Origin of the sequence: Halioxenophilus sp. WMMB6 (genome assembly GCF_033283405.1) — a bacterium.
In the GTDB taxonomy this organism is placed as follows: Bacteria; Pseudomonadota; Gammaproteobacteria; order Pseudomonadales; family Cellvibrionaceae; genus Halioxenophilus.
The window spans coordinates 173,015-230,685 of sequence record NZ_JAWMQR010000009.1; the positions used below are offsets into that span (position 1 = coordinate 173,015).

The 57,671-nt window shown below is 55.8% G+C and carries 53 protein-coding genes (2 of these 53 running past the window's edge); 44 read left to right on the plus strand and 9 right to left on the minus strand.

The window, feature by feature from the left end:
• The 5 genes from SBL51_RS19045 to SBL51_RS19065 form a co-directional block, all read left to right on the plus strand.
• On the plus strand, window positions 1-1,483 hold the 3' portion of the coding sequence (locus SBL51_RS19045; protein WP_317932712.1) for a M4 family metallopeptidase. The gene continues 821 nt to the left of window position 1, outside the view; only the last 1,483 of its 2,304 coding nucleotides appear in the window; its start codon lies beyond the left edge, outside the window; it ends in the stop codon at window positions 1,481-1,483.
• 63 nt (window positions 1,484-1,546) lie between these two features.
• Window positions 1,547-1,993: an RDD family protein gene (locus SBL51_RS19050; protein ID WP_317932713.1), complete on the plus strand. Its 447-nt coding sequence runs from the start codon at window positions 1,547-1,549 to the stop codon at window positions 1,991-1,993.
• Window positions 1,994-2,172: 179 nt separating this feature from the next.
• Window positions 2,173-4,221: a serine/threonine-protein kinase gene (locus tag SBL51_RS19055; RefSeq protein WP_317932715.1), complete on the plus strand. Its 2,049-nt coding sequence runs from the start codon at window positions 2,173-2,175 to the stop codon at window positions 4,219-4,221.
• Between the two features lie 197 nt (window positions 4,222-4,418).
• On the plus strand, window positions 4,419-6,719 hold the full coding sequence (locus tag SBL51_RS19060; RefSeq protein ID WP_317932717.1) for a protein kinase domain-containing protein: 2,301 nt from the start codon (window positions 4,419-4,421) through the stop codon (window positions 6,717-6,719).
• A gap of 290 nt (window positions 6,720-7,009) precedes the next feature.
• A complete protein-coding gene (locus SBL51_RS19065; protein ID WP_317932718.1) occupies window positions 7,010-8,989 on the plus strand; it encodes a bifunctional serine/threonine-protein kinase/formylglycine-generating enzyme family protein in 1,980 nt (659 codons plus the stop codon).
• Between the two features lie 224 nt (window positions 8,990-9,213).
• Here the strand turns inward: SBL51_RS19065 and SBL51_RS19070 are convergent, their stop codons facing one another.
• Window positions 9,214-9,942, minus strand: a complete 729-nt coding sequence (locus SBL51_RS19070; protein ID WP_317932719.1) for a hypothetical protein — start codon at window positions 9,940-9,942, stop codon at window positions 9,214-9,216.
• 276 nt (window positions 9,943-10,218) lie between these two features.
• Between SBL51_RS19070 and SBL51_RS19075 the strand changes: the two genes are divergently transcribed.
• From SBL51_RS19075 to SBL51_RS19125, 11 genes are all read left to right on the plus strand, one after another.
• Window positions 10,219-11,103 carry a vWA domain-containing protein gene (locus SBL51_RS19075; RefSeq protein WP_317932720.1) on the plus strand — a complete coding sequence of 295 codons (885 nt, stop codon included), beginning with the start codon at window positions 10,219-10,221 and terminating at the stop codon, window positions 11,101-11,103.
• Between the two features lie 475 nt (window positions 11,104-11,578).
• Window positions 11,579-13,786: an acyl-CoA dehydrogenase gene (locus SBL51_RS19080; RefSeq protein ID WP_317932721.1), complete on the plus strand. Its 2,208-nt coding sequence runs from the start codon at window positions 11,579-11,581 to the stop codon at window positions 13,784-13,786.
• 13 nt (window positions 13,787-13,799) lie between these two features.
• On the plus strand, window positions 13,800-14,618 hold the full coding sequence (locus tag SBL51_RS19085) for an enoyl-CoA hydratase/isomerase family protein (protein ID WP_317932722.1): 819 nt from the start codon (window positions 13,800-13,802) through the stop codon (window positions 14,616-14,618).
• Window positions 14,619-14,711: 93 nt separating this feature from the next.
• On the plus strand, window positions 14,712-15,848 hold the full coding sequence (locus SBL51_RS19090; protein WP_317932723.1) for an acyl-CoA dehydrogenase family protein: 1,137 nt from the start codon (window positions 14,712-14,714) through the stop codon (window positions 15,846-15,848).
• Entirely contained in the window at window positions 15,848-16,753 is a 906-nt protein-coding gene (locus tag SBL51_RS19095; RefSeq protein WP_317932724.1) for an acyl-CoA dehydrogenase family protein, read from the plus strand. Before SBL51_RS19090 ends, SBL51_RS19095 begins: the two co-directional genes overlap by 1 nt.
• Before the next feature lie 86 nt (window positions 16,754-16,839).
• Window positions 16,840-17,328: a PaaI family thioesterase gene (locus SBL51_RS19100; RefSeq protein ID WP_317932725.1), complete on the plus strand. Its 489-nt coding sequence runs from the start codon at window positions 16,840-16,842 to the stop codon at window positions 17,326-17,328.
• Between the two features lie 398 nt (window positions 17,329-17,726).
• Window positions 17,727-18,143: a hypothetical protein gene (locus SBL51_RS19105; protein WP_317932726.1), complete on the plus strand. Its 417-nt coding sequence runs from the start codon at window positions 17,727-17,729 to the stop codon at window positions 18,141-18,143.
• 166 nt (window positions 18,144-18,309) lie between these two features.
• Complete coding sequence (locus SBL51_RS19110) at window positions 18,310-19,614, plus strand: diguanylate cyclase (protein ID WP_317932727.1); 1,305 nt, start codon at window positions 18,310-18,312, stop codon at window positions 19,612-19,614.
• Between the two features lie 234 nt (window positions 19,615-19,848).
• Window positions 19,849-21,033 carry a hypothetical protein gene (locus SBL51_RS19115; RefSeq protein ID WP_317932728.1) on the plus strand — a complete coding sequence of 395 codons (1,185 nt, stop codon included), beginning with the start codon at window positions 19,849-19,851 and terminating at the stop codon, window positions 21,031-21,033.
• Window positions 21,034-21,038: 5 nt separating this feature from the next.
• Window positions 21,039-21,317, plus strand: coding sequence for a MoaD/ThiS family protein (locus tag SBL51_RS19120; protein WP_317932729.1), 279 nt, complete (start codon window positions 21,039-21,041; stop codon window positions 21,315-21,317).
• Window positions 21,318-21,698: a YkvA family protein gene (locus tag SBL51_RS19125; RefSeq protein ID WP_317932730.1), complete on the plus strand. Its 381-nt coding sequence runs from the start codon at window positions 21,318-21,320 to the stop codon at window positions 21,696-21,698.
• Between the two features lie 71 nt (window positions 21,699-21,769).
• Here SBL51_RS19125 and SBL51_RS19130 read toward each other — a convergent pair whose 3' ends face one another.
• The gene (locus SBL51_RS19130; protein WP_317932731.1) at window positions 21,770-23,806 is read right to left on the minus strand and encodes a 4Fe-4S binding protein; all 2,037 of its coding nucleotides are present in this window, start codon (window positions 23,804-23,806) and stop codon (window positions 21,770-21,772) included.
• Between the two features lie 502 nt (window positions 23,807-24,308).
• On the opposite strand from SBL51_RS19130, the gene SBL51_RS19135 reads away from it, so the two are divergent.
• From SBL51_RS19135 to SBL51_RS19180, 10 genes are all read left to right on the plus strand, one after another.
• Window positions 24,309-26,612: a TonB-dependent receptor gene (locus SBL51_RS19135; RefSeq protein WP_317932732.1), complete on the plus strand. Its 2,304-nt coding sequence runs from the start codon at window positions 24,309-24,311 to the stop codon at window positions 26,610-26,612.
• A 305-nt stretch (window positions 26,613-26,917) separates the two neighbouring features.
• Window positions 26,918-28,096, plus strand: coding sequence for a porin (locus tag SBL51_RS19140; protein ID WP_317932733.1), 1,179 nt, complete (start codon window positions 26,918-26,920; stop codon window positions 28,094-28,096).
• 294 nt (window positions 28,097-28,390) lie between these two features.
• Window positions 28,391-29,911, plus strand: coding sequence for an aldehyde dehydrogenase family protein (locus SBL51_RS19145; protein WP_317932734.1), 1,521 nt, complete (start codon window positions 28,391-28,393; stop codon window positions 29,909-29,911).
• 360 nt (window positions 29,912-30,271) lie between these two features.
• Window positions 30,272-30,343, plus strand: coding sequence for a pyrroloquinoline quinone precursor peptide PqqA (gene pqqA, locus SBL51_RS19150; RefSeq protein WP_317932778.1), 72 nt, complete (start codon window positions 30,272-30,274; stop codon window positions 30,341-30,343).
• A gap of 61 nt (window positions 30,344-30,404) precedes the next feature.
• Window positions 30,405-31,367: a pyrroloquinoline quinone biosynthesis protein PqqB gene (gene pqqB / locus SBL51_RS19155; RefSeq protein ID WP_317932737.1), complete on the plus strand. Its 963-nt coding sequence runs from the start codon at window positions 30,405-30,407 to the stop codon at window positions 31,365-31,367.
• Window positions 31,364-32,107 (plus strand): pyrroloquinoline-quinone synthase PqqC, encoded by a 744-nt coding sequence (gene pqqC / locus SBL51_RS19160; protein ID WP_317932738.1) that lies wholly within the window; start codon window positions 31,364-31,366, stop codon window positions 32,105-32,107. Before pqqB ends, pqqC begins: the two co-directional genes overlap by 4 nt.
• Window positions 32,104-32,490: a pyrroloquinoline quinone biosynthesis peptide chaperone PqqD gene (gene pqqD / locus SBL51_RS19165; RefSeq protein WP_411860502.1), complete on the plus strand. Its 387-nt coding sequence runs from the start codon at window positions 32,104-32,106 to the stop codon at window positions 32,488-32,490. Before pqqC ends, pqqD begins: the two co-directional genes overlap by 4 nt.
• Window positions 32,474-33,619 carry a pyrroloquinoline quinone biosynthesis protein PqqE gene (gene pqqE / locus SBL51_RS19170; protein WP_317932739.1) on the plus strand — a complete coding sequence of 382 codons (1,146 nt, stop codon included), beginning with the start codon at window positions 32,474-32,476 and terminating at the stop codon, window positions 33,617-33,619. Before pqqD ends, pqqE begins: the two co-directional genes overlap by 17 nt.
• 230 nt (window positions 33,620-33,849) lie before the next feature.
• On the plus strand, window positions 33,850-35,022 hold the full coding sequence (gene nosP, locus SBL51_RS19175) for a nitric oxide-sensing protein NosP (protein ID WP_317932740.1): 1,173 nt from the start codon (window positions 33,850-33,852) through the stop codon (window positions 35,020-35,022).
• Window positions 35,023-35,047: 25 nt separating this feature from the next.
• Window positions 35,048-37,312, plus strand: coding sequence for a NahK/ErcS family hybrid sensor histidine kinase/response regulator (locus SBL51_RS19180; protein WP_317932741.1), 2,265 nt, complete (start codon window positions 35,048-35,050; stop codon window positions 37,310-37,312).
• A 60-nt stretch (window positions 37,313-37,372) separates the two neighbouring features.
• Here SBL51_RS19180 and SBL51_RS19185 read toward each other — a convergent pair whose 3' ends face one another.
• From SBL51_RS19185 to SBL51_RS19205, 5 genes are all read right to left on the minus strand, one after another.
• On the minus strand, window positions 37,373-38,041 hold the full coding sequence (locus SBL51_RS19185; RefSeq protein WP_317932742.1) for a response regulator transcription factor: 669 nt from the start codon (window positions 38,039-38,041) through the stop codon (window positions 37,373-37,375).
• Between the two features lie 73 nt (window positions 38,042-38,114).
• Window positions 38,115-38,924, minus strand: a complete 810-nt coding sequence (locus SBL51_RS19190; RefSeq protein WP_411860503.1) for an ABC transporter permease — start codon at window positions 38,922-38,924, stop codon at window positions 38,115-38,117.
• On the minus strand, window positions 38,924-39,685 hold the full coding sequence (locus tag SBL51_RS19195; RefSeq protein WP_317932743.1) for an ATP-binding cassette domain-containing protein: 762 nt from the start codon (window positions 39,683-39,685) through the stop codon (window positions 38,924-38,926). Before SBL51_RS19195 ends, SBL51_RS19190 begins: the two co-directional genes overlap by 1 nt.
• A 38-nt stretch (window positions 39,686-39,723) precedes the next feature.
• Complete coding sequence (locus tag SBL51_RS19200) at window positions 39,724-40,719, minus strand: YVTN family beta-propeller repeat protein (RefSeq protein ID WP_317932744.1); 996 nt, start codon at window positions 40,717-40,719, stop codon at window positions 39,724-39,726.
• Window positions 40,720-40,721: 2 nt separating this feature from the next.
• The gene (locus SBL51_RS19205) at window positions 40,722-41,921 is read right to left on the minus strand and encodes an ABC transporter substrate-binding protein (RefSeq protein WP_317932745.1); all 1,200 of its coding nucleotides are present in this window, start codon (window positions 41,919-41,921) and stop codon (window positions 40,722-40,724) included.
• A 391-nt stretch (window positions 41,922-42,312) separates the two neighbouring features.
• On the opposite strand from SBL51_RS19205, the gene pedF reads away from it, so the two are divergent.
• From pedF to SBL51_RS19245, 8 genes are all read left to right on the plus strand, one after another.
• Window positions 42,313-42,768 carry a cytochrome c-550 PedF gene (pedF, locus tag SBL51_RS19210; RefSeq protein WP_317932746.1) on the plus strand — a complete coding sequence of 152 codons (456 nt, stop codon included), beginning with the start codon at window positions 42,313-42,315 and terminating at the stop codon, window positions 42,766-42,768.
• An 18-nt stretch (window positions 42,769-42,786) separates the two neighbouring features.
• On the plus strand, window positions 42,787-43,707 hold the full coding sequence (locus SBL51_RS19215; protein WP_317932747.1) for a substrate-binding periplasmic protein: 921 nt from the start codon (window positions 42,787-42,789) through the stop codon (window positions 43,705-43,707).
• 540 nt (window positions 43,708-44,247) lie between these two features.
• Entirely contained in the window at window positions 44,248-45,963 is a 1,716-nt protein-coding gene (locus SBL51_RS19220; RefSeq protein ID WP_317932781.1) for a PQQ-dependent methanol/ethanol family dehydrogenase, read from the plus strand.
• A gap of 295 nt (window positions 45,964-46,258) precedes the next feature.
• On the plus strand, window positions 46,259-47,011 hold the full coding sequence (locus SBL51_RS19225; RefSeq protein WP_317932748.1) for a transporter substrate-binding domain-containing protein: 753 nt from the start codon (window positions 46,259-46,261) through the stop codon (window positions 47,009-47,011).
• Window positions 47,012-47,273: 262 nt separating this feature from the next.
• Window positions 47,274-47,972, plus strand: a complete 699-nt coding sequence (locus SBL51_RS19230; protein ID WP_317932749.1) for an aspartate/glutamate racemase family protein — start codon at window positions 47,274-47,276, stop codon at window positions 47,970-47,972.
• Between the two features lie 33 nt (window positions 47,973-48,005).
• The gene (locus SBL51_RS19235; RefSeq protein ID WP_317932750.1) at window positions 48,006-48,431 is read left to right on the plus strand and encodes a DUF4260 domain-containing protein; all 426 of its coding nucleotides are present in this window, start codon (window positions 48,006-48,008) and stop codon (window positions 48,429-48,431) included.
• Window positions 48,432-48,516: 85 nt separating this feature from the next.
• Complete coding sequence (locus tag SBL51_RS19240) at window positions 48,517-49,011, plus strand: GNAT family N-acetyltransferase (protein WP_317932782.1); 495 nt, start codon at window positions 48,517-48,519, stop codon at window positions 49,009-49,011.
• 219 nt (window positions 49,012-49,230) lie between these two features.
• Window positions 49,231-49,935, plus strand: coding sequence for a hypothetical protein (locus SBL51_RS19245; protein WP_317932751.1), 705 nt, complete (start codon window positions 49,231-49,233; stop codon window positions 49,933-49,935).
• A 171-nt stretch (window positions 49,936-50,106) separates the two neighbouring features.
• On the opposite strand, the gene SBL51_RS19250 is transcribed toward SBL51_RS19245, so the two are convergent.
• Complete coding sequence (locus tag SBL51_RS19250; RefSeq protein WP_317932752.1) at window positions 50,107-50,460, minus strand: HopJ type III effector protein; 354 nt, start codon at window positions 50,458-50,460, stop codon at window positions 50,107-50,109.
• Between the two features lie 171 nt (window positions 50,461-50,631).
• Between SBL51_RS19250 and SBL51_RS19255 the strand changes: the two genes are divergently transcribed.
• The 9 genes from SBL51_RS19255 to SBL51_RS19295 all read left to right on the plus strand — a co-directional run bounded on the left by SBL51_RS19255 (window position 50,632) and on the right by SBL51_RS19295 (window position 56,337).
• Window positions 50,632-50,925 (plus strand): hypothetical protein, encoded by a 294-nt coding sequence (locus tag SBL51_RS19255; protein WP_317932753.1) that lies wholly within the window; start codon window positions 50,632-50,634, stop codon window positions 50,923-50,925.
• A gap of 77 nt (window positions 50,926-51,002) precedes the next feature.
• Window positions 51,003-51,467: a DUF4259 domain-containing protein gene (locus SBL51_RS19260; protein WP_317932754.1), complete on the plus strand. Its 465-nt coding sequence runs from the start codon at window positions 51,003-51,005 to the stop codon at window positions 51,465-51,467.
• 65 nt (window positions 51,468-51,532) lie between these two features.
• A complete protein-coding gene (locus tag SBL51_RS19265; protein WP_317932755.1) occupies window positions 51,533-52,006 on the plus strand; it encodes an ankyrin repeat domain-containing protein in 474 nt (157 codons plus the stop codon).
• 10 nt (window positions 52,007-52,016) lie between these two features.
• Window positions 52,017-52,286, plus strand: a complete 270-nt coding sequence (locus tag SBL51_RS19270) for a hypothetical protein (protein ID WP_317932756.1) — start codon at window positions 52,017-52,019, stop codon at window positions 52,284-52,286.
• A gap of 41 nt (window positions 52,287-52,327) precedes the next feature.
• Window positions 52,328-52,540 (plus strand): GDCCVxC domain-containing (seleno)protein, encoded by a 213-nt coding sequence (locus SBL51_RS19275; RefSeq protein WP_317932757.1) that lies wholly within the window; start codon window positions 52,328-52,330, stop codon window positions 52,538-52,540.
• 126 nt (window positions 52,541-52,666) lie between these two features.
• Window positions 52,667-53,578 carry an alpha/beta hydrolase gene (locus SBL51_RS19280; protein ID WP_317932758.1) on the plus strand — a complete coding sequence of 304 codons (912 nt, stop codon included), beginning with the start codon at window positions 52,667-52,669 and terminating at the stop codon, window positions 53,576-53,578.
• A 297-nt stretch (window positions 53,579-53,875) separates the two neighbouring features.
• Entirely contained in the window at window positions 53,876-54,358 is a 483-nt protein-coding gene (locus SBL51_RS19285; RefSeq protein WP_317932759.1) for an NYN domain-containing protein, read from the plus strand.
• 121 nt (window positions 54,359-54,479) lie between these two features.
• Entirely contained in the window at window positions 54,480-55,682 is a 1,203-nt protein-coding gene (locus tag SBL51_RS19290) for a hypothetical protein (RefSeq protein WP_317932761.1), read from the plus strand.
• 184 nt (window positions 55,683-55,866) lie between these two features.
• Window positions 55,867-56,337, plus strand: coding sequence for a tetratricopeptide repeat protein (locus SBL51_RS19295; RefSeq protein WP_317932762.1), 471 nt, complete (start codon window positions 55,867-55,869; stop codon window positions 56,335-56,337).
• Between the two features lie 154 nt (window positions 56,338-56,491).
• Here the strand turns inward: SBL51_RS19295 and SBL51_RS19300 are convergent, their stop codons facing one another.
• Complete coding sequence (locus SBL51_RS19300; RefSeq protein ID WP_317932763.1) at window positions 56,492-56,905, minus strand: cysteine rich repeat-containing protein; 414 nt, start codon at window positions 56,903-56,905, stop codon at window positions 56,492-56,494.
• A gap of 407 nt (window positions 56,906-57,312) precedes the next feature.
• Between SBL51_RS19300 and SBL51_RS19305 the strand changes: the two genes are divergently transcribed.
• Window positions 57,313-57,671 carry the 5' end (the start) of a transporter substrate-binding domain-containing protein gene (locus SBL51_RS19305; protein WP_317932764.1) on the plus strand. It continues 457 nt past the right edge of the window, so only the first 359 of its 816 coding nucleotides appear in the window; the start codon lies at window positions 57,313-57,315; its stop codon lies beyond the right edge, outside the window.

Below are 57,671 nucleotides of genomic sequence, written 5' to 3' on the forward strand. Positions count from 1 at the left end.
TATCGCCTCGGTCTACGACATGGACAGCGTCAATAACCGCGGTGCGGAGTTAACCGCCTTCACCAACGTTCGCTTTCACCAGGCCTCGCCAGATCCGCAGTGTATCGGCGGTGAGTTCAACGCCTTCTGGCGGCAGGATGTGGAATCCCTCTATCTAACCGCCGACGGCCACCGCTTTGTTGAGGTAATGGCCCACGAATTGGGCCACGGTATTATCGGCTTTGGCAGCGGCCTGGTTTACCAGCGGGAGTCCGGTGCGCTGAATGAGTCCATCGCCGATGCCATCGGCGTTGGTTTTCGCGGATGGTATGAGTTGGGCCACGCCAGCAGCAATCTGCCGGCCCATCTGCCCGATGATATCTGGCGCCTGCGTGGCCCCGACGGTGACCTGCGCAATGTTAAGGAGCCCAAGCGCACCGGCAACTACCCTGATCACTATCGCGATTTTGTCTACATGCAGGCCGACAACGGCGGCGTGCATATCAACTCCTCTATTACCAACGTCGGTTTCTACCTGCTGGCAGCGGGGGGCACGCACCCGCGCCTTGGCACTGGTCCCAGTGTCGAGGGGATAGGTCTGATCAAGGCGACCCAGATCTACGCTCTGGCCGGTGCCGCCACGCTCTTCTCCCAGGCCGATTTCAGCGATGCCCGCTGCGCCTTTGCCGAGGTGGCGGAGATGATCTACGGCGCCAACTCCAAAGAGCACCGCGCCGTGCATCAGGCCATGGATGCCATCGGTATTGCCAATGTCTGCCCGCTGGCGGCCACACCGGAGCCGCCCGCACCAACGACTACCGATACGCAAAAGCCCACCGAACCCGAACCCCAGCCGGAGCCAGAGGCAGAGCCACCCGCTGACCCCGGCCAAACACCTCCGCCGCGCACTAATCCCGGACCCAGCGGCAGTGGTGGGCTGCAACTGGATGGCCGCACCCTGGTGTTGCTGATCCTGGGCCTGGCCGGCCTGGTGGTGATCATTGTCGCTTTGGTGAAACTGCTTGGCGGCTCGAAAGAGGGACAGGATCCCTCTTACGGTGCCAACCAGCACTACCGCAATAAGCCCGCGCCTGCGCCGACTCCAGCCCCGACGCCGGAGCCCGACTATCGCGCCTCGGGCGGCAGTTATGGTCAGGTCGAGGCCACGATACCGGTACCGAACAAGGCGGGCTCGCGATTCGGCCGGCTTGAGGCGCTCGATGGCAGCGAATCAATACCGCTCTTCACCGAGCTGTTGCAAGGCCCCGAAGGGCAGGTGCTGGGCCGGGCGGCGGAGCTGGTGCATGTGGAGATGGCCAGTGACATGGTCTCCCGTCGTCACTGTCGTTTACGACTGCGCCAGGGTGTGGTGACGATTGAAGATCTCAACAGCAGCCACGGCACCATGGTCGATGGCGTTGACCTGAAACCGTTCCAGCCACAATTGGTTAGGAGTGGCCAGCTGATCCGAATCGCCGGCTACTCTTATGTATTGCACTATTAACTCGGTAAACACTTACCGCTTAATACTTATTTAACGCACAGCAGAAAATAGAAAGGAACAGCTATGGCCAGCGACGCGAACAGCAACTTCGCATACAAGTACACCGGTTTTTGGGCCAGGTTCGGGGCTTTTATTATCGACTACGTCATCCTGGCGGTGGTAACCAACGGTTTGGTGTTGGCTATATACGGGCTCGACTACTACAGTGCTGGAGAGATACGCGCCGGCGCTCTGATTGTCTCCTATTTTTTTCAGCCGTTTATTATTTTGGGATTTTGGCTCTACCGCCAAGCGACTCCGGGCAAGATGGCAGTGACTGCGAAAATCGTCGATGCCCGCACCGGCGAAGAGCCCTCCTTCGCACAATATTTTGGCCGCTTTTTGGGTTACATCGTCTCCTCGGTGCCCTGTGGTTTAGGCTTTTTATGGGTGGCTTGGGATGACCGCAAGCAGTCCTGGCACGACAAGATGGCCGGCACTGTGGTGGTGACAAAAGTGTCGAGAGTGTAAACAGAGTCTGTTTTTCGCCACTGGCAAAAAATTGGTTATTCGGTAAACGGTGTGGCTGTTGTGTTTGCGTATTTGGCCATCCAATGGCTGCACTAGCGCCCAACGGGAAACAGACAGGACAGTCGCAGGCTGGTAATTTTTTCAACTGTATTGATCAGGAAGAGAGTAGGGGATAGCAAGTGGATGACTCGGGATTAAAAAATGCATTGCCTATCGGCACGATGTTGCAATCCTATCGGATTGAAGCCGTGCTCGGTTACGGAGGCTTTGGCATCGTCTATAAGGCCGTGCATCAGCATCTCGATTCACACGTGGCCATCAAAGAGTTTTTACCTCCTGAAATTGCCGTACGCGAGGCTACCTCTGTCCACCCGATGAGTACCTCCGCCGCGGTCGATTTTGAGGCGGGGTTAAAACGCTTTCTCGATGAAGCCAAACAGCTGGTGCGCTTTAAAGCCCACAAAAATATTGTCAGCTGTCGCGATTTTTTTGAGGCCAATGGCACCGCCTACCTGGTGATGGAGTTTGAAGATGGCATGCCGCTGTCGGATCTGCTCGCCGCCCGCAAACGCAGTAACGCCCCGTTAAACGAAGAACAAATTTACTCCATTATTCTGCCCTTGCTGGATGGCTTGAAAACCATTCACGCCCAGGGGGTTCTGCACCGCGATATTAAACCGGCCAATATTTTTATTCGCCGGGAGTCCGAAGAGCCGGTGTTAATTGATTTTGGCGCTGCCAAACAGAACTTCTCCAAACACAGTAAATCCCGCGCACCCTACAGCCCCGGCTATGCCGCTATTGAGCAGATTGAGGAGGAGGGCAACCTCGGTCCCTGGACCGATCTCTACGCCATTGGCGGTGTGTTGTGGCGCATGGTCTCCAGTGAAAACCCACCACCGGTGGAGAGCCGTACCAACGCCATGATTCGCGGCAAGCCAGACCCAATGACTCCGGCTACCGAACTGGGCCGGGGGCGCTACTCGGAAACACTGCTGTCGGCCATCGACCACTGCCTGAAATTAAACGAAACCGACCGCTTTCAATCGGTGGATGAACTGCTGGCCGCGCTCTCCCGTGAGGCGGGCGCGCGGTCCACCGCACAATCGGCGCCAGAACCGGAGGCGATTCCCGCTTACTTTGTGCCGGTGGCGGAGTTTGCCCGTCAAACCCGGCAGTCCACAGACTCGGTTATCGCCTCCATTCGGGCCGGGCGGCTGGAAGCGCTTCATCAAGGTAGCGAGGTTTATGTCAAGTCCCACCACGCCAGTACTGGTGCGCAGGCTGCCTACGCGCCGCCGGAAGCCAAATTGACTGATGGCGAAGATTTTCTGGAGAGCCTGGTCGTCAAAGATCGATCCGACCAGTTGGCCACCCGCCCGGGTAATCAAAAGGCGGGCCTGGTGCTGTTTATTCTGGCTGGCGTGACGGTATTAGTTACGCTTTTGGTCGGCTTTAAGGAGACTGGCGGCTTTGCCGTCGCTGAAGCCGATGAGCTTTATGTCTATGCCAATGTTAGCGATGCCCGGGTGTGGATTGATGGTGTCGAAATGGGAGACGCCGGGCGCAGTTACTATCTGGATTCAGGTACACACGACGTGACAGTCAGCCGCGATGGTTACCAGGACTACGACGAAACCGTCTGGGTCGATGGCTATACCTACCTCGATGCCAACCTGGCGTCGGTCGCCACCGGTGCACTGGTTGTGCGTTCCAATGTCTCTGGCGATGCGGTCTATATCGATGGCGATTACATGGGCGCCACGGGGCCCAAGGCCTACTCCCTTGATCAGGGTTACCACCAGGTGAGGGTGAGCAAGACCGATTACAACGATTGGGAAAAAGAGGTGTGGGTGGGCGATTCTACGGTTACTGAAACCGCAGAGCTGACCCACCAGGGGCGGGTCTACTTTGTCAATGAGTGTACCGAGAATGTCGAAGTGGCTTTCCACTTTCAAGATGCCATCAACGGCCAGTGGTACGACGTTGGTTGGTGGAATTTTGAGCCCGACGAAGAGAATTATATGCGTGTGACGGATCTGGACCGGGTGATTACCGTGGGTGATGGCACGCTCTATTTCTACGGCCGTATCCCGGATCACGACTACTCATGGACGGGCGATTATGAGTACACCGTGGCCGGTGAAACCTTGTCGATGCGCTATCTGACGCTGACCGACATGGGCAGCTACAAAAAGCTGCGGATTACCTGCGATAACCTGGAGTAACAATTTTGGCCGCTTATGACTGAAAACATCCAGTCGGGTGGCCAATTGTTTCTGCCTCTACTATTTATTTAATTCAAGCAAAAAATTTCGGGTATCAACCTGCCCTTAGGCGGCTTATTGCCCGTTTGTTGAAACCCTGGGTGTGTTAGCACAGTGACACCCCAAAAAGCCACACAGTTACAGCAGGAGAGAGACGCTTGTCGGGTCAATCTGAACTGAAAAATGCCTTACCGATAGGCACCATGTTGCAGTCCTACCGCATCGACTCGGTATTGGGTCATGGCGGTTTTGGTATTGTCTACAAGGCCGAGCACCACCTTTTGGGGCAGCTGGTCGCCATTAAAGAGTTTCTACCGCCCGATATTGCCGTGCGCGAAGGGACCCAGATTCACCCGTTGAGCCAGGCTTCGCGCAGCGACTTCCAGGATGGCCTGGGGCGCTTTTTGGCGGAAGCCAAACAGTTGGTGCAGTTTAAAGATCAGCCCAATATTGTTAGCTGCTACGACTTTTTCGAGGCTAATGGTACGGCTTATCTGGTGATGCAGTTTGAAGATGGTATGCCGCTGTCGGATCTGCTCAACCAGCGCAAGCGCGCCAACAAGCCGCTTAGCGAAGCGCAGATTCTCAATATTATTTTGCCGCTGCTGCAGGGTTTAAAAACCATTCACGCAGCTGGGGTGCTGCACCGGGACATCAAGCCCGCCAATATTTTTATTCGTCGGGATAGCGAAGAGCCGGTGCTGATCGACTTTGGTGCCGCCAAGCAGAACTACAGTAAACACAGTAAATCGATGGCGCCCTACAGCCCCGGCTATGCCGCCATCGAACAGATTGAAGAGGCGGGTAACCTCGGCCCGTGGACCGATCTCTACGCCATTGGTGCGGTGTTGTGGCGCATGATCTCCGGGGAGAACCCACCGCCGGTGGAGAAGCGCACCAACGCCCTGGTGCGTGGTAATCCCGACCCGTTAACGCCAGCGGCGGAGCTCGGCCGAGGCCGTTACAGTGAGCCCTTCCTGCAGGCGATTGATCGCTGCCTGCAATTGACCGAAGAGAACCGTTTTCAGTCGGCGGCCGATCTGATCAACCAACTGGCCGGTGGCGCTGAACCCGTGGCGGCCGCTACCCGGCCAGCAGCTCCAGCGCCCAGCCCCAGACCGGCTGCCAGGCCTGCGCCCAGACCAGCGCCCAGACCAGCGCCGACGGCGGCCAACCCCGGCGGCAGCGGCGGCGGCAATAAAGCGGTGATCTGGGTGCCCATTTTGGTGGTGGCCCTAGCCGTAGTCGCCGCAGTGGTGTTTGCGGTGCTGAAGGGAATCGGCGGTGGCGTACAGCATCAACTGTGGGTGGAGGCTCAACCCGCCAATGCCAAGGTGGAGATTTTAAGTACCAGCGCCAGTTACCGGCCCGGTATGCTGCTTAATGCAGGCCGACACCAGGTGCGGGTCAGTGCCGATGGCTACAGCACGGCCACCGAGTGGGTCGATTTAAGTGGCGGTAACCAAACACTGCAAATAGAGTTGGCTGTGCTCGACAGTGTTGGCAGCCATCGCTTGTGGGTGGAGGCGTCACCCGCTGGCGCCCAGGTGGCGATCATCACCAGCTCAAAAAGTTACGCCGACGGCGTTGCTCTGGAGGCCAAGCGCCACCAGATTCGCGTCAGTGCCAGTGGCTATCAAACCTTTGATGAGTGGGTTGACCTTACCGACCGCGATCGCACCATCAACGTTACTCTGCAGCCGGCGGTGGCCAGCTATCGCTTGTGGGTGGAGACCACGCCTAGCAATGCCCGCATTGTGTTGCCGGATATTAAGCCCAGTTACAGTGCCGGTATGAGCCTGGAGGCGGGCCAGTACCGGGTAACGGTTAAAGCCGATGGCTACCAATCGAAAACCGTCACCGCTGACCTCAGCAGTAGCGATCAGCGTCTGCAGGTGAGTCTGCAGCAGGCGGTGCAATACAGTGAGCTGGTGGTGACCGCAGACGTTAGCGGTGCCAGCCTTTACATCGATGGCGACTACGTGGGTTATACCGGTTCCAGCCCCTATCGGGTCGGCCAGGGCAACCATGATATCCGGGTGAGCAAATCTGGCTACAACGACTGGACCAACTCCGTCTATGTGGGCAGCTCGCGGGTAAACCAGGAGGCGGAGCTTACCTTAACCGGCCGGCTCTACTTTATTAACCACTGCCGTAAAAATGTTGAGGTCGCGTTCCGCTACCGGGATGCCACCGATGGTAATTGGTATAACGTTGGCTGGTGGAATTTTGATCCGGATGAAGAAAACTATATGCGCGTTAGTGATCTCGACCGGGTGATTGCCACCAACGAAGAGTACGTCTATTTCTTTGCTCGTATTCCCGGCAACGACTACTCCTGGCGCGGTGACTACACCTACACCGTCGAGGGCGAGGAGGTGGAGATGCGGCAATTCTACCCGGATGACGAAGGGACTTATCAAAGTCTGACGGTCACCTGCGACAACCTGGACGATTAATCTCTCCCTGACCAAGGTGGTTGGATTGAAACCAATCGCCTTGGTCTGCCATCCCCTTACTGCTGGTGGCTGTTGCATCGCTAAAAGCGCTCTGCCGGTGATGACAGCTAATTGGCCAACCATGCAGCGTTGGCAACAAAAGATAATTTTGCGTGCGTTCTTTTTCTGTAGATGTCCTTCCAAACTCTGCTGTGAATAGCGCTCCAAGCCGGGCTGATAAAGCGCGGCTTATGGCGTGAGGATGGAGCATTGCCGTTTATAACGGCGCGCACACAATTAAGGAGATAAGCTTGGTTAACGAACAACATCGCCTGGCACTGAATTTTGGCAGCCTGGTGAAACAGTATCGTATTGATGAAATTCTTGGCAGCGGTGGTTACGGCATCGTCTATAAAGCGACCGATACCAACACCGGCCGGGTGGTTGCCCTTAAAGAGTATCTGCCTACGGATATCTCGGTGCGTGAACAGGCAACGGTAACGCCCCTCAGTCGCAGTGACCAGGAACTCTACGCCGATGGTTTGCAACGCTTTCTGGCGGAAGCGCGCCAGATAAAACAGTTTGGCTCGCACCCAAACATTGTTGAGTGCCTCGATTTTTTTGAAGCCAACGGCACCGCCTACCTGGTGATGAAGTATGAGCACGGCATCACCCTGGCGGAGCTGCTCAGCCGACGCGAGGAGAAGCGCGCACCGCTCTCTGAACTGCAAATTCTGGATGTGATGTTGCCGCTGCTGGATGGCATCCGCGCGGTGCACGCCGCCGGTGTTCTGCATCGCGATATCAAGCCCGGCAATATTTTAATTCGCAGGGACACCGAAGAGCCGGTGCTGATCGACTTTGGCGCGGCCAAACAGAACTACAGTCAGCACAGCAAATCGATGGCGCCCTACAGCGTTGGTTATGCGGCTATCGAGCAGGTGGAAGAGGAGGGCCGTTTGGGCCCCTGGACTGATATCTACGCGCTCGGTGGTGTCATGTGGCGTATGATCAGCGGCCGCAACCCACAGGCGGTGGAGGCGCGCTTGTCGGCCAAGATCCGCAATGCCCCAGACCCGCTGGGCAATCCCGCCACCGCGGCGCTGACGAGCTACTCCGCAGGCCTGCTGGCCATTATTGAGCGCTGTCTGGCGTTGACCGAAGAGCAGCGCTATCAATCTGCGGATGAGTTGGTAGCCGCCCTGAGCGCGCTCTCATCGGCCAGTGCCAGCCACTGGCAGCCGGCGGCGGGTTCAGCAACGGCGGCGATTGCTACTGCCGCAGCCAATTCCGTTTCAGCCAACGCTTCTTCACCCAGGCCCGCCTCAACTAACTCAGTTTCACCAACCCTGCCCGCAGCAACAGACAAGCCCTGCGCCAAGTGGCCGTTGGCGGTTGTCGCCGGGGTGGGGGTGATCACGACCATCGCCGCATTTTTTATCGGGGCGGGGTTTTGCAATTACCAGTGTGATGACCCGATCAGCAGTGGCCCGCTACTGCCGCCTATTCGCCCGGATGGCGACTACAAAATTGGCGAGGTACTGCAGGCGCGTTTAAAAGATGGCGGTGCCGGCCCACGCTTTGTGGTGTTGCCGAGCAGTGAATTTGAGATGGGCTCGAGCAACGGCGACCAGGACGAACAACCAGTGCACAGCGTAACTATCGCTAAAACCATTGCTATGATGGAGACCGAAGTGACCTTTGCCGATTACGACCGATTTGCCCAGGCAACCGGGCGGGAACAACCTTACGACGAAGAGTGGGGCCGGCAAACGCGGCCGGTTATCCATGTCAGCTGGTACGATGCCAGCGCCTATGCGGTGTGGTTGAGTGAGCAGACCGGCAATCACTACCGCCTGCCCACTGAAGCCGAATGGGAGTACGCCGCCCGTGTCGGTACCAGCAGCAACTTCTCCTTCGGTGACTGTATTACCACCAACCTGGCCAACTACGATGGCAACTACACGCTCGATGGCTGCAGTGCCGATACCGGTAACTATCGCGAGCAGACGCTCAGTGTGAAAAGTTTCGCCGCCAACGACTTTGGTCTGTACGACATGCACGGCAATGTCTGGGAGTGGGTGGCCGATTGTCTGACCAGCAATTATGACAATGCCTCAGCCGAGGGTGCAGCCGCCAGTGAGACGGATTGTGAAAACAGCGAAGTAAAGGTGATTCGCGGCGGCTCCTGGTATTTTGAACCTGGTTTTTTGCGCTCCTCTTTCCGCAATGGCTTTGAGATGGCCAACGATGACGACGATGTCGGTTTTCGTCTGGTGCAGGAGCTCTAGCTGCGCCAGGCGTAGCTAGAGCTAAAGCGTGGCAAGGAATGAAAGGAGAGAGAAAATAAGGCCCATAAAAAAACCGGTGTGGCGATAGATTGTTGGGAACATCTACGGCCCACCGGTTAACGGGGATAAATAAAAACAACGAAACTAAATAACTAACTTGATAAAACAGGTTTGGGAAAACTGGCTTGCTGCGATTGCCCTTAAAGCCCTCGCTGAGTAGGCCACTAACTGGCAACACTCAGCCAACTGCTTACATAGACGATGTTGCCAATGGTAAGTTCCGGAAATTCACGAAAATCCATCACACATTGAAAAATAGTTTCGCCGCACTCGACGCTGGCCAGGCGAAACCGGTGGCCCGTGACGGGGTTGGCCTCCAGTTCCGTCGCTACCACCACGCCACAGAATGTGGCTAGCGGAGCAAAGGCCTGACGGGCTTCGAGCACGGCATAAGGGCCTTCGGGGAAAAACGAACCTGGGCCAATGGTCGGCCCTTGATCCTCTGCGCTCATCGCCTTTTGGAAGGCAGCCAGGTCGGGCCAAACTTCACCGCCTTCCACAAACGCGGTGATTGGCAGTGCAACGGTTTTACCCAGAGTGATCTCCTGTTGCGCTTTTTCGCAATTGCCCACGGCCAGCAGCTGTGGATAGAGCAGGTGGCCATCGGGGCTCAACACATCCACCGCCAGCAGGCTACAGAACGGGCAGTGGTTGTCGTCATCGGGCAGCCACGCCTCTGGCCGAACGTTAACCGTGTGGCCGGTGCTGAGCGTGGGGATAAAGCAGCTGGCGGCCGGGTGCAGCCAGAGCTCGGCGCGGGCGGCGGGCAGACAAAACGAGGTGGGCTCGTTGGCCGGATAGGGGCGGCAGCTGTCGCCGGCCCAGACCGTCTCCATAAAGGTGATCAACTCCTCCTCGGAGTAGATGCCGATGGCAGTTAGATGGCTGGCCATGGGGTTCTCCTTACCTGATGTTCGCCGATTAATTGATGCTCTGCGTTGGATGGCCGAAACGTGAAATGCAACGCAATTTTTTTACTTAGAAAGTAACGTAACTTTTTTACTAAGCTTGAAAGGCTGCTGTGCCGATTATTTTTTTGGGGCCTGTGCCTCTGTAGAGCAGAGGGTGGCAATCGAAAGCTGCAGGTTGCAACCTACAGTCACCGCTGTTTTGTCGGTTACACTAAGCCGTTGTTAACGGATCAATGTCGTGGAATTAAGGCGTACTAGATGAAAATCAGAAGCAGGGAGATAAACGTATTCAGCATGTCGGCACTCGACCTGTTTGCCTCGGCACTGGGTGCGTTTATGTTGCTGGCCATTATGGCCTTGCCCTTTTTTCCCAATACCGGCGACTCCCCGGAACTGGTGGCCGAGGTGCGTGATGAGCTGGAACAGGCGCAAAAAGATCTGGAGGAGCAGAAACAGGTCAACACTGATCTCGAGCAACAGAACAGCGATCTGCAGCAGCAGAAAAAGGAGTTGGAGGATGAGCTCGAAGAGCAGAAGCGCAGCACTTCCAAAGTCTCCTTCCCCACCATCGATATTGTTATCGCGCTGGATACCACGGCCAGTATGGATGAGCAGGTGGCCGGTATTCGAACAGAAATTGTGCAGCTGGCCGATCTGATTATGAACCTCTCGCCGGATGCCGCCATGGGCATTATCGATTTTAAAGATCGCTGCGAGCCCCAGGGGGCCATCCGCAGCCTGGAGATTACCCCGCTCACCGACACCACACTCTCCAGCCTGCAGAATTTCGCCAACACCATGAAGCCCGGCTCATCCAACTGCAATCAGGATGTGGAAGAGGCGGTGGACCTGGCCTTGAACAAAGCGCTGGCCATGCGCTGGCGGCCGGTTACCCAGGCCAAAACCATTATTATCATCACCGACAACCCCACCTACGCCGACAAAGTGAGCGCCACCTTTGCCAGTGCCAGCCGCTTTCACGCCCAGGGCGAGCAGAATCAGGTCTCCACCGTGTTCGTCAACACCGGCTCCAACGCCAATGGCAAAACCTATCTGGAGCGGCTGGCGCGGGAGGGCGGTGGCAAGTTTGTTACCGGTGGTGGCAGTTTTACGGCCACCATCCTGCTGGCTCTGGCCGAGTAACGGTTTTCCCCCATCTTCCTGGTGGCTCGTTGCCAGTAGTCGTTTGAGTTGCCGTTTCAAAACCCAGGCAGCTGCTCGCCTGGGGTCTCTACGGGTCTGATTTTGGGCCGCTTTCAGTCGGATAACCAACACCCCAAGCACACCATTTTCACCCCTGCTGGCGGCTATTCAGCGCCCGTTGAACAGCCCTTTTCCAGCCCCTGGACAGGGGCTGGAAACTAGACACTACTGAACACCATTGTTGACTAAAAACGGCTCGCCGTTGTACCCTTAAACCCTTTCAGTGCCTAGAAAATGCGGCTACAACAGGGGTTTAAGGACAAGCTCTCCGGGCTGCACAAACCGACAAAAACAATAGCTGGTGGGCGGCTCAAAGGGTGCCAATGCAGTGCCCGAGCGCGGCGCAACCAGTAGCAATCTTTCGGCAAAGTCGTTCACAGCGGACGACCCTTTACTTACCGGAGTGTAATCGAAGATGAATTTTGAGCTTTCCGACGATCAGCGAATGATGCGTGACTCATTCGCAGGCTTCCTGGATGAGATGAGCAGCATGGAGCGCGTGCGCGCCGCTGCCGAAAAAAATGGTTTTGATGCCGAAATGTGGGCCGGCCTGGCCGAGCTGGGGGCCTTCTGTCTGCGGGTTCCGGAAGAGTTGGGTGGCTTGGGCCTGGGCGTGATGGACGCTGCGGTGCTGATGGAAGAGGTGGGTCGTACCCTGGCCTCCGGCCCGGTAGCGGAAACCCTGGTCTCTGCCCGCGTACTGATGACCCTGGCCTCCGACAGCCAGGCCGAACTCTACGAAGCGCTGATGGCCGGCTCCAAAATTGTCACTATTGCCTACCACGACGTAGCCAGTCAGCCGAAACAGTGGCTGGCCGGCGGCGCCGTCGCCAACGCTGTGATCGCCAAGAACGGCAACTCCGTTCTGCTCTACACCCTGCCCGAGACCGAGCGGTTTGAAGAGAACCTGGCCGCCACCTGTATTGCCGAAATCGATTTCGCCAGTGCCGAAGCCACTGTGCTTGGCGAGGGCCCAGAGGCTGTTGCCGTATTTGAGCAGGGCGTGGAAGAGTGGAAACTGCTGATGGCCGTGGCCCTCTCTGGCCTGGCCCGCACCGCCGTGGAGATGGCCGCCGAGTACGCCTGTGAGCGTATCGCCTTCGACAAGCCCATCGGTGCCTACCAGGCGATCTCTCACCCATTGGCCGATCTGATTACCGAGATTGATGGCGGCAAGTATGTCACCTGGAAAGCGATTCACGATATCGCCAAAGGTGTGGCCGATGCCGGTGCACAGATCTCCATGAGCCTCTACTGGAATGCCGACACCGCCGCCCGTGCGGTCACCCAATCGCTGCACACCTTTGGCGGTTATGGTCTGGCCACCGAATACGATATTCACCTCTACAACCTGCGCGCCAAAGCCTGGCCGCTGGTATTCGGCGATATCAACCGCCTGATGGAAGAGGCCGGTCGCCGCCTGTTTGCCGGTGAAGTGGCCGCTCTGCCCGATGTGGGCGAAGTGGGTATCGACTTCGACCTGGGCGAAGAGGCTGATGCCATGGCCAAAGAGCTGGACGATCTGTTCAACGAAATTTTGACCCCAGAGCTGCGTGCCAAGGCACACTACTCTTTCGATGGTTTTGACCGCGGGGTGCATAAAAAGCTGGCTGAGAACCGCTTCCTCTTTCCAGACTGGCCCAAAGAGTTGGGCGGTCGGGAAGTAGAACCCTATGTTAAATCGGCATTGATGGGCGTTTGGGAAAAACACGGTTGGACCAGCCACCCGGTGGGAACCTCAATGCTGGTCGGTACCATGATCGACAAGTGTGGTAATGACGAGTTAAAGCAAGAGGTGCTTACCAAAATCGTCAGTGGTGACGCCATCTGTAGTTTGGGCTACTCCGAACCCGGTTGTGGTTCCGACGTATTTGCAGCTAAAACCAAGGCTACGCAATTGGAAGATGGCTCCTGGCAAATCGATGGTGCCAAGATGTGGACCAGTGGTGCCAACATTGCCCAGTATGTATTGATGCTGACCCGCACCAACCCCGACGTGCCCAAGCACAAGGGTTTGACCATGTTTGTGGTACCGCTGGACTCCCCAGGTATTGAGGTGCAACCGGTGTTCACTTTCCAGGACGAGCGCACTAACGCCACCTTCTACGATGCTGTACGGGTCTCTGACAAGTACCGTCTGGGTGAGGTGAATGGCGGCGTGAAAGTGATGGCCGCAGCGTTGGCACTGGAGCACGGCGGCGGCTTTATGAAAGCCCAGCGTGCAATGTTTGAGGATGCCGAAGAGCTGTGTGCCGAAATTACCTACAACGGCAAACCGCTAATTGAAGACGTTGATGCGCAAAAACGTTTGGCCCGAGCCCGTTTGCACACCTACATAGGTGAAGTGCTGGGTAACCGTGCGCTGTGGGTGGGTGTTACCGGCCGGGAGAATAAAGCCTATGGCCCCATGACCAAGATGTTCTCCTCCGAGAAGTTCCAGTCCGACTCCCGCGACTTGCTTGATTTGACTGCTCCCTATTCACTTTCCAAACGCGAAGGCGCCGCCGGTGAAGTTAACCTGGCTTATCGTCACGCCCACGGTACCACTATCTACGGTGGTACCAGTGAAGTTCACCGCAGCATGATTGCCGAGCGTGCGCTTGGCCTGCCGCGTACACGCTAAGGGGATATCGAGCATGAGTGAAGCACCGCATTTGTTGATTGAAGCACAGGGCGCGACCCTGGTCTGTACCCTTAACCGTCCGGATAAACTCAACGCTCTGACCGGCCAAACGATGGCTCTGTTAGAAGATGCACTACACAAATTTCGTGATACCGAAGCGCTTAAGGTGATGCTGATCCGCGCCACCGGCCGCTACTTCTGTTCTGGCGCCGACCTGCGCGATAACAGTGATGGCGCGCCACAAATTGACCGCACCGGCGTTGCAATTCGTGAAAAGCATCGCCTGAAGTTGCATGGCATGCACCGCATTTACGACGAGATGGAGCACATAGAGAAGCCCATCGTGGTCGCCCACCAAGGCACCTGCGTTGGTGGTGGTCTGGAACTCTCCCTCTCTTGTGATTTCCGCCTGGCCGCCAAGAGCGCCAGCTACTCCTTCCCGGAAGGCAAGTTTGGTGTGCTACCCGCCAGTAACGGCGTTAGTCGCTTAACCCGTTACGTTGGCCCGCACTGGGCTCGCTACCTGATTATGGCCAATAAGCCGGCCGACGCTGAGCGTGCTTTGCTGATGGGCTTGGTGCACGAAGTTTACTCAGATGAGACCTTCGACGCGGATGTGATGGCCTTTTGTGAACATCTCGCCGGTAACAACGGTGAACAGATGGGTATGGCTAAGCTGGCGATTGAACTTTGCCACGAATTGGGCCGCGATCAGGCTCGTCATATTGAACGTTTGGGCAACAGCACCTTGATGCTCAACCCGGACTACCTTGCCGGTATTGAGAAATACATCTCGATGATTGGCAGTAAAGGGAAGAGCAAAGGCGAGTAAGCCGCACGCTCACATCCTCCTAATAGCAGCGCCAAACTCCGGTATCGCCGGAGTTTGGTCGCTTTAAAAACCGCTAATTCGGATTGACATCGGATGGACTTTAACTGGACTGAAGAACAGGCGGCGTTTCGTGCCACGATTCGCGAAGTTCTGGCAAACACTCTGCCGGAAAACTGGGAGCACATAGCGCACGGCCCCGCCTCAAAAGAGCAAACCATTTTTGCCAAGAAAATCTGTGCCGACCTGGCCGCTGCTGGGTTACTCGTACCTCATTGGCCCAGTGAATGGGGCGGCCGCGATGCCGATCCATGGGAAGCGTTTATCCTCGCTGAAGAGATGTGGATGGCGGGTGAACCCCGTGGTGGCCAGTACATGAACGTCAACTGGATTGGCCCAATCCTGATGAAGTTCGGTACCGAAGAGCAAAAGCAGACTCACATCCTACCCATGGCCCGTGGTGAAACCTTATGGTGCCAGGGCTTCTCCGAACCGGAGTCCGGTTCCGACCTGGCCAGCCTGCGCACCCGCGCGGTGAAAGAGGGCGACACCTACAAAATCAACGGCCAGAAGATCTGGACCTCCTACGCCGGCGATGCCGACACCTGCTTCCTGCTGGCGCGCACCTCCGACGGCAAAAACGGTATCTCCATCTTCCTGGTGCCTATGAACACCCCGGGCATCACCGTGCGCGATATTCCCTCCATTATTGGTGAGGGTGATATCCACGAGGTCTTCTTTGACGACGTGGAAGTGCACGAGAAATGGCGTTTGGGCGCCGAAGGCCAGGCCTGGGAGATTATCGGCCAGGTGCTGTCGCTGGAGCGCGTGGGCATTCCGCGTTTCTCACTGGCCTCAAAAACCCTGCGCGATGCCGTCACTCTGCTTAAGCAAGAGGGCCGCTTTGTTGGTGGCGCTATTGAGCAAGCCGCCAAGGCCCACGCAGCCTGTGAAGCCGCTCGTTGGTTCAGCTACTTTATTATCGACAAGCGCGCCAAAGGGATTCAGGCCGGGCCGGAGGCCAGCGTTGGCCGCTTCTCCACCGTTATCTGTGAGCGATTGGTCAGCGAATTTGTGGTTGAGCACATACCGGAAGCGATCAGTGGCGTGCACCCCATGCTGCTTGCCCACCACCAGCGCGGCATTGTTGCCGGTATCGCCTCTGGCGCCGCTGAGATTCAGCTCAACATTATCGCCACCCAATTCCTGGAACTGCCGAGGGAGCCACGCTGATGGATTTAACACTCAACGAAGACCAGCTCGCGGTTGAAGGCGCCATCGATAAGCTGGCCGAAGATTTCTCCTCGTCACCGGTCGACTTCCACGGCTTTGCCCTGGTTAGCGATGATCTCGATCGTGAATTAGAAGAGGGCGGTTACTTTGAAATTGCCGCAGTACCGGAGATGGGGCCACTGTCAGCGGCGGTCTCTGTCGCCCGTTTAGCCCAGTTGCCCTACACCGCCGAGGTGGCGCTCTCCATGCTGGTGCGTCCGCACCTCGACATCGAACTGCCGCGCCCCTTTGGTGTGATTGAGCATGGTCGTCCCGGCCGCTTTGTCGCCATGGCTAAAACTCTGATTATTATCGATGGTGACTCGGTCGGTATCGCCCACCCGCAAGCGGGTGATGTCGAAGCGCTGCCGGACTCCCTGTTTGCCTACCCCATGGGTAAATTGGTGGGCTCACCCGAGGTAAAAACCCTGGATGCCGAAACCGCCGCCACCGTGAAAACTTGGCTGCGCGTCTCTAGCGCCGCTGAAATTGCTGGGCTGATGCAGGCCGCCCTCGACTGCATTGTTGAGCACGTGAGTGTGCGCAAGCAGTTTGGCCGTCCGCTGGGTACTTTCCAGGCGCTGCGTCATCGCCTCTCTGAGTGCGCCGTATTAACCGGCGGTGTGCGCTGGTTGGCTTTAAAGGCTGCTTGGTCTGGTGATGCCGGTGATGCCGCCTTGGCTTGTCTGCACGCCCAGGACAGCGCCACTCGCATCATCTACGACGTGCACCAGATGAGCGGTGCCATGGGTATGACCCTGGAGATGGATCTACACCTCTGGACCTACCGCATGAAGGCCCTTATTTCTGACCTGGGTGGCCGCGGTGGCCAGGCGCAGGTGGTGGCCGAACACTGTTTCGCCTAAACCGGCAGCTTTGGCTTTCGGTTATCGGACCCGGCTGAACATCGAAAATTAGAGAGCGGACTGTGTTGCCATGGTCCGCTTTTTTTATGCACAAAAATAAAGGCAGTGATGGCATGGCTATGGTAAGTGAGCAGGAACAGTTTACCGCGCTGGAACAGGCGGGCTGGGTAAAGATGGATATTCAACAGGGGTTCACCGGTTACATAGGCCCCTATTGGCGTAAACAGGAGGAGCAGGGCACAACCATTGGCTTGTTGGTTGCCGAGCGTCATGCCAACACCCATATCGGCAGCCTGCACGGCGGCGCGTTGATGAGTTTTGCCGATATTGGCTTGGGCATGGGTGTTGTCTTCGCCATGGGTGAAAAGGCGCAACAGTGCGTTACCACAAGCCTCAATACCCAATTTGTCGGCATCGCTAAGATGGGTGATTTTGTCACCTTGCAGCCGGAGGTGGTGCGCCAAACCCGGCAACTGGTGTTTGTGCGTGGCCTGGTAAAAAGTGGTGATAAAGTGATTGCCAATGTCGATGGCATCTGGAAATTACTGGAAGGTGAATTAAAGCGGCCGGATTGATAGCCGTGGGCTGTTCAAATGGGGGGACGCGCGAAAAATAAAATGCGAACACTATTGCAGCTTAGAAAGAAGCACAATGAGCTGGCATAGGGAGATATGCGCAACCCTCTTCTACGCCTTAGGCGTCATGGCGTTGGTGGCTCTTAGCAAAGGTAGCTCCTATGGCTCTGTACCGCTATTGGGCTCCTAGGTTTTCTGCTCAGCTATCTGTTTTGGCCCAGCAGATGCCACGGTCAAGGAGACGTTGACCGTTGGGTATTTGAAGTGGTGTTTGAATGTGTAATCGAATTTCCGGTAGCGACATTTAAGTTTTTGTTGCGCGTGTTGGGCCAAGTGTTTAGCACACGGGTATCGACCTGGATATTTAACTCAGGCCCAGGTGCAAACTTGTGTAACTTTTGATTGGCAAAAAACTGATGAGCCCAAATAGCGATCCGTCTAAATTTAAATACCACAAATATTGCGTGACCGAGGTAAGCGGATTATTGGTTGCACAATCTTTGCCCCAGGGTGACATAAAACTATTTCTGTTCGACAGCAGTGCTGCCACAGCGGCTCAACTGCTGACTGAGATCATCAGCAGCCCAGCGCTGTTGCAAAATAGCAGCGAAAAAATAGAGATCAAAGACGGCGCTCTACTTGAATTCCTATTACCCCATCTACCTGCAAGCCAAGCGATAGCCGAGCCTTGTTGTTATGAAGCCCGTTTAACGGGCACCATCAATTTTGACTCCCAGCCGATTCAATTGCTGGAGATCTCCTACGCGCAGCTCATGCGCAACACTCAGGTTTTGCGATACAGTCCTGCGCAATAGCCTGCTTTTTTAATTTTAATAGCCCGTTTTTTAAACAGCAGCCTCAGCCGGTCTGCGTGGCTGCCAATAAAAACTGGTTACTTTAGAAAACTCTACTATGCTATAGCTCGCGTGCGCATAAACTCTCTGGTTTGGCGCTTCTGTCTGTTTGCTAGGAAGGCTGCTTGTGTTCAACTCCCTAAAATCACGCTTGATATTGGCGATGTTGGCCAGTTCTCTGTTGGCGTTGACTGCGGTCGCATTGGTGACTCCGAAGCTGATTGAACAGCGCTTCATCTCTGCCGCCAAAGCGCAGCACTATAAAATTTTTCAGCAGAGCATTGCCGGCTTTTTACAACAGAATCCTCTGCCACAGGATCAAGCGTGGGGCACAGAGGCTCAGGCTTATCAGTTCGCGCGTTACCTGCGTGAATACAGGCATAGCCAACCGGGGCAGAGGTCCGATTCCGAACCCGGGCTGCCACGGCCACCGGCACCCCGCTCGGCACCCTTTGAATTTATCGTGGTGGATTACCAAGGTCATGTGCTGGTGCCTAGTAAGCATTTTGATGTGGGCGAACGGCTTCATCTGGCTGATTACCCGGTAAAAGATCCGATCAAGGTTGATGGTAAAACCCTTGCCTATGCCATCACCCAGGATGCTCCCGCACTAACCGCCATCGATAAAACCTATCTGGACGTTCTGCGCACCTCGCTCTATACCGGCCTGTTGTTTGCGCTGGTGGTGATTTTGATTGTGGGTTATTTCTGGGGGAACCGGCTCTCCTGGCGTCTGCAGCAGTTAATCAGAGCGGTGGAGGGGATGGGCAATGGTCAGTTACACCAGCGGGTGGAGTCCAACTCCACCGACGAAGTGGGCGCCCTGGCAAGGGCTTTTAATCGGATGAATGAGGAGCTGGTGAATACCTACCAGCAGTTGCAGGTTTCCCACCAAACCATTGCTCAACAGGCGCGGGAGCTGAAAGAGTTGAGTATCCGCGATGAGTTGACCGGACTCCATAATCGCCGTTTTTTCAATGAACAGTTTCGTCTGCTGCACGCCAACGCCGTGCGCTATGGCCAGCCATTCGCGGTGGTGCTGGGCGATATCGACCGCTTTAAATCGATCAACGACAACTTCTCCCACAGTGTGGGTGATGCGGTGTTGCATCGGGTGGCGGAGCTTATCAGTAGCAATGTGCGAGAGGGCGATATCGTGGCTCGCTACGGCGGTGAGGAGCTGGCCATTATTCTGCCCGAAGCCGATGTTGGTGAAGCCTTTACCATGATTGAACGAATTCGCCTGCGTATCGCCGAGTTTGATTGGCAATCGCTGCAACCGGGCTTACAGGTGACCATCAGTTTTGGTTTGGCAACAGAACTGGGCAAGGATGACTGCATGACCATGCTCAATCTGGCCGACCAGCACCTCTATCTGGCCAAGGAACGCGGTCGCAACCGTTCGGTTGTCGCCCTGGCCGAAGCCGAGTAATCGCTCGCTTTAGCCACCAAGCGTGTGGCTATCAACAGCGCCCCAATTTCACTTGCTGGAAAGCTCTCTCCGGGTTGCCCGGCTTGCGACGACTGTGAGTGGGGTATACCCTAGCGGCTGTTCTATTTTTAGTGGTTAGGTGGCGCTGGCGGGTATCAGGCCGACCCTTGCGGTGTGGCCCGCGGCTGGCGCTGGCAGTTCTCTTTTCTGTTTGCCTCTGCTCGGAACACCCCTATGGCGAATACTCTGCTTCTGGGTACCCGCAAAGGTACCGTCATTTTTGATCGCACCGCCTCCGGCTGGCAGCCTCGCCCCATCGCCCACAGTGGCATCCCGGTCTGCTACGCTGCTCGCGACCCACGCGATGGCACGCTCTGGGCATCCCTCGACCACGGTCACTGGGGGCCCAAACTCTCCCGCTCCAAAGATGGTGGCCACACCTGGGAAGATGCCCCCGCCATTAAATACCCCGCCGGCGCCCGGCACATTGTGCAGTACCTGCCCAGCCCCGATTTTGATCCCACGGCGCCCATTGGAGAGCCGGAATACAAAGCCGCTTGTGTTTATAAAATCTGGAACATTACTTTTGGCAGCGCCGAGCAGCCCGGCCGCCTCTACGCCGGTACCGTTCCCGGTGGACTGTTTGTCAGCGACGACGGCGGCGACTCTTGGCAGCTCAACCGCCCCCTATGGAACCACCCCAGTCGTGGCGGCGATCTCTTTGCCGGGCCTGCTGCCAGCGAAACCCATTGGGGCGGTACTCCCGCGAGCATCGACTACGGTGTGTTTGAGCCCGGTATTCACTCGATTGTGGTCAATCCGCAAAATCCCAACCACCTCACCGTCGCCGCCTCATCGGCGGGGGTATTGGTCTCCACCGATGGCGGCGAGAGCTGGGCCGGCCGCAACCGGGGTATGTTGATGGACTACCTGCCGGAGCCGGCGGCCGAGTGGGGACACGACCCCCATTTTGTTACCGCCTGCCCGGGCCAGCCCGACCACCTTTGGCAGCAGAACCACTGCGGTGTTTTTTACAGCAGCGATGGCGCCAACAGTTGGCGGAAGGTAAGTCAGCTCTCTACCGGCGTTCACTTTGGTTTTCCCATAGCGGTCGATGAGCAGGACGGGCGCACCGCCTGGGTGGTGCCGGCCCGGGCCGATTCCGAACGCACCACCATCAATGGCGGCCTGTTTGTGGCGCGCACCCGAGATGGTGGCGAAAGCTGGCAGGCCCTGCGCGACGGTTTACCCCAGGCCAATGCCTACGACATAGTGCTGCGCCACGGACTCGATGTAGCCGGCGACAGCCTCTGTTTTGGCACTACCACCGGCAATGTCTATGTGTCAGAGAATCGCGGCGACTCCTGGCAATGCCTGGGTAATAATCTGCCGCCGGTCTATTCGGTTCGCTTTGGATAACCGCTATGCCCACTGTCGCGCTGACCACCCACCTCTACCGGTTTTTTCCGCAACTGCAGGCGCAAACCATTAGCGTGCCGGCCGGGTCGGTGGCGGAGGTGATTGGTGCGATTGATCGGTTTGCCCCTGGTTTTGCCGATTACCTCTTGGATGATAACGGCAGCCTGCGGCGGCATGTGTTTATCAGCGTTGATAAGCGGGTGGTGGTCGATCGCAAACGATTGAGCGACCAGGTTCCCGAGCAGGGTATCGTCCATATTTTCCAGGCGCTGACAGGGGGTTGATTGATCGCTACACTCAAGCGTTGGGCGCGCCAATTAAAAGCCTATACTTACGCACTCTATCTGGTCTCCAAGCACCCGGAGGTGCCTTGGCCGACCAAACTCTTTATTGCGTTGATCGTCGCCTATGCCTTGAGCCCGATCGACCTGATTCCCGATTTTATTCCGGTGTTGGGTTATCTCGATGATCTGTTGCTGCTGCCGTTGGCCATTTGGTTGGCCATCAAATTAATTCCGCACGAAGTGTGGCAGGAGTGTGTCGTCGAAGCCGAAGCGACCCTGGCGGCGCTGCCAACCAGCCGGGTGGCGGGCCTGGTGGTGGTGGCGATTTGGCTACTTATTCTGCTGGCTATTGGCTTCTGGCTGTGGGGCAAAATGGTTTAACGCCAATTGACCAAAGAGGAGCTCTGCCAATCTGCAGGTCTACCAAGCTGCGACCAGCAGGTGACAAAGTGCTAAGAGGTGATGAGTTTAATTGCCACCGGTTCACCGGCTGCTGCCTGGCGCTTGCCAGCCACCTTTAACGGCGCACACTGGTTGTTATCTTCCAGTATCACCACACACTCCAGGCACTGGATACATTCGTCGTAATCGATCTTGCCCTGTTTATCGATCGCCTGAATACCACAGCGGTGACGACACAACTGGCAGGGTGAGCCGCACTCCAGCCGCCGCTGTAACCATTCAAAATGGTGCAGTTTGCCAGCCAATGCCAAAAAGGCACCCAGCGGGCAGAGGTAGCGGCAGTAGAATTTGTGCACAAACAGGCCCATACCAAGCAGCACCAGAGCGTAGATCACAAACGGCCACTCGCGAATAAAACCCAAGGTAATTGCCGTTTTAAAGGGCTCCACCTCGGCCATCTTTTCGGCGGCGGTAATCGAGATCAGCGCCGTGCCGATTAGGCCCGCCAGAATAAAATATTTCAGCCAGCGCAGCCGCTGGTGCAGTTGGGCAGAGATGCGCAGTTGGCGAATATTTAATTTGTCCGCCGCCAGAGCCAACCACTCCTGCAGCACACCAAATGGGCAGAGCCAGCCACAAAAGAGGCCGCGCCCCCATAAAATCAGCGACGCCAACACATACAGCCATAAAATTAAAATGATTGGATCCAACAGATAAACCGAGAGGTCCATATTATTTTTCAGTGCCAGCAACAGCGGGTAGATATTCACCACACTCAACTGCCCCTGGGCATGGAAACCGATAAAAATCAGAGTAAAGGCCAAAAAGCCGTGTCGTATCCAGCTAAAATTTTTGTCCGGTTTAATGATTGCCTGCTGGCGGGTAAAGATCACCGTTAACAGTGCCAGGCCCGCCAGCAGCAGGGCGATATCCCACACCCGGCCCAGCCACAGTTTTACCCAGGGTTGGTCGCGCCAGCTCTTTTGCGGGGCGGCAATGGTTTCAAATAAATTGGCGGGTAGCTGTTGTGTGTGGTTGAACTCAACCGCTTGCGACTGCAGAAAATTCTTTGTCAGGCTGATGGTCAGGCTTAACTGAAAAGGTTCGGCGGGGTTGAAGCCTGCTTGTGAGCGAATACGAAACAGACGCAGGTTGTCGAGCTGCGGTGCGTCTGCCACCAGGGCCGGCGCGCTCATATGAAAGAAGTTCAGGTCCCTTAGGGCAATGGGCAGATCATGTTGTGTTAATGCGATACGGTCGGGCAGGGTGCCGGGGCGGAACTCCTCTCCCAGATAATCGTAAAAACCTTCGGACATTACCGCCACGGCGTGTTCGCCAGGTTCCAGTTTGCTCATTAAGCGCTGGTAGTCGGCTTCACCCAAAAAGTTGCGGCCGATCATGGGTGGGTTTAAATAGATCAAATAGAGGGTGGTGCTGGCCTGATCACTGTCGGCGACCGGGTCGGCAAAACTGCTGAGCGGTGCCCGCAGCTTCTCCTCAACGGCGGCCCGGCTCACTTGCCAGGGCTGCACCAAACCACTAGCCATTAATTCCGGCCAACTCAGTGGTTGGTAGAGATCCTGGCGGACAAGCACGGAGGTTGCCTGGGCAAACTCACCTATCACATGGCGGGCCACCTCCCGGGCGGAGGAGATAATGGTGTCGTTAATCACCATTACCGAAACCGTCGCCTTGGTAATGCCATCAAAGTAGGTGTTGCCATCCACCTTGCCTTGGCCACTTTTGGGCTGGCCAATAATAATGCGTTCCGACAGGTTATGGTTTTTGTACTGTCCGACAAAATCGATCAGAGGCTGCGGCCCCAGGCCGTGTAAAAAGATGGGCTCGTGATGATGCAATACTCTTAAGCCGGTGACCGTACCCTTGGTATCCATACCGATCAACAGATTAATGCGTTCGCCGGAAAAGCCTTTCAGGTCAACAAAATCATTACTGGTAAATAGATACCCGATAACTTCATTGAGCTGATACACCACCCAAATGGGCAGCTCGTTGTAGCCGCTCTCTACCCGCGTGGCACTGGGGAAAAAATTGGCCACATCCGGCTCAATTGCCTCCAAGCTCAACGGCTCCGCCCGCCCAGGACCCGGAACCAACAGCACAGCCAGCAGCAGCGCACGTCCAAAGGTGGTTATTTTGAAGAGTGTAGGGGCGTTCGGCGAATGCCCACCTGCGCAGCTAATCAGAGGCCAGCCGGAGCGCAACCCAAAGAACGTAGGGGCGTGCGGCGCACGCCCAAAAGCAGAGGGCGCACGCCCGGGGTAACGCACAACGGCACACAACAGTCGCCAAAAGAGGATCAGCCAAGGCATGAGCAGCACTCAGGTCAGGTTTATTATTCTTCCTCAGAGTGTTCAACGATCGCCGGGGTAAAACAATTCGACCTCCGGTGCTGGCGGTTACTACTTTGGTAGCTGTTTCGCGCGCTATAAAGCGAAACCAGAGAGAGAAAAGTAGGGCAGTACTAAAGTCGCAAAAAACAGTACGGCAATAGACCCTACTGATAATTGCCCAGCGTTTTGCAAACGCTAGCATGGGGTGGCCAAGTGATAACTGCGCAGGTGCCACATGACTATAACAATAAATTTATTCACATCACGCTCTCTGAATATTGCTCTGGTGGCTTTGCCCATTACGCTGTCGATGGTTATGCATTCAGCAATGACTCGGGCGAGTGTCGCTAATGAAAATATTTTGGAAGAGGTTGAGGTAGTCGGCAGCAGTCCATTAACGGTGGGCAATAGCGACGGCCGCGAGCCCTTTCACGTGCAAATTTTCAGCGCCGACGATATGCAGCAGGCCAATGGCTATTCGGTAGCCTCGTTGCTGGAGCAGCAGGCAGCCTCCATCACCGTCAACGATGCCCAAAACAGTCTGTTGCAACCGGACGTGCGCTTTCGCGGCTATACCGCCTCACCGCTGCTTGGCTCCTCCCAGGGGGTGGCCGTCTATTTTAATGGGGTACGGATCAACGAAACCTTTGGTGATACCGTCAATTGGGATCTGTTGCCGCAGTCGGTGATTGAGCGCATGGGGTTGGTGGCCGGTGCCAACCCGGTCTATGGCCAGAACGCTCTCGGCGGTGCCTTGATAATGGAGGGTAAAAACGGCTTTACCAGTGAGCCGGGTTCGGTAGCGGTCACCACCGGTGATTTCGGTCGCGAGCAGATCAGTGCCAGCCGGGCATTCAAGCGAGAGGATTGGGGGCTTTTGTTGGCGGCGGAAAAACTGCGCGAGGAGGGCTGGCGTGACTACTCGGCCACCGATGCCAATCACCTCTACAGTGCACTCAGTTGGCAGGGGAATAGGGCCAGCCACGAGCTAACCTGGCTCTGGGCAAGCACGCGTATGAACGGCAACGGCGCTGCCCCCGAAGCGTTATTGGCGAAAGAGCGCAGTGCGGTGTTCACCCACCCCGACCAGACGCAAAACCGATTAAATATGGTGATTCTCTCCTCCCGTTACACCTTTGCCGAAACGGGTCGTTTCTCATCTTCACTTTTTTATCGACGGCTTAGCACCGACACCTTTAACGGCGATGGCAGTGACAGCGAGCGGTGTGATGACGGTTTATGGCTATGCGATGACGGCGAACTGTTAACGGATGAGCGCGGTGTGCCGGTGGCCGAGAGCTTCAATGCCATTAATAACCTTAGCCAACGGCAGCAACAGAGTTGGGGGTTGGCACTGGTGGCGAGTAACAGTTACCCGCTGCTGGCGGTGAATCACGATATCACCGTGGGTGCCGACTACTACGCCGGGCGGGCGCAATTCCGCTCGCAGGTGGAGTATGCCACCTTAACCGAAGATCGGGCGACCACCCATTCCGGCCGCTTTAATCCCGAGGCGGCAACGCTGCTGGATACCTCGCAGAATATGTTCTCGCTCTACGCCAGTGACGCCATCGCTGTAACCGAGGCCACGCAACTGTTGCTGAGCCTGCGTTATAACCGGGTGAAAATTGGTGGCGATGATCGCAGTGGCGAGCGGCCAGAGCTAACCGCCAATCACTACTACCACCGTATCAATGGCGGGGTAGGGCTCAGCCATCAATGGCGGCAAACGGTGGCCTTTTACGGCGGGGTTTACCAATCGTCGCGCACGCCATCGCCCATCGAGCTGGCCTGCTCACACGAACAGGCGCCCTGTAATCTACCCAATACTTTTTTGGCCGACCCACCACTGGACGATATTGTTGCCCGCAATATCGAGCTGGGCGCGCGTGGCGATAGTGAACAAAATCAGTGGCAGTTGGGGCTGTTTCATACCCGCAACCACAACGATATTCATTTTCAAACCACCGGTGGCGTCTCTTCCAATGAGGGTTTTTTTCGCAACATTGGCGATACGGTTTTTCAGGGGCTGGAGGCGAGTTTCAGTCGCCACTATAGCAACTGGTTCTGGCAGGTTAATTACACCGCGCTAGCGGCCACCTATGCCGATGCCTTCTACGCCTATTCGCCCAACCACCCGGACTTTGACGGAGACGCACTACTGGTTGAGCGGGGTAATTATCTGCCCGGAATTGCCCGTCATACGCTAAAGCTGCTGGTTGATTACCAATGGTCGGAACAGTGGCAGTGGGGATTGGCTGTTAATGCTGGCAGTGGTGTCTACCTGCGCGGTGACGAGGCCAATCTCGATCACCGCACCCATGGCTATTGGCTGGCCAACGCTTGGCTCAATTGGCAGCCGCGGCCGGCCTTGGCGGTGCGCTTGGAGGTAAACAATCTCTTTAATCGAGAGTACCAGCGCTTTGGCCTTTATGGCGAAGTCGATGAGGTGATGCCCGAGCTGGATGACAGCCCCCGCTTTTTAAGCCCGGCCAATCCGCGCGCGGCTTTTCTTACCCTGCGTTATCAATGGCAGTAGTTTTTTAACGGGCCTGCCTTTTATAGATCACTGCTTATAGATCGTTGCTTATAAATTGCCGTTTATCGGTCGCGGTCGTTTGTCGATCGCTACTTTTTTTCGGCTTTCGGGTTAGCACCTTAGCAGTAGAACTCCCCAACCAAAAAGACAACCCATTCGCCCATTTGGTCGAATGGGTTTCTTCTTTTCAGCCCGGCATGCTTAGCCGGTCAATTCAACATTTGGCGCTTGGTTTCAATAGTGACTCTGCCCGGCAGGGATCACCGTTAATAACAATAATGGGCTGAATAAATTCAGGAGACCTCATGAAAAAGCTAACAATAAATCGATACATGATCTCTGGTGCTGCCGCTCTCGCGGTGAGTGCGCCGGGTTACGCCGCTGTGGATCTATACAAGCAGAACGACGCTAGTGTCAGTGTCGATGCCTCGTTCAACACCTTTTATGTGCGCAGTGATTCCGACAATGAAATTAGTGGTAACGATCGTACTCAGTCGCGGGTGAAGATGGGTTTTCTGCCCAACTGGGTCGGTTTTAATTTCAGTAAAAAAGTGGACGAGCTAACCTTGGGTGGCCGCTCCTCTTTTTGGGTGAGTATCAACGACAGCGATACCGCCATTACCTCCACCGGTATTGATGTTCGCCAATTTTACGCCACCGTTGAAGGCGGCTTTGGCCAGATACTGTTTGGTAAAGATTTTACACTCTTCTGTCGCTCCAATATTTTTCTCGACGAGATGTTGGCCGGCTACGGCATGGTCAACGACACTCTTGGTTTGATCGACGGCCAGGGCGTTTCCTTCGGCAATATCGGCAGTGGTTATTTTTATCCCTACCCCCATTCACAAATTACCTACCGCACACCGGAGATGGCCGGCCTGAAATTGGCCCTGGGCATCGTCGACCCGGGTAATGCCACCACCGACACCGGCGCCGGTCGCACCAGTGAAGAGGAGAATCCGCGTGTGGAAGCGGAGCTTACCTACAACACCAAGTTTGGTGATAACAGTACGCTTACCGCCTGGTTGGGATTTTTACAACAGAGCTCAACCAGTAATGACCCCAACGTTGATGATGTCGACTCCCTGGGTACCTCCTACGGCCTAAAAGTAAAACTGGGTGGCCTGTCGCTGCACGCCTCCGGTTTTCAGGGTGAAGGACTTGGCTTCCTGCTCGGCCCAGGCACCGATGCCGGCTTGGGATTGCAAGGCTTAATTTCTGAAAATGGCGAAGAGGTCGACAGCGATGGTTACGTCGCCCAGGCCGCCTATAGCGTGAGCGGTGAACGCTTTGTTGTCTCCTATGGCGAAACCACCGTCGAGACCGCCACCGAATGGAAGAACGAAACCACACAGGTGGCCTGGTTCCACGATGTCAATTCCGTACTGCGTACAGTGGTGGAGTACAACGTTAATACCCTGGATATCGGCGGCGCGGAAGAGGAGACCAATACCGTGGCGCTGGGGCTGATTGCCAACTTCTAAGTTGCGACAAGCGCTACTCAGCCGCAACTGTCGCTTTGGGGCTCTTGAGGACATTTTTAAGAGCCCGCTTTTTCTCTGCGACGGCAAATTCAGTCACAAATTTTTTGTGAGAAGTGCATTACCTAGCCAAGTCATCACGGCATCAGAGATCTACGACTAAAGGACTATAAGCGTGAACACCAAAGTACAGTTAATCCGTGGTCAATGCGGGCTTAGTATGAGGTTGTCGCGTTCCCGTCTGATCTGTCTTGCCACAACAGACATCAATCGAATAACAACAGTGAGGTCGCTGTCATGATCTATCAACAACCTGGCCAAGAAGGGTCAATCATTACTTTTAAACCCCGTTACAACAATTTCATTGGCGGCGAATGGGTGCCACCGACTGAAGGTAACTACTTCAAGAACATCACGCCCGTCACCGGCGAACCCTACTGCGAAGTGGCGCGCTCCACCGGTGCCGATATCGAACTCGCTCTGAACGCGGCCCACAAAGCCAAAGATGGCTGGGCGAAAACCTCACCAGCCGATCGCTCCAACGTCTTGTTGCGCATTGCCGATCGCATTGAACAAAACCTGGAGATGCTGGCGGTGGCCGAATCCTGGGAGAATGGTAAAGGGGTGCGCGAAACCCTGAACGCCGATATCCCCCTGGTGGTCGACCACTTCCGCTACTTTGCCGGTTGTCTGCGTGCCCAGGAGGGCTCCGCTGCAGAGATTGATGCCACCACCACCGCTTACCATTTTCACGAGCCCTACGGTGTGGTCGGCCAGATTATTCCCTGGAATTTCCCACTGTTGATGGCGGCCTGGAAACTGGCTCCGGCCCTGGCGGCAGGTAACTGTGTAGTGATGAAACCCGCTGAACAGACCCCAACCAGTATACTGGTGATGATGGAGCTGATTCAGGACATACTGCCACCCGGTACCATCAATATTGTTAACGGCTTTGGTGCCGAAGCCGGCGCACCGCTTGCCTCCAGCTCGCGCATCGCCAAGCTGGCCTTTACCGGCTCCACCGCGGTCGGTAACGAAATTCTAAAATGTGCCGCCAATAACCTGATCCCCTCCACCGTCGAGCTGGGTGGCAAGTCGCCCAACATCTACTTCGCCGATGTCATGGAGCACGAAGATGAGTTCATCAGCAAGTGTGTCGAAGGGCTGTTGCTCGGCTTCTTCAACCAGGGTGAAGTGTGTACCTGTCCCTCCCGTGCGTTGGTGCACGAAAGCATCTACGACAGCTTTATGGAGCGGGTGTTGGAACGTGCGCGCCTGATCAAGCAGGGTAACCCGCTCGATACCGAAACCATGGTCGGCGCCCAGGCTTCTCAGGAACAGCTGGAGAAGATCCTCTCCTACATGGAGATCGGCCGCAACGAAGGTGCCGAAATTCTGTTGGGTGGCAACCGCAATATCCTCACTGGGTCACTGGCCGGCGGCTACTATGTCGAGCCAACTCTGATGTTTGGCCACAACAAAATGCGCGTCTTCCAGGAAGAGATCTTTGGCCCGACGCTGGGTATCACCACCTTTAAAACCGAGGAGGAGGCGCTCGCCATTGCCAACGATACCGCCTACGGTTTGGGTGCCGGTGTCTGGACACGGGATATCAACAAAGCCTACCGCATGGGCCGCGCGATTCAGGCCGGCCGGGTGTGGACCAACTGCTACCACGCCTATCCCGCCCACGCCGCCTTTGGTGGTTACAAAAAGTCGGGTATTGGCCGCGAGACCCACAAAATGATGTTGGATCACTACCAACAGACCAAAAACCTGTTGGTCAGCTACAGCACCAATCCGCTCGGCTTCTTCTAAGCCGGGCGCTCCCCGCCACTGGCCGGGCGCAAGCCTGGGACAGGGGCGGGGTTCTCTCTCCGAACTGAGACCCTTCCCGCAAAATTGTCGTTACGGGTGGCGATTTTTGCGGGCTTTTTGCCGTTTGGGCAATGCCTTCCAGCTCGCTTCCTCATCGTGAAATTTCGCCTGCTTCCAGCCTTTTGGCCCTGCTGCAAAACCTTTCGACACTGGTCCCAAAACCCTGCGGAATTGCTCCCAAAGTACAGTATTCCACCCCAGGTGACTGCTTTAGACTCAATTTTAGTGGTGTTCACAGCGCCGCTGTGAAAACCCGGATCATGCCAATAATAACTGTCACAACACTCCGAGGAGATTCTTATGTGGACGAAACCAGCCTACCAAGACCTGCGCATTGGCTTCGAAGTCACCATGTACTTTGCCAGCCGTTAAGCACACGGGGTTACCGCTTCGGTAACCCCAAGCTTGCCACTCGCCGATGAAGTAAAGACCGATGAGAATACGAATTTTAGGTTCAGCCGCCGGCGGCGGATTCCCCCAGTGGAACTGCAACTGCCAAAATTGCTACGGTGTGCGCAACGGTAAAATCAAAGCCACTGCGCGCACTCAATCCTCCATCGCCATCAGCTGCGATGATGAAAACTGGCTACTGATCAACGCCTCGCCCGATATCCGCAGCCAGCTGGAGTCCTTCCCGGATATTCAGCCAAAACGTGGACTGCGCGGCACAGGCGTGCGGGCGGTGCTGGTGGTCGACAGTCAGATCGATCACACCACTGGCCTGCTGATGCTGCGCGAAGGCTGCCCGTTTGATGTCTACGCCACCGAGATGGCCCATCAGGACTTAAACAGCGGTTTTCCCATTTTTAAAATTTTACAGAGCTGGGATGGCGGCATCCGCCACCGACTGCTGCCCATTGATGGCGCCAGCATTACCATTCCCCGTTTTGACTCCCTGCGCATTACCGCTATCGCCTTGCAGGGTAAGGCGCCACCCTATTCACCGCACCGGCACGATCCCCATCCGGGCGATAACATTGCCCTCTACATCGAAGATGTGGCCGCCGGCAGAAGCCTTTTCTATGCGCCGGGACTCGGTGCCGTCGACGCCAATCTGATGGCCTACATGGCCCAGAGTGACTGCCTGATGGTGGACGGCACCTTCTGGAGTGAAGACGAGATGATTCTCGCCGGTGTTGGTACCAAGCTCGCCCGGGAGATGGGCCACCTGCCACAGTCGGGCAAGGGTGGCATGATCGATCTGCTGAGCCGTTTTCCGGGCCAGCGCAAACTGCTCATCCATATCAATAACACCAATCCGATTCTCAACGAAGAGTCGAGCGAGCGGGCTGAACTCACCGCCAACGGCATTGAAGTGGCCAACGACGGCATGGATATCTATCTCGAGACCCGCAAGCCGCACTTGGTCCACTCCGCTCGGGAGGCAAACGCATGAACGCCAAACTCAACACCCCCCTGTCCGTCGCCAGCTTTGAACAGGCCCTGCGCGACAAGGGTAAGCTCTATCATATTCACCACCCGTTTCACGTCGCTATGCACGAGGGGCGCTGTACCCCGGAACAGATTCGTGGCTGGGTGGCCAACCGCTTCTACTACCAGGCCAATATCCCCTTAAAGGACGCCGCCATCATGGCCAACTGTCCGGACCGTGAAATCCGCCGGGAGTGGATTCAGCGCATTCTCGACCACGATGGCCGTGGCGAGGATGAGGGTGGCATCGAGGCCTGGATCGACCTGGGCGCCGCCGTCGGGCTCACGCGGGAGGAGCTGCTGGATCACCGCCATGTACTGCCAGCGGTGCGTTTTGCCGTGGATGCCTACGTTAACTTCGCCCGCACTGCCAGTTGGCAGGAGGCGGTCTGCTCCTCGCTGACCGAGATGTTCGCGCCGGAGATCCACCAGCGCCGGCTCGATACCTGGCCCGAGCACTACCCGTGGATCGATGTGGAGGCCCTGGGCTACTTTCGCAAGCGCTTGAAAGAGGCGCGCCGGGATGTCGACCACGGCCTGACCGTCACCCTCGGTTACTTCCGCACCGCCGAGCAGCAGCAGCGGGCGCTTAACATTCTGCAGTTTAAGCTGGATGTGTTGTGGAGCCTGCTGGACGCGGTCACCATGGCCTATGTCTACCAGCTGCCGCCCTATCATCACTGCCAAGAGGGGGAGCTAGCATGAAAACAGCCTCTGTTTTGTCAAGCAACAGTTCGTCTGCCAGTCGTTCACCTGCCACTGGGTCCGCGACACCGCTTTCAGCAGCAGCAAGTGAACCGGCGAGTGCGCTGAGTTCGGAGATGGTACCAGTGCTCAACCGCCACTACCGCCTGCAGTGGGAGCCGGTGCAGGAGGCCTATGTGCTGCTCTACCCGGAGGGGATGATCAAGCTCAACCACAGTGCCTCGGAAATTCTTCTGGCCTGTGACGGTAACCTTACTTTCGCGGAGATCTGCCGGGTCTTGCAGGCCCGTTACCCGGAGGTTGAGTCGATTCACATCGATATCGAAGAGTTTATCGTCGGTGCCAGTGAACAGGGTTGGTTGCATTGTGACAGTCGCCAATAAGCCTGCAGCAGCCAACAACTCAGTCGCGGTCAATCCGCCACTGTGGTTGCTGGCGGAGCTTACCTACCGCTGCCCGCTGCAGTGCCCCTACTGCTCCAACCCGGTCGACTTTGCCAAACACAAGGCGGAGCTGACCACCGACGAGTGGCTGCGGGTACTGGCTGAGGGCAGGGCGCTGGGGGCGGCGCAGCTGGGCTTCTCCGGCGGTGAGCCGCTGCTGCGCAAGGATTTGGAAACCCTGGTGGCCGAAGGGCGGCGGCTGGGCTACTACACCAACCTGATTACCTCTGGCATGGGGCTCACCCGGGAGCGGGTCGCCTCCCTGAAGCAAGCCGGCCTCGACCATATCCAACTGAGCTTTCAGGATGCCGAAGAGGATGGCAACAACTTCCTGGCCGGCTCGCGCAAGGCGTTTGAGAAGAAGCTGGCCATGGCGGCGGCGGTTAAAGCCTACGACTACCCAATGGTGATCAACTTCGTACTGCACCGGCACAACATCGACCACATCGACCGTATTCTGGAGCTCTGCCTGGAGCTCGGTGCCGACTATGTCGAACTGGCCAACACCCAGTACTACGGCTGGGCCTTCCACAATCGGCAGCAGCTACTGCCGAGCCGGGCACAGTTGGAGCGGGCCGAGGCCATCACCAACGACTTCCGCGCCCGTCACCCCAAGGCGATGAAGATCTACTTTGTGGTGCCCGACTACTTCGAAGAGCGGCCCAAGGCCTGTATGAATGGCTGGGGCTCAATCTTCCTCACCATCGCCCCGGATGGCAGCGCCTTGCCCTGCCACAGTGCCCGCCTGCTGCCCATTGAGTTCCCCAACGTACGCCAGCAGAGTGTGGCGGATATCTGGTATCGCTCGCCCGGCTTCAACCATTTTCGCGGCGACGAGTGGATGCAGGAGCCGTGTCGCAGCTGCAGTGAAAAAGAGAAGGATTTCGGTGGCTGTCGCTGCCAGGCCTATATGCTCACCGGCGATGCCAGTCAGGCCGACCCGGTGTGCAGTAAGTCTGCGTATCACTACCGCATCACCGACACCCTGGCCCAGGCCGAAGGTCACCAGTGCGAAGCGCAGCCGCTGCTGTTTCGCAACCGCGCCAACAGTGAGCGTTTGGAGAACTGAGTTTTAGCAAAAAACCAAACCGCTGACCAACCCTACCCGCATCCACTCCAGAGCCCAAAAAGCGAGGCAAAAAACCTTGGGGAGGCGTGTGGTGGGGTGTGGCGCGTTAGTATAAAAACTTTTTAGCCGGTGTTAGCTCATGCGCTAAACGAATAATTATACCTGCCAAAGTCTGATAGTATTGCCAGGTAAAAAATCATAATAATAACGAAACTTTCGAGGATTTCTGGATGTTAGCGGTTGGAAAACCTGTCCTTAACCCACACCCCAATGCCATCCGTTGTGGTGGCTCGAAACAGTCCGACCCGGTCCTGGCGGCGCGGGAATTGCACCGGGACCTGGCCATGGCCAATCCGGCCTGTGTGCTGTTTTTCTGTTGTGTCGATTACGATCGCGAACGCCTGGGGCGTGAGCTGACGGCACTGTTTGGCGATATCCCGGTGATGGGTTGTACCACCGCTGGCGAAATACTGCCGAGTGGCATTCACACCGGCGGCATCACCGGCTTTAGCCTTAGCGCCGACTGCTTTGTGGTGGAGGCGCGGCTGCTGGAAGAGCTCTCCGGTGTTACCGAGCAACAGGCTCACAATCTGGTTAACCCCATGCTGGAAGCGCTTGAGCGCCGCTCTATCGCTCCGGTGCTCGACCACACCTTTGCGCTGTCGCTGCTCGATGGTTTGTCGGTGCGCGAGGAGCTGGTGCTGTCGGCCCTCAATGAAGGGCTGCAAGGCATTCCCCTGGTGGGTGGCTCCGCCGGCGACAGCCTGCAACTGCGCGACACCCATATCTATTTTGGCCAGCAGTTCTACAGCAACGCCGCCTGCATTATTTTAATTAACACCATCTATCCCTTCACCGTGTTGAGCGGCCACCATTTGCCACCCGGTGACGACAAGCTGGTGGTCACCAACGCCGACCCGGCCAAACGCATCGTCTACGAACTCAATGCCGAGCCGGCCGCGCTGGAGTATTGCCGGGTGATGGGGCTGTCGCTGGATGAACTGCAATCGCAAAACTTCGCCATGCACCCACTGGCGGTGCAGATGGGCGACTCCTTCTACACCCGCTCCATTCAACGGCTCAACGACGATCTCAGCCTGAAATTTTTCTGCGCCATCGACAACGGCATTGTGCTCACCAAAATGCTCGACGGCGACCTGGTGAGTGAGTTTGAACAGCGCATGCAGAACCTGGAAGAGGAGCTGGGCGAGCCGCCGCAGTTGATTATCGGCTACGACTGCCTGCACCGGCGCATCGAGGCCCAACAGAAAAACCAGACCGAAGCGCTGTCGGCCATTTATCAACGCAACAAGGTGATCGGCTTCTGTACCTACGGCGAACATATCGACGCCATGCATGTGAACCACACCTTTACCGGTATCGCCATTGGCGGTTTGCGATAGATCCACTCAGCTCTTGGGAGCGGCCATGCAGATAAAAGGCAGTGCAACCTTAGATGGCCAGGATAGTGTCATTGAGGCGCTGCGCTACGAAAACGAGAAGCTGAAAAAAACCAACCAGGTGTTGATTCAGCGCATCGACCAGGGCTGGGGCAACTCCGCCGAGGCCTACCGCTCGTTTCAAAATGCCGCGGTGCTGGCCGACCGGGTGAAGGAGCGCTCGTTTAAGCTGCGCAAAACCCTGTTCAAACTGGAAGAGGCCAACCAGACCCTCTCGCAAACGCGCATGGAGTCGGCGCACTCCCGCCAGCGCCTGCTCGACACCATTGAAAACATCTCCGACGGCATCGTCCTGTTTGACCGCGAACGCCGGCTGGTGCTGGCCAACAGTCACTTCTTCGATTTTTGGAAGGGCACCAACGCCCACATAGAACCGGGTATCACCACCTACCGGGACCTCACCCGTCTGGCCAGCAAACACGGCATCTACGACAGCCAGCTACCCTCGTCCGAGAAGATGATTCAGCGCGGGGCGCACGGCGACTCGGTTATCCGCCTAACCGATGGCCGCTGGCTACAGGTCTCGGAAAGGGCCACCGCCGAAGATGGCCTGGTGGTGGCTTACAGCGATATCACCGGCCTCAAGCAGAACGAGATTGCCCGCCAGGAGAAGGTGCTGGCCGATCAGAACCGGCTGTTGCAGTCGATGATCTCCAACCTGCCGTTGGGGGTGATCATGGTCAACGCCGACAACCGAATTGAATCCTTCAACGGCCGTGTGGTGGATCTGTTGCAGATTGAGGGCGGCCCGGCGTTGGGTCGGGTAAACTTCGCCCAGATGTTGGCGCAGAGCATATTGGCCGGGGTGGATCTGCCCAGCACCGAGTCGATCAGTAAGGGTCAGCGGGATCTGTTCGACACCGACTACCTGCTCGAAGATGGCCGTATCCTGGCCATCACCTGCCATCTGATTCCCAGTGGCGGTTACGTCTATACCTTTCGCGATGTCACCGAACAGCGGCGCACGGCCGAGGCGTTGAAAAACGCCTTTATGCACATGGAGAAGCGGGTACACGAACGCACGCTGGAGCTTTCCCAGCTCAACCACCAACTGCTGGTCGAAATTGAAGAGCGGGCCCAGGCCGAACAGGATCTGCTGATTGCCAAGGGCGAGGCCGAGGCGGCCAACCTGTCGAAAACCAAATTTATTACCGCCGCCAGCCACGACCTGTTACAACCGCTCAACGCCGCCCGCCTGTTTGCCACCGCCTTGCAGGATTTCGACCTGCCGGAGAAGGTGAGTAAGCTGATCAACTCCCTCTGTTACTCGCTCAGTGATGTTGAGACTCTGCTCGGCACCTTGGTGGATATCTCCAAGCTGGAGGCCGGCATTGTTGAGCCGGTGCTCGACAACTTCCCCGTCAATGAGCTGTTGCAGAATCTGGCCAACGAGTTTACCCAGCATGCAAAGCGGGCGGGCCTCGGCTTCGACTTTATCCCCTGTTCCGCCAACGTCTACTCCGACAGCCAGCTGTTGGCGCGCATTCTGCGCAACTTTTTAAGCAACGCCATTCGCTACACCGATCACGGCAAACTGCTGCTCGGCTGTCGGCGCCACAAGGAGCAGCTGGAGATTCAGGTGTGGGATACCGGCATCGGTATTCCGGAAGATCAACTGCAGGAGATCTTTCTCGAGTTCAAGCGTATTGGTGGCCAGAAGCAGCGGGAAGATAAGGGGCTGGGCTTGGGCCTGGCCATTGTCGACAAGCTTTCCGCCGTGCTCGGCCATCAGGTGGATCTGCACTCGGTGTTGGGCAAGGGGTCGGTCTTTTCGGTCTCTGTGCCCTACGCCAGTGGTGACTTCCAGCAGAGCCAGAACAACAACCTTGACACCGAGTTGGGCGACCCGCTGGAGGGTAAACGTATTCTGGTGGTCGATAACGACAAGGCGATCTGTCAGGGCATGGCGGTGGTCTTGGAGAGCTGGGGTTGTGAGGTGGTAACCGCGCTGTCGTTGGATGAGCTGCGCGAGAAGAAACACCTGCTAAGCCCGGCGCCGGATGCGTTGATTCTCGATTACCATCTGGACGACGGCGATACCGGCTTGCAGGCGGAGCAGATCATTCGTGAAAAATTGAAACGCTCGATTCCGAGCCTGTTTATCACCGCCAACTACAACACCGATCTGCGCCAGGAGGTGAAAGCCCAGGGCTTTCGTCTGATCAACAAGCCGGTGAAACCCCTGCGTTTGAAATCGGTGCTTAACTTTCTGTTGTCGCCGGCACCCCAGTAGCACCGGCTGCGATTTCGCCAAGTGATGCGCGCTGCTCGCTTGGTGATGCGCGCGACGTGCTTAGGAGCGGTGCAGGTAGCGGTCGAAGTCGATGGCCGCGGCGCAGAGTACCGCCTTCATGCGGTTGTGTACCCGCAGCTTGCGCAGAATCGCCGAGACGTGCGCTTTCACCGTGGTTTCGGCGATATTCAACTCGTAGCCAATCTGTTTGTTTGACTCCCCCATCGCTAAACGCTCAAACACCAGTAGCTGTTTGCGCGTCAGCGACGAGATCACTTCGGCCGATACTTCGTTCTCCGCCGCTGCATGGCTGCGGTGGCTGCCGCCATTGCGCCGGATAATATCCGGTGGCAGGTAGGCCTGGCCGTCGAGCACCTGGCGGATGGCCTGAATAATATTTTCACGAGCCATGGATTTGGTGATAAAGCCCACCGCGCCGTAGGTCATGCACTGCAACACCACATTTTTATTCTCTTCGGCGGAGAGAATCAGCACCGGAATCTCCGGGTAGTTGCTGCGCAGATTCACAATGCCGTTCAAGCCATCCATACCGGGCATATTGAGGTCGAGCAGCACCAGGTCGAGGTCGTCGTGCTCCTCGATATAGGCGACGGCTTCATCCAGGGAGCCCGCCTCCTGAATCACCGCATCGGTGAACTGTTTTTGCGTGGCGTCGCGAATCGCTTCGCGAAACATGGGGTGATCATCGGCAATCAATAAGTGAATCATAACGCTACCTCTGCCTTCGTTATTTTTGTGCGCTGGCGCAGTGTTACAAACTTAGCACTCTCCCGGTGCCTGGTCACGGCCTGGCTGCCCGCGGGGCAAGCCCTCGGCTGGGGTTAAAGCCCTTAACGGCGGCCAGGGTGAGCACCGTCGTCACCGCCAGGCAGACCGTCAGTGCCTGGCCGTTCAACTGGCCGTAGAGGGCGAAGCGCACCAGCTCCACGGCGTGGGTAAAGGGGTTGAAGTGGCTGACGTGGTAGAGCCACTCGCTCGACTCGCGCAACTTCCACAGCGGGTAGAGGGCGGAGGAGAGGAAAAAGAGCGGGAAAACCACAAAGTTCATCACCCCGGCGAAGTTCTCCAATTGGCGAATCAACGACGACAGCACCAGCCCCAGGGCAGCCAGCATGTAGGCGGCCAGCAGGGCTGCGGGAATCACCGTCAGGTAACCGGAAAGCGGCGGGCGAATCTCAAAACACCAGGCGATAGCCAGAAAGGCGGCCACCTGCAACAGGGAGATCAGCGCCAGGGCGAGCAACTTGCTGATCAACACAAAAGCGCGTGGCAGGGGGCTTAACAGCAGCACCTTCATGCTGCCCATCTCCCGGTCGTAGACCATCGACAGCGACCCCTGCATGCCGTTAAAGAGCAGGATAATGCCAATCAGCCCGGGTGTGATGTAGACCTCGTAGGTGATGTAGGTCTCGTAGGGGGGGATGATGGCAACCCCCAACACCGCCCGAAAGCCGGCGGCAAATACCGCCAGCCAGAGCAGGGGCCGCACCAGGGCGGAGAGAAAGCGGCTTTTTTGCAAAACAAAGCGCAGCAGCTCGCGCTGCAAAATACCGGCGAAGCAGTAGCCGTAGCTGGCCAGAGAGGTGTTCATCAGGCGGCCTCCGTCAGTTGATCAAACAGGCTGTTAAGGCTGCCGGCGGCGGAGCCCTGCACCAGCTCCGCCACCTTACCCTGGGCCTGGCAGCGGCCTCGGTGCAGCACCAGCAGTTGGTCGTCGGCCTGCAGCTCGTCCAACAGGTGGGTAGCCCAGAGCACCGCCACCCCCTCGTCCCGGCAGAGCTCACGCACATGGCGGTTGAGCTCCCGGCGGCTGGGGATATCCAGGCCGACACTGGGCTCATCCAGCAGCAGCAACCGCGGCCCGTGCAGCAGCGCCCGGGCCAACTCCACCCGCCGGCGATGGCCGCCATTGAGGCGGCGCACCGGTTGTGTGCGGCACTCGCTCAGGGCAAAGCGCTCCAGTTGCTGGTCGATGGCGCGGCGGCCGGCCTTAGGCGAGAGGCCGCGCAGGGCGCAGTGGTAGCTGAGGTTCTGCGCCACCGAGAGGTCCAGGTCCAGGGTTGACTGCTGAAACACCACACCCAGCTCGGCCAGGGCGTGGCGCGGGTGGCGGGCGAGATCGCGGCCAAACACAGTGATGCGGCCGCCGCCCGGTTTGAGCAGCCCGGTGAGCAGCGCCATCAGGGTGCTTTTGCCGGCGCCGTTGGGGCCGAGCAGGGCCAGAAACTGGCCGCTGGGCAGCTCCAGGCTGAGCTCGGCCAGCGCCACCTTTTGCGGATAGGCAAAGCCGACCCCTTCTATGGCCAGGGCTATCTCGTTGCTGTTTGCTCTGTTCATACTCTGGCTACTCATAGTCTCCTCCCCGCTGGCCGCGCTTATCCAAAACGGGGTCAGGGTTTGATGGCCACCCCCCAGGGGTAGCGGCCAACACGAATACTCTTAATTACCCGCAGCTTATCGACATCAATTACCGAGACGTCGCCGCTGACGCCGTTGGTGGTCAGCAGCCGGCTCTCGTCGCTGTTCAAGGCCAGGTGCCAGACCCGCTGGCCCACCAGCAGGTATTTAATAACCTCCATCTTGGCGACATCGATCACCGCCACATGGTTGCTGGGGCCGAGGGCGACAAAGGCGTAGCGGTCGTCGCCGGTGAGCTGAATACCCACCGGCTGGATGCGGTCCCGGTGCACGCCCGGTATCTGAAAACGAAACAGATGCTGCAGGCTGCGCTCGGCAACGTTGAACACCGCCACGGTGCCGCCAATCTCTGATGAGGCCCAAACAGTGTCGCCCTTGTGGGAGAACTCCACATGGCGCGGGCGCTGGTCGATCAAGGTGCTGTCGACCAGGCTTTGGCTGTCGCTGTCGATCCAGTGCAGCATGTTGCTGGTCTCCGAGGTGTTCACCACCCAGCGGCCATCGGGGCTCACCGCCATCCCTTCGGGCTCAACGCCAACATCAATCTGGCTGATCACCGAGCGGCTTTCGGTGTCCACCACCGTAACCACGGCGGCATCCTCATTGGCGATGTAGAGCAGCCGGTCGTTGGGGTGCAGGGCAAACTGCTCCGGGTCTTCGCCGGAGGGGAGGTTGGCGATAATGCGGCCACTGGCCACATCCATAATCTGCACCGCATCCGAGTCGCTGGCGCAGATGTAGAGCTTTTTGTAGTCGTGGCTGAAGGTGATACCGCGTGGGCGCAGGCCAACCTCAATGGTGTTCACCACGCTCAGGGTGTCGAGGTCGATCACCGACAGGGTGTTGTCCTTCTCGTTGGAGATATAGGCCACCTCTGCCTGTGTCGCACTGGTGCAGAACAGGGTGTAGGGGAGGGCGATGCTGCTGGCCAGAAGAAGGTTGCGGCTGATGTTAACTAGGCTCTGCATGGCTATCCCGCCGCTACCGGTTGGTTCATATGGCAGTGCACCTCGGACTTATCAAAACCCAAGGTATCCAGGGTGGAGACGGGGTGCAGGTAGCCCTCCTGGGGCGACTGGCTGACCACCGCGTTGGGTTGCACCAGGGGAATGGGCTGGCGCAGCTGGCCGTTCCAGGGGCGGAAGCTCAACCCCTGGCCCTTAAAGGCGCTCAAATTGAACTGCTCGCTTAACAGGTAGTGATAAACCGCCTCCCGCGCCTGGCTGTGGCTGCGCACCACCGCCTCCTGCAGGGCGCGCATGGCCAGCCAGGCGCTGTAGTCGGTGGCGTTCATATCGCGCCCGGCGAGCTGTTGAAAGCGGCTCTGCAGCTGCGCCGCCCCCCACTGCTCAATACTCCAGTGCCAGGCCGTGGGGGTGAGCCCCTGGGTGCCGGCCACCGGCCTGGGCAGCCAGCTGTTGTAGGGCAGGTACTCGCCGATATCCCCCGGCTCATCGGCCACCAGGATGACGTCGTAGTCCCGCGCCTGGGTGAGCCGGGGTATCTCTTTTTGCGCCGAGCGGCGCAGGTCGGACTGCGTTTGCCACTGGCGGCGGTCGACCCATTTGCCGCCAAAGCGTTGGGCGGAACGCTCCAGGGCGGCGGCGAACAGTTGATCCTCCGGCTGCAGGCCAACCACCAGCAACCACTGGTTCCAGCGTTTGCTGATCAGAAACTGGGCTAGGCCATCGGCCAGCATGGCGCGACTGGGGGCAGTGTGCAGCAGGTAGGCCCGGCAGTCGTCCCGACGCAGGCTGTCGTCGCTGTTGCCAGCGTTAAAGACCAGGGCTTGGTTAGCTTTCGTCAGGCGTTGCATCAACGCTTTGAGGGTGGCGGTGGGCAGGTCGGCGACGATGTATTGGTTGCCGGCGGCGAGCCACTGCTCACTGGCGGCCAGGAGCTCGTCCGGGTCGCTGCTGGTGATCGGCGTCAGTTGGTAGAACCAGCCGGTAAAACGGCTGCTGGTGTTGTTGTCGGCCAACCCTTGGCGGGCACCGGCCAGGCCGCTGTCAGCGGGTTTGGGGCGCAGGTTGGAGAGCACCGGTTTGGCCGGCAGCTGTTGCTGCAGATAGAGCACGTCGATGGTCACCGGTTCGCCGGCGGCCAGGCTCAGGGGCCAGCTCAATAGTAGCCATACTATCGGCAGCAGTGGTGTAGGTGATCGTGACATTATCATTGTTATGGTTGCGTCGGCGGGGCAGGCCACTCGCGCGACGGCTCACTCTCGTTAAAAACTCGCGTGCAAAGTATCCGCGTGGTTACAGCATCGGCTTATGCTAAGTGGCGGCTGGCGGGAAGGGTATATGCAAATGGTCGAGTAAAAATAATACTTAAGTACTAACTTTCTCCTCAAAAATGGTGCAAATAGGGGTGCGAGTGCTATTTACATCCTGGGATTTACTACCTTCGGACTAGTCCGGTTTGACCCCGCACCCTACACCTCGTCGACACCAAAGCAGCATTGTTGGCCAGGGTCATTTTGTTAGGATTTTGGCCAATCGGTAGCCATCACGAGCGCCGAATCGAATTAATAAATTGAATAAAGATTTTCGAGGCCGGTTATGCGTAAACTTCCCTACATCCAAGCCAAACACCTGGGCCTGGCCCTGGTTCTCTCACTGCCCTTTGGCCTCACCTTCGGCCATGGCAACGTCACCCCGCAAGCGGTTAACACCGACACCCTGCCACAGTTAGGCGAAGGTTGGCGGGAAGAGAATCCCTTCCGCGGTAACGAAGAGGCGATTCGCATCGGTTCTTCCGCCTACAACCAGAACTGCGCCCGCTGCCACGGCCTGGAGGCGATCTCCGGCGGCATCACCCCCGATCTGCGCAAGCTCAACGATGAGCTCGAGTTCACCTCCAAACAGGAGTCGGACGAGTGGTTCCTGCAGCGTGTGCGCCACGGTGCCGTGGTCGACGGCCGGGTATACATGCCGCCCTTTGAAGGCATTTTGAGCCAGGAGGCGATGTGGTCTATCCGCTCTTACCTGGATACCCGCAAACTGGAAGAAGAGTAAGTCAGCGAGGTGAGTGCCATGCGCATAGCCCACGTTTTAATTGCAATAATCAGCGGTTGTTGGTTGTGTGGCCTGGCGGCAGTCAGCCAGGCGCGCAGTTACGATGATGTGATCGCCTCCGGCTACATAGAGTTTGCCGTCTACCAGGATTTTCCCCCTTACTCTTACGAGCAGGAGGGGCAGCCCCGCGGCATTGATGTGGAGCTCGGCCAGGCGATTGCTCAGGCGCTGGGGTTAACGCCCCGCTGGCTGTGGCTGACCGCCGACGAGACGGTGGAAGATGATATGCGCAATGCCCTATGGAAGGGCCATATCGTTACCCGCCACAAGGCCGATGTGATGCTGCGTGCCCCCTACGACCACCAATTCAGCTACGCCATGGATGGCTACGGCCTGCCGCGTAATGACCGGGTGGTGATGACCGCCCCCTACCAGCAGGAGAGCTGGCAGCTGGTGCGCAACCTGGACAAGATCGGCGCGGTGCGCAACCTGGCGATTTTTCAATACCAGCAGATAGGGGTAGAGATCGACAGCCTGCCCGATATTTTTCTGGCGGGCGTTTACCAGGGGCGGCTCACAAAAAATTTGCACCACTACCCAACGGTATTTGCCGCGCTTTCGGACTTTGATACCGGCCAGATAAGTGCCGTGGCCGGTATGGGCAGCCAGCTGCAGTGGTGGCTGGCCAGGCAACAGCCCAAAAACTTTACCTACGATCTCGACAGTGACGGCCTGGAGGCGATTGGCAAGTTGCAGTGGGATATCGGCATTGCCGTTAAGCAGGAGTACCGGCAGCTCGCTTACGCCATTGAAGGGGTGATTAACCCGATGATCGAAGATGGCCGTATGCAGCAGCTGTTTGGCCGATACCACATTGCTTATGAATTGCCCTCGCTGTTTCGAGACGCCCAGGTGCAGGATAGTCTGGCCGACAATTAATTGGCCTCTGAACAACGTTTCTCTTGTTGGTTATTTTTGCTTCGCCGGACTCACCTCCGGCGTTTTTTTATGCAAGTTTTTTATTTTTTATGCACGCTTGTTATTTTTTACAGCCGTTTTTTTAAATGGGCGCGTTCTCTATTCGGTTGTTCCCCCTTCGTTTTTACCTGCTGTATTCCCCTTTTTTTAATTCACGTTGTCGCTGCAAAGTGCTGGCTTAGGGGTACTGTTATTTCGCGTTTGGGCTGCACTTAGTGGTGCCAACTTGCATTGGTGGTCGGGGCAAGCAAATTTGCCAGTAGTACCAAATTGCTACCAAGGAACAAGCCAGACTGTGCCCTTGGTGAATAGTGCTGGGCAGGTAAGTTGGCGAAACTGATCATCGACTCGTAGAGCGCTATAAGCACGCTGGCTGCTGCAGTCGTGTGGTTGCGGTGGCCGAGCCAAACCTATAACAGACACCAATAAAAATAGATTATTAAGAGTAGGAGACCTCCTATGAAAATGCGATTACTGTCCAAATCGATTGGCCTCACCGCGATGGTAGGCCTGGCACTCGGCACCGCCCAGGTGGGCGCAGTGGTGACCGACAACGATATTATCAACGATGCCGAAACGGTGACCGATGTTGTCTCCAACGGTTTGGGTCCAAGGGGGCAACGCTACAGCCCACTGAAAGACGTTAACGTCAAAAACGTGAAATCCCTGGCGCCCATCTGGTCGTTCTCCTTTGGTGGCGAAAAACAGCGTGGCCAGGAGTCGCAACCGCTGGTGAAAGATGGCGTGATGTACGTTACCGCCTCCTATTCACGCCTCTATGCCGTGGATGTAAAAACCGGTGAAGAGCTGTGGCAATATGACGCCCGTCTACCCGACGGCATTATGCCCTGCTGCGATGTCATCAACCGTGGTGCCGCCCTCTACGATAACCTGGTGATCTTCGGCACCCTGGACGCCAAGTTGGTGGCCCTGGATGCAAAAACCGGCAAGCCGGTGTGGCGCAAAACCGTGGGCGACTACCAGGCTGGCTACTCATTAACGGCCGCACCGCTGGTGGTGAAAGGCAAGGTGATTACCGGTGTCTCTGGTGGTGAATTTGGTATTGTGGGCAAGGTGGAAGCACGCGATGCCAAAACCGGTGAGCTGATCTGGAGCCGACCTACCGTAGAAGGCCATATGGGCTACCTGAATGGCAAAGAGAATGGTATTACCGGTGGCGAAGCGGGCAAAACCTGGCCCGGCGATATGTGGAAAACCGGCGGTGCCTCCACTTGGTTAGGTGGTACCTACGACCCGGATGTTGACCTGCTCTTCTTCGGTACCGGTAACCCCGCGCCCTGGAACTCCCACCTGCGTCCAGGCGATAACCTCTACAGCGCCTCACGCCTGGCCATCGACCCAGACACCGGTAAGATTGTTTGGCACTTCCAAACCACCCCGCACGATGGCTGGGATTTCGACGGTGTTAATGAGCTGATCTCCTTCGACTACAAAGATAAAGGCAAAACCGTAAAGGCCGCCGCCACCGCTGACCGCAACGGTTTCTTCTACGTGTTGAACCGAACCAACGGCGAATTTATTCGTGGCCTGCCTTTCGTTAAGCAGCTGAACTGGGCTACCGGCCTGGATGACAAGGGGCGACCCCTCTATGCACCAAACTTCCGTCCGGGTAACCCAGCGGAGGCCAAAGAGGGCAGCCAGGGCAAGTCGGTATTTGCCATCCCCTCCTTCCTGGGTGGTAAAAACTGGATGCCTATGGCCTACAGCCAGGATACCGGTTACTTCTACGTGCCTTCCAATGAGTGGGGCATGGATATCTGGAACGAGGCGGTAAGTTACAAAAAAGGGGCGGCCTATCTGGGTGCCGGCTTCACCATCAAGCCCATTTATGAGGACCATATTGGTTCCCTGAAAGCGATCGACCCGGTTAGCGGTGAGATCAAATGGGAGTATAAAAACCCATCGCCACTGTGGGGCGGCGTTTTGACCACTGCCGGCAATCTGGTCTTTATCGGCAATCCGGAAGGCTACCTGCTGGCTTTAAACGCCAAAACCGGTGAGGTGGTTTACAAGTTCAACACCGGCTCCGGTATCGTTAGCTCGCCAGTCACCTGGGAGCAGGATGGTGAGCAGTATGTGTCGGTGGTCTCCGGCTGGGGCGGCGCCATTCCGCTGTGGGGTGGTGAGGTCGCCAAACGCATTAAAGACTTCAACCAGGGTGGCAGCGTCTGGACTTTCAAACTGCCTAAATCCTGATCAGTTTCAACCATGTGACATCCGCTTATGCCCCACCTGCCTGTGTGGGGCTTTTTTTTGCCCTGGCCTTGCAGCCCTTCCTCTTTTGATTATTATTGCCTGCCGTGAACCGGGCAGTTGCGAGTTCTGGTTATTGAACGATACTTAAACCGGTGCCCAGGGCCAGTCAGGCGCTACCGCTATAAATGCAGTAACCTGCGGACCTGTTCGGCAAAGCGGTGCGCTGTGGTGTGGTAAATAGAGAGAGGTAGGTTTGGTAGCCCGTTACTGGTTATTTTTATGTGGTTGCGTCAGTGTGTTTTTCACACAGGTGTTGATGGCGGCTACGGCCGAGAGCCCAACGCTGACCATTACCGTCAATGACCCGGGCTCGGTGCCTTACCTCTATTTTGATGAGCAAAGCCAAGATTATGTGGGTATTGTTCCCGACTTCCTACGGGCGTTTGCCACTGCCGCCAATTATCAGATTGAGTACATCGAAGGCAACCAATTTCGCAGTGAACAAAATATTCTCGATGGCAAGGCCGACCTGCTGCTGATAAATCCCGCCTGGCTTGATAATCCAAGGTTGGTACTGGTCTCGGAGCCACTGCTCAGCCACGACACCTACCTCTATGCCACCGAGCCTTTCAGCCCTGATTTCACCTTGGAAAGTGCTTATCACGCCCGGGTTTGTGCCCACCACCTCTATGTTTACACCGGCCTGGAAGCGCTCTTTAAAAGTGGGCAGTTAATTCGGGTTAACGCACCCAACCATCTCTCCATGGCCTCTATGCTAATCCGCAAGCGTTGCGATTTTGCCGTGATGAACAATTTCAATGCGGTCGATATCTTCTACAAACCTCAGTTTTGCAAGCAGGCGGTTTACCAATCGCCAGAGCCTACCAGCGTGGTGGATCTGAACCTGGTAATGCCTGCCGGGCGGACAGCACTTAAAAGCAGCATTGACAACTACATGCACCAGTACCAAACCAGCGGTGCATTGCAAGAGTCGATTATTCGCCACTGCCCGACGCCGGGCTTTCCAAAAAAGCCTAACTGCTCTTAACGGGCTGCTTGAATTTTGCCCAATAAGCACACTTGCCCATTCTCTTATGCTCTATTGCTAGCGCACATCAACTGCTCTGCTTTCGCGTGGTTTAAACAGCTACGGAAACATAGCTCAAAATCATTGTCTGTAGAGCTGCTTCACGCACGACTAAAAACCACGTCGTGATGTGTTAGTGCGGCCGTTAGCCGTCATAGCCTAATTACGCGAGGCGGAGCGCCTCGGCGTAAGCCAAATCAATTCAATAAATTGGAAATCACAGATGAAAACCATCGGCCTACTGGGCGGCATGAGCTGGGAGAGTACCCTCAGCTACTACAAGGCAATTAACGAAGGAGTAAAGGTAGGCCTGGGCGGGCTGCACTCTGCAAAAATCGCGCTCTACAGCGTCGATTTTGCCGAGATAGAAGCGTTACAGCACGCTGGTGATTGGCCGGCGACAGCCACCATACTGGCCCAAGCGGCGCAACGGGTGGCAGCAGCCGGGGCCGATGTGTTGTTGATCTGTACCAATACCATGCACAAGGTGGCCCCGGCCATACAGGCCGCGATCGATATTCCGCTGTTACATATTGCAGACGCCACGGCGGCGGTGCTGGTGGAGCAGGGCGTAAAGACGGTTGGCCTGCTCGGCACCGCCTTTACCATGGAGCAGGAGTTTTACAAAGGCAGGCTCACCGACCACTTTGGCTTGCAGGTGCTGGTACCCAACGAGGACGATCGGCAATTGGTACACCAGGTGATTTACCAGGAGCTCTGCCTGGGCAAGATTACAACTGAATCCAAGGCTGACTATCTGCGCATTATTAACGCATTGGCAGCCGAAGGCGCCGAGGCAGTCATTCTTGGCTGTACCGAAATTGGCCTGCTGGTTAACCAGGCCGATACCGAGGTTCCGCTATTGGATACCACAGCAATCCATGCTGAAGCCGCCGTTAAATTCGCGCTGGCGACCGAGTAAACCATCAAAAAACATTTAAGGGAAGGTTCAACTTTGCTGGCAGAAGGTAAAGGGTTTTGTGGGGCGGTAGTGGCTGGCCCCAAACTATTGTTAAGGCTGGAGGGGCTATTGGTATTGATGGCAGGCGTTGTGCTGTTTGCCCGTTTGGAGTTTTCCTGGTCGATATTCGGGTGGTGTTTTCTACTGCCCGATATTGCCATGGCAGGCTATCTAATTAATTCGCGCATAGGCGCCGCTGCCTACAACTGCACCCACTCATATATCGGACCGCTGCTGTTGTTGCTCATCGGTTTTACATTCAACATATACCCGCTAATGGCAGCCGGTTCAATCTGGCTGGCCCATATTGGTTTCGACAGAGCGCTTGGTTATGGGCTTAAGTATGCTCAGGGGTTTGGTTACACCCATCTGGGCACTATTGGTAATGCGAGCCGAAAGGTTAAGCGGACAGGTGGATAAATCCAACAACAATTTATAAAAAATCCATGGGTTACATTAAATGCTCGCTACTTAATGGAAGCATTTGAATATAGAAGGCTAAGTGATGGAGTATAGAGCGGCTAACGAGGCAGACGCAGAAAAAATGGTGGAAATTCACTATAGGTCTGTGTTGGCCATTCCAACAGAATTTTACTCTTCAAATGTGAAAGCGGCCTGGTCGCCGGTGCCTGGCAAGGACCGGGTAGATTGGCTGGCCAATGTTATTGTAAACCCGGATTTTATTTGTACGGTTGCTGTGGATCGGAGCAAAGGGGTTGTTGGGTTTTCTATTTTTAACATACCCGATAGTTTTCTTAGGGCATTGTATATTGATCCTGAGTTTAATGGGCAGGGTATTGGTTCGGCGCTGCTGTCCCAAGTTGATCAGGACGCTAAACGCATAGAGTTGCAATCCATTGCACTTAAATCTTCCTTGAACGCAGAGACCTTTTATCTTAAGTCAGGTTATTCAAAAGTTTGTGATAGTACTCAAGAGCTATCAAATGGTAGCGTAATGCAAGCTAAAGCAATGAAGAAAAACCTACATAATAGTGCATAATAGACAGTTCGATTGGGAGCGCAATAGAGATGCGCTATACCACTTTGGCTCCGCTTTGCTATAAGCTAACTCAGTTTGTTATTAAACCGGGGAATGGCTGAGTGCTTCTTTTTTCTCAAATAAGATTAATGATCGATAAGAATATTGCCGGATTGTAATAGAATAATTTTTTAATTCTGGCAGTTCCAATTGATGAGGCGAGATAGGAGGTAACGCGTTATGTCCGTTAACACCACTATTATGATCTCTTTATTTGCCAGTGTTATAGCGCTAATCGGAGTGGTTTTTACGGCTGTTCTGGGCTATCTAAGTCAGCGGAAACAGGAGGCGTTTAAAAAGAGTGCAGATAGGCAGCTGACTCTATTGCAGGGCGGTCTAGACTCGGTGCGCGAGAAGGACGTTAAGACTCTACAGGCATCGTTGGACAAAATAGCACGATTAGAGGTCGCAAGAAGCGCCGGGTACAAAAAGATTTGGAGTATAAGCGGTTCCCTAAATCTCTTTGGCCCTACAGAGGAGCCTGATGTTCGCGAGCTTTCTACTCAACTCAAGGATTGGTATTTCAGTCATGGTTTGTTAATAAAAAAAGAATCCAAGGATCTCTATTTTTTAGTGCAGGAGGTTCTCTCCTTTGCCATATTCAAATCGCTTTCGTTTAAACGTCCATCGCCAGAACTGTTATTTGGTAGTGATGAACGTCCAGTTCAGCTGCTGGATAATTTGTGTAGAGATTACTTTGGAGCCTTGGATGAGAATGGTCATTTTGAGACGTTGGCATCATTTGTTGGCCAATGGAAAAGAACAATAAATGAACAACCGGTGTTGGAAGATAAAAATTGGATTTTGTTGCAGTTGTTGTTGAGCAGGTTTCGATCCCAGTTACTGCTAGATCTTGGGCTTGCGGAGCCCGAAGAGACTCAATAAAGGTATGTGCTTGGGAGTGACTATGACTTGCTGATGCTCGAATTTATATGATGCTTTGCGTATAGCCTGGTTTTAAAAACAACCAGGCTATTTTTAGCCTTGGAAAAAGCAATTCATCCCCGAGTTGGTGCACTTATCAATATTGGCCAGAGGTACGTTGCCAAGATTTTCCTAAACTTTTGGCGCCAGCGGAAACTGATCAAAGGTTATGTTGCCAATACCTTCCCGCAGCACGCGGCGTAGATTGTGATGGTTGTTCACTTCAGGAGTGGCCAGCACGTCACGGTAATGTTCGCCAAAGCATTGTAAGGTTTGCTCTTTGGTTAATTCTAATAATTGGCTAAGGCCAAAAACCTTGGCGCTGCCCTGGTTCTGGTCGGCCTGGTTTTGTACATCACCATTGCAAAAGGCGGTAGGTGTGTAGTCATACCAGGTGTCGATAAAGGCCAGGGTTGTGGCAAACATAAAGTCGTTTGACGCTAAGCCGGCAAGAAAGGTCTCTTTGGCGGTATTAAAATCAGACATAACAAGCTCCGTAAAAATCAGTCGGCAATCATAGCAGCATAATTTGTCTCTGTCTTAACTCCAGTCAATGCGGTTATCTGGCAAGTTAGGTAACAGGCCGCTGGCAATAATTTAGGCGAGGGGAGAAAGGTGGAAGCTTACCAACAGCTTGGTAAACGGTTTGGAATGTTAATGGTTTCAGGTAAGTATAACGAAGCTTATGCCCTGCTGAGCCCCGCCTGTAAGAGCGAGTTATCTCAACAAGCATTGGCTGAGCATTACCAAGAGATGGTGGAGTATTTTTCCGAGGAGGGGCCTTGCGAAGTTACGGTAATGGAACCCCCTGTGGTCACGGAGTTGGCCGAAGACAAGGTGCTGGTCTACGTGCCGATACTGAGCAATAACGATTTTGGTGAGTCCGAGGCGCTTTCTCTGGTTATCGATGCCTCGGGTGCTGTGTGTGATATCGAATTTGGCCGGCCTTAGATGGGCCTATTCCAAACTCGGAATATGTCGCTTGTGTGATGCGGTTTGTCAACAGCTAGGTCGCGGTTGGGGGATAAATGATGGGAACCTGGAGCAACAAGCCGTTTGGTAATGATACAGCGCTGGATTGGTTGGCCGGGCTGGAAGATAGTGGTCAGGGTGAACAGATTATTGTCGACTCTCTTAATGCAGTGGTGCCGGTGAGTGAAATTGTGGCCGATATCGCCGAGGAGGCGATCGTAGCGGCGGCTATTGTGGCTGCTGCTTCTGTACCTAAGGTGTCGGGAATTGATCAGGATGCTAAGGCGTGGATTACTAAGGCTGCCTTTTCCCCCAATAGAGAGGTGAAACAGCTGGCACTGGAGGCTCTGGTTAAAATTGTTTCTGACTCTGAATTGAAAACCTTGTGGCAAGAGGGCGGTGGTCTCAATGGTTGGTTGAAAGAGGTAGAAAAAATTAGCTCCAAGCTCAGTCATTACCTGGATGACGAGCCGCCTGCAAGAGTGCAAAAAAAACAGGCCCTAGCTCTATTGCCAAGCTAATCAATCTCTATCTAAAGGATAAGGATCCAGCTGTAGAAAAGAAAATCTCTGAGAAATTGTTGTCGGTGGCAGATGTAAGCGAGCAGAGTTCGGCAACAGATTTTGACTTGCAACTGAATCTTGCTGCCAAAGCTGGGCTTGCCAATGTTATTTCTGCTCTGCTTGCCAAGGGAGCTCAGGTGAATGCCTGCTCGCCTTTTGGTTACAGGGCCTTGTCAGTTGCTTGTGCCAACGATCAGGTTAAAAGCGCTGAAGTGCTGCTCAACAGTGGTGCTGACCTGTTTGAGCGATATCAACTCCACGACGAGAGTGGTCAGGTGGTTGGAGAGCGGATGATCTGTGTTGCGCTACTGACAGCCGGCCGGCGGGGGAGCCCCGCGCTGATCGATCTGTTGGTGCAGCATGGAGCCTGCATAAAGGAGACGGATCTAAACGGTGAAACACTACTCCATAAAGCCGCTGAAGCCGGCAATGTGGCTTTAATGGCGTACCTGATTGCAGCAGGCTTGGATCTGAATCAACACAAGGGCCATTATTAATGGCAACACTATGTCTCGGGGTGAGGCGCCACTGCATTATGCCGCTAAGGCTAATCAACTGGCCGCTGTTGAACTTCTAGTCAACAGCGGGTCAGAGGTGAACGCCCTGGAGTATTTTATTGGCGCTGAATTTACCTGGTTTAACACGCCTCTGGATTTAATTGCCGAAGAGCAGGGCAGTGAGTTGTATCAGTTTCTAATGGCCAATGGCGCATTACCCGCTTCTGCCATGGATGAACCTAAGCGGTTGCTGATGATAGCTGCTCGGGAGCATAATTAACCGTCGGTTTAACAGGCGGTTGATGTGGGTCGAACGAATATATGTCTGCGTTGATATTAGAATCAGAGATAACCTGCCCAAACTGTGGTTTCAAAAAGCTGGAAACCATGCCGACGGACTCCTGTCTCTACTTTTATGAGTGTGCATCGTGTCATAAGCAACTAACCCCTGAAGCGGGTGATTGTTGCGTGTTCTGTTCCTATGGTTCTGTACCCTGCCCACCCATTCAGCAGAATGCGGGCTGTTGTAGCTAATTGATCAGCCGCTCTAATTTATGCCGCAATACAAGCAGAAAATTTAGTAAGCACCAGAAAACAGAAAACAGAAAACAGTACTACAGCAATAAGCTAAAACCCTAAATAGATACGGGATAAACAGCCATGTACGTCAATATCGCGGGCATGCCCCAGTGGCTTCAAATTGAGATGCAATCGGCAGATAACCCAGTGCTACTGCTAATCCACGGCGGGCCGGGCGCGTCGACCCGTTTTGCCAGCTCCGCCTGGCAGGCGTGGAAGCAGTACTTCACCTTAGTGCATTGGGATCAACGCGGCACCGGGCTTACCCTGGCGCAAAATGGCCCCGAGCTCTCCTACCCCATGAGCTTTAATCAAATCGTCGAAGACGGTATTGCCGTTGCGGAGTATCTGCGCGACCACCTGCCCAATAGGCCGTTGGTGTTACTGGGTCACTCCTGGGGTTCGGCGGTGGCGGTGGCGATGTGCGCGCGGCGGCCAGAACTCTTTTCCGCGTTTGTGGGAACTGGGCTGTTGGTTAACTACGACGAGAATGAAGAGATCAATCACCGTAAAGAGCTCCAAGCCGCCGAGCGGGCGGGCAACATAGAGGCGCTTGCCGCCCTTACTGAAATTGGTCCACCGCCCTTCCACGATGTGGAGCAGTTGATGGTATTGCGGCAGTGGGGCGATAAACTCTGCCAAGGCACCGGCGATACGCCTTACCCTCAAGTAATGCCGCCCAGCGATTTTACCGCTACCGACCGGGAATTAATTCAACAGGGGATGCTCTTTTCCGCACAAAGCCTGTTTAACGAGCTCTGTGCTATCGACCTGCCTCAGTTGGGTCTCGAATTTAATATTCCCATGTTCTGCTTGATGGGTGGTAGTGATCAGCAAACCGACTTTGAGTTGGCCGAGCACTATTTCGAATCCATCCAGGCGCCCCATAAAGAGGTGGTTGCCTTTGCCGGTTGCCATCACTTTGTGCACATGAATCGGCCCGATGCCTTCCTGGAGGTAATGGTCAACAGAGTTCTGCCCAGGGTTATGTAACGCTGCTTGCAAGTGCCGTTGGCTGCTCTATTTTCCTGGGAATAGGGCGGCCGACATAATTCACCATTGAATATTTTTTACACCCTTGTCCCTGTTGATGATTTGCTGCGGGGGCGGCTCCCTAGCTAATTCCCAAGCAAAGGTTTTGCTCTGCTCAATCGAGTGACCATCCATTCACATTGTCCGTTCAGCGGCGTAAGCTGCTATGCTATTGGCTTTCGCTCCCGTCACTTAACACTAACGGTTTTGATAACGTAGGGTGGTAGCAAATCAGTTAATGCTAGGAACTTTAATTTAATGCAGTCTGTTGTACTTTTGGTGGATGTGCAAAATGTCTACTACACCACCCGTCAGGCGTTTGGCCGCCGCTTCGATTACAACCGTTTCTGGGCGGCCGCCACGAACGGGCGGCAGGTGGTAAAGGCTATCGCTTACGCAATCGATCGGGGTGACCGAAAGCAGCGGGAGTTCCAAAATATCCTGCGGGCCATTGGTTTTGAGGTAAAGCTAAAACCCTATATTCAGCGCTCTGATGGCTCCGCCAAAGGCGACTGGGATGTGGGTATTACCATCGATGCATTGGAGTATGCTAATGAGGCCGATGTGGTGGTACTGGTTTCAGGCGATGGCGATTTCGATCTGCTGGTCAATAAGCTGCGACTAGAAAAAGGGAAGCGGGTTGAGGTGTATGGCGTTCGGCAATTAACCGCCGCCTCGTTGGTTAACGCTGCTACTGATTTTATTGCCATAAAAGACGAGCTGCTGTTAGCCAGCCATTGAGTAGCTCGCCTACATTACTTACCCCGCCCCATGGGCTAATTGTTGGTAACGCTGGCCTATCACCTCCGGCAATAATGCGTAGATAAGAAGAGTATAAAAAGCCGATCAATAGAGGTCTGCGATGTTAGAAGCCCGCACCGGTAATAAAATCACCTGTCCATCCGCTGATGCTGTCCGTCTCTATCAGACCGGAGTCGATTTACTATTGGGCTCGGAATCTGGTGCCGGGGAGACGTTGGATCGAGCCCTTGCGCTCGATGGTAATTTTGCCCTGGCCGCGGCTGCCCGCTACTGTGTTGCCAAGGATATTGGCGAACCGAATGCTGTGCGCTTTCGCGAACAGGCGCTGGCTGCTTTGGCAGTGGCCAGCGACTGGGAGCGGCAACATTGTGAACTGCTGATTGGCCTGGTGGATCAGCCCGCCGCTGTGCGCAAGGCGGTAGAGGCGTACGTGGCTAAGCAGCCAGCTGACTTGTTGATTATTGCCCAGTTAGTGGGTTACCTCTTTTTCTTCGATGGCCCGCAAAAATTGACCAGTGTACTGGCGCTGCTGGAGTCGGTGGAAGCTGCTCTTACCAACGACTGGGCCTTTCTGGCCCGCTTGGGATTTGCCGCCAGTGAAGCGGGCCAGCACCAACGCGGTCGCGCTGCGCTGGAGCGCGCTCTGGCCATTCGACCACAATCGCTTTATACCATTCACGGCCTGGCCCATCTGCTGCACGATGAAGGGGCGGCGATTGCATCGGCGGAGTTACTGCAAGGTTGGTTGCAACACTATGGTAGCGGTGCCAGTAGTGGGCAGATGTATGGCCATGTGCAGTGGCACTTGGCCCTGGCGGAGTTTCAGGTGGGCAACAGAGAGGCTGCCATCGAGCGCTACCTTCACTACTGTGCGCCGGCGACCACCACCTGTGGCCCCATACTTACTCTGGCCGACTGCGGTGGTTTTCTACTGCGCGACTACCTGCAAACCGGCCTGGTTAAACCCCTGCCCAATGATGTGGCGCAACATATCGAGTGTGTTTGGGGCATGATGGGCCATCCGTTTGTGGCCCTGCATGTGGCAGGCCTGTATGCCTCCGCCGGCGACCTCGACGGCCTCCAGCGTTGCCAGCTTGAGGCAGCCAGTAAACCCGAAGGGGCTCACCGCCGTGTGTCATTGCGGTTGATCTCCGCCTTAACGGATTTGGTGCTGGGGCGATACGCACAGGTTGGGCAAACTCTGTCTGAGCTCTCGGCCAGTGATCGCATTGGTATTGGTGGCAGCAATGTTGAGCGCATACTGGTCGATTTAATTGAGCGCCACTGCGAAGCCCAAAATTGAAAGCAGCCGAGCCGGTTATTGAAGAATAGTCAGCGGTTGCCATTAGGCTGAATTCGTAAAAACGATTTGCGCCAGTGGTGATTAGAGAAGTGAAATCTAAGGTTGGCAAAGAGGCGAACCCGGTGGTCGCTTGCTTACCAACTCTGCCCTACATTCTTGAGAGGTCCTGTTGAAAAATTGCCAAATGCTAAAAGCAGTCGCCCCCTTGCTTGGTTTTATTCTGCACACCGCCTTAGCTCTGGCAGAGGAGGAGTTTGATTTCGATAGCACTCTGGCCCGGGCTGAGCAGGGGGATCTACAGGCGATTCACGGCTTGTGTGCCCGCTACCATTTTGGCGTCGATTTACCAGAGGATTGGCAGCAGGCATTGATCTGGTGTGAGCGTTCAGCCAAAGCCGGGGCCAACAGCGGACAAACCCTCTACGCCGAGATCTACTATTTTGGGCTGGGTGTTGAGCGGGATTACGAAACGGCACTTTTTTGGTATCGCAAAGCGGCGGAGCAGGGGCACCCACACGCCACCTATATGCTGTATGTCATCTATGCCGAGGGCCGGGGAGTGCCGGCCAACCCGCAGCTCGCCACCCAATATCTGCAGCAGGCGTTTTTTCTTGGTAGCAAGCAGGCAATCAAAAAGTACAATCAGATCGACTAAATTTTATTGGCTGGCCAAGCGATGGCCATTGAACGGCCGCTGCTCTTTATACGTACACACCTCTTATTATGTATACACCTCAAGCGCATCCGCCGTCCTTTGCCGCTGTTCGTTCTACCGCCAAGGAGTACGCCGGTTATTGTGCCGGTAACCGCTACTCCATCAACCCCACATCTTTCAATGCGTTGGTGCAGCTCGTGCTCACCTCGGCCTGCTGGCTCTTCAGGCAGTCGAGAATACGCCCCTGGCCTGGGGTGACTTGCGGACAGAGCCGTTTGGCATCGGCCTGGCAATTCTGGTTAACGTGCTGATAGGCAGCGCCCAACAGTTTAAGCTCTTCCCGGGCCTCGGTGAGTGCGGCTTGGCACTGGCCGGAGACCTGGTCGAAGTGGGCGTGCAGGCAGGCGGCGATCCGGCCCTGGCCGGGGTTGATATCGGCACAAAAGCTGTCGATATCGGCGGCGCAGGCCTGGTTGACCTGCTCGATAATTCCCGGCCCAGCAGCTTGGCTGGTAATAGGCAGCAGCAGGCCCAGCAGTAACGGTGTCAGGCAATTGAGACGGCGCATGGCAAACTCCTTTGGCTAAGTGGCCCCTAGTGGGTAGAGGTTGGGTCGTGGTTTCCCCTAGGGGGCGCTGGGTTTATTGCGTGTGATTTTGGTATCTGCACGGCGGTCACAGCCAGCGGCCAAGTCTATAACGCACCTGGTTTGAATTGGTTGACAGACTCCGTCTCAGGCTGGCCGATTAGCGCCAGCATTCTGTAGGCTGGTGGAGGTAGATGGCGTGCTGAAATCCTCAAGCAATAAATGGCTATGGGCTCAATAGTTTGCAAAAAGATACATTTCAAATGAAACTAAGCCCGCTTCGGGAATCGACCATTGCTGTCAATTTTGCTGTTGGGAGGAATGAGGTAGGCGACGACAATCTGCTATCCTTAGTGACTGTGTCTCTTAACCATTGGGTGGTATAGGGTTTGCTCAAGTCGCTGTTTCTCTCTTTCGCGCTGGCCGGATTACTGGCCTGGCCAACGGTATATGCAGAGGAGCCACAGCCAGCAGTGGCGCCGGCTAAGCGCCTGATCGTGAGCGTAAACACCCTGAGTGTTCTGCCTTATCTCTATTTCGATGCGAAGCAGGGTATATACGCGGGTTTGGTGGTTGATCTGCTGAGCTCATTTGAAGATCGCTCGAAGATTGCAATTGAATACATGGCAGCCAGTGCCCATCGCAGCGAGCACGACCTGATAACCGGCACGGCGGATCTCTATTTGTCTAATTTGAACTGGTTGCAACAGCCGGAAAAACTGATTGCCACCAAGCCGTTAGTGCCCCA

Bases quoted from the DNA above. Each gene is read 5' to 3' on its own strand.
- SBL51_RS19050 (WP_317932713.1), top strand. From the start codon at position 1,547: ATGGCCAGCGACGCGAACAGCAACTTCGCATACAAGTACACCGGTTTT.
- SBL51_RS19070 (WP_317932719.1), bottom strand. From the start codon at position 9,942: ATGGCCAGCCATCTAACTGCCATCGGCATCTACTCCGAGGAGGAGTTG.
- SBL51_RS19075 (WP_317932720.1), top strand. From the start codon at position 10,219: ATGAAAATCAGAAGCAGGGAGATAAACGTATTCAGCATGTCGGCACTC.
- SBL51_RS19080 (WP_317932721.1), top strand. From the start codon at position 11,579: ATGAATTTTGAGCTTTCCGACGATCAGCGAATGATGCGTGACTCATTC.
- SBL51_RS19085 (WP_317932722.1), top strand. From the start codon at position 13,800: ATGAGTGAAGCACCGCATTTGTTGATTGAAGCACAGGGCGCGACCCTG.
- SBL51_RS19090 (WP_317932723.1), top strand. From the start codon at position 14,712: ATGGACTTTAACTGGACTGAAGAACAGGCGGCGTTTCGTGCCACGATT.
- SBL51_RS19095 (WP_317932724.1), top strand. From the start codon at position 15,848: ATGGATTTAACACTCAACGAAGACCAGCTCGCGGTTGAAGGCGCCATC.
- SBL51_RS19100 (WP_317932725.1), top strand. From the start codon at position 16,840: ATGCACAAAAATAAAGGCAGTGATGGCATGGCTATGGTAAGTGAGCAG.
- SBL51_RS19115 (WP_317932728.1), top strand. From the start codon at position 19,849: ATGGCGAATACTCTGCTTCTGGGTACCCGCAAAGGTACCGTCATTTTT.
- SBL51_RS19120 (WP_317932729.1), top strand. From the start codon at position 21,039: ATGCCCACTGTCGCGCTGACCACCCACCTCTACCGGTTTTTTCCGCAA.
- SBL51_RS19135 (WP_317932732.1), top strand. From the start codon at position 24,309: ATGACTATAACAATAAATTTATTCACATCACGCTCTCTGAATATTGCT.
- SBL51_RS19140 (WP_317932733.1), top strand. From the start codon at position 26,918: ATGAAAAAGCTAACAATAAATCGATACATGATCTCTGGTGCTGCCGCT.
- SBL51_RS19145 (WP_317932734.1), top strand. From the start codon at position 28,391: ATGATCTATCAACAACCTGGCCAAGAAGGGTCAATCATTACTTTTAAA.
- pqqB (WP_317932737.1), top strand. From the start codon at position 30,405: ATGAGAATACGAATTTTAGGTTCAGCCGCCGGCGGCGGATTCCCCCAG.
- pqqC (WP_317932738.1), top strand. From the start codon at position 31,364: ATGAACGCCAAACTCAACACCCCCCTGTCCGTCGCCAGCTTTGAACAG.
- pqqD (WP_411860502.1), top strand. From the start codon at position 32,104: ATGAAAACAGCCTCTGTTTTGTCAAGCAACAGTTCGTCTGCCAGTCGT.
- nosP (WP_317932740.1), top strand. From the start codon at position 33,850: ATGTTAGCGGTTGGAAAACCTGTCCTTAACCCACACCCCAATGCCATC.
- SBL51_RS19180 (WP_317932741.1), top strand. From the start codon at position 35,048: ATGCAGATAAAAGGCAGTGCAACCTTAGATGGCCAGGATAGTGTCATT.
- SBL51_RS19185 (WP_317932742.1), bottom strand. From the start codon at position 38,041: ATGATTCACTTATTGATTGCCGATGATCACCCCATGTTTCGCGAAGCG.
- SBL51_RS19190 (WP_411860503.1), bottom strand. From the start codon at position 38,924: ATGAACACCTCTCTGGCCAGCTACGGCTACTGCTTCGCCGGTATTTTG.
- SBL51_RS19195 (WP_317932743.1), bottom strand. From the start codon at position 39,685: ATGAGTAGCCAGAGTATGAACAGAGCAAACAGCAACGAGATAGCCCTG.
- SBL51_RS19200 (WP_317932744.1), bottom strand. From the start codon at position 40,719: ATGCAGAGCCTAGTTAACATCAGCCGCAACCTTCTTCTGGCCAGCAGC.
- SBL51_RS19205 (WP_317932745.1), bottom strand. From the start codon at position 41,921: ATGTCACGATCACCTACACCACTGCTGCCGATAGTATGGCTACTATTG.
- pedF (WP_317932746.1), top strand. From the start codon at position 42,313: ATGCGTAAACTTCCCTACATCCAAGCCAAACACCTGGGCCTGGCCCTG.
- SBL51_RS19215 (WP_317932747.1), top strand. From the start codon at position 42,787: ATGCGCATAGCCCACGTTTTAATTGCAATAATCAGCGGTTGTTGGTTG.
- SBL51_RS19220 (WP_317932781.1), top strand. From the start codon at position 44,248: ATGGTAGGCCTGGCACTCGGCACCGCCCAGGTGGGCGCAGTGGTGACC.
- SBL51_RS19230 (WP_317932749.1), top strand. From the start codon at position 47,274: ATGAAAACCATCGGCCTACTGGGCGGCATGAGCTGGGAGAGTACCCTC.
- SBL51_RS19240 (WP_317932782.1), top strand. From the start codon at position 48,517: ATGGAGTATAGAGCGGCTAACGAGGCAGACGCAGAAAAAATGGTGGAA.
- SBL51_RS19245 (WP_317932751.1), top strand. From the start codon at position 49,231: ATGTCCGTTAACACCACTATTATGATCTCTTTATTTGCCAGTGTTATA.
- SBL51_RS19250 (WP_317932752.1), bottom strand. From the start codon at position 50,460: ATGTCTGATTTTAATACCGCCAAAGAGACCTTTCTTGCCGGCTTAGCG.
- SBL51_RS19255 (WP_317932753.1), top strand. From the start codon at position 50,632: ATGGTTTCAGGTAAGTATAACGAAGCTTATGCCCTGCTGAGCCCCGCC.
- SBL51_RS19260 (WP_317932754.1), top strand. From the start codon at position 51,003: ATGATGGGAACCTGGAGCAACAAGCCGTTTGGTAATGATACAGCGCTG.
- SBL51_RS19270 (WP_317932756.1), top strand. From the start codon at position 52,017: ATGTCTCGGGGTGAGGCGCCACTGCATTATGCCGCTAAGGCTAATCAA.
- SBL51_RS19275 (WP_317932757.1), top strand. From the start codon at position 52,328: ATGTCTGCGTTGATATTAGAATCAGAGATAACCTGCCCAAACTGTGGT.
- SBL51_RS19280 (WP_317932758.1), top strand. From the start codon at position 52,667: ATGTACGTCAATATCGCGGGCATGCCCCAGTGGCTTCAAATTGAGATG.
- SBL51_RS19285 (WP_317932759.1), top strand. From the start codon at position 53,876: ATGCAGTCTGTTGTACTTTTGGTGGATGTGCAAAATGTCTACTACACC.
- SBL51_RS19290 (WP_317932761.1), top strand. From the start codon at position 54,480: ATGTTAGAAGCCCGCACCGGTAATAAAATCACCTGTCCATCCGCTGAT.
- SBL51_RS19295 (WP_317932762.1), top strand. From the start codon at position 55,867: ATGCTAAAAGCAGTCGCCCCCTTGCTTGGTTTTATTCTGCACACCGCC.
- SBL51_RS19300 (WP_317932763.1), bottom strand. From the start codon at position 56,905: ATGCGCCGTCTCAATTGCCTGACACCGTTACTGCTGGGCCTGCTGCTG.